Source organism: Blautia sp. Sow4_E7 (assembly GCF_052116245.1).
Taxonomy (GTDB): domain Bacteria; phylum Bacillota; class Clostridia; order Lachnospirales; family Lachnospiraceae; genus Blautia_A.
The window spans coordinates 1-49,685 of sequence record NZ_JBQKLL010000025.1 but is presented as its reverse complement, the minus strand read 5'-3'; the positions used below and the strand labels follow the sequence as shown (position 1 = coordinate 49,685).

Here is a 49,685-nt window from a genome sequence, read left to right as displayed (position 1 = left end):
ATTTTATACCCTTTTTGGAAACTGATTGAGCGATGTTTAGGCTACATGGGTCAATTTTCGGATTCATGGTACAGTTATCAGTTTAGATACTGTTCCGTGAATAATTCAGGTAACATTATAGCGAAATGCAAAAAATTTGTAAACCGAATCTATTAGAATTGACAAAATTTCCTGTAGAAATTATAATTAAGTGTATATTTTTTTGAGGATAGAAGACCCTGTCTGATTGAAAAAGGGGCAGTCGTTTTTTTTAGAAGCAAGAGAGTGGAAGGAGTGCAGCTTGTGGTAAGGATTTTTAAGACGATAGAGGGCGCGATCCATGAGATCCAGGAGCCACAGGAGGATTGCTGGATCGCTATGACCAATCCCACTGCAACCGAGATCTTCGAAATGTCCGAAAGGTTCGGAATCGAGGTAGATGATCTTCGGGCTCCTCTGGATGAGGAAGAACGTTCCCGTATTGAGGTGGAAGATAATTACACGCTGATCCTTGTGGATGTTCCTATGATCGAGGAGCGCAATGATAAGGACTGGTACGGTACCATTCCTCTTGGCATTATTGTTACCAAGAAGATGATCTTTACGGTATGTCTGGAGGATACGCAGGTGCTTACCCGTTTTATGGAGGGTAGAGTTCGTAATTTCTTTACTTACATGAAGACCAGATTTATCCTTCAGATCCTTTACCGGAATGCGACCATGTATCTGCATTATCTGCGTATTATTGATAAGAAGAGTGAGCAGGTGGAGGAGAAGCTTCACATGTCCACCCGTAACCAGGAACTGATGGAGCTTTTGGAACTGGAGAAATCCCTGGTTTATTTTACCACATCCCTTCGGTCAAACGAGGTGGTGCTGGAGAAGCTTCTGAAGGTGGAGAGCATTAAACAGTATCCGGAGGACACCGATCTTCTGGAAGATGTTATCATAGAGAATAAACAGGCGATTGAGATGGCAAATATATACAGCGGTATCTTAAGCAGCATGATGGGTACTTTTGCCTCGGTTATTTCCAATAATCTGAACGTGGTCATGAAGGTTTTGTCCGTTATCACCATTGTAATGAGTATTCCGACCATCGTGTTCAGTGCCTATGGAATGAACCTGAATCCTGCAGGAATGCCGTACTCTGCTGATAAATGGGGATTCTTAGTGGTAATTCTGCTGTCTGTACTGGTGAGCATTATAGCGGCAGTGATTCTGTCCAAGAAGAAATTTTTCTGAGTAGGAGGACTACATGAAATTTATTGATAAGCTGGAACGAAAATTTGGAAGATTTGGTATTCCCAATCTCACAGTCTATATTATTGTATGCTATGTGATAGGTTATGCGTTGATGATCGTGAATCCAAGCATGCTGAACTGGCTCAGTCTGGAACCTGCGTATATCCTGCGCGGTCAGGTCTGGAGACTTGTGACATGGGTGTTGTATCCGCCGAGCACATCTGGCGTACTGTGGTTTGCAATTGCAGTGTTGTTCTTTTATTATCCAATTGGAACTTCCCTGGAGAGAACGATCGGAACCTTTAAATATACACTGTACATTCTTTCCGGAGTGGTATTTACGATTTTAGGTGCATTTATCCTGTATTTCCTTCTTGGAGGAAATGTTCTGGTAGGAAGTGTATTTTCTACCTATTATATCAGTTTGTCAACTTTCCTTGCATATGCAATGTGTTATCCGGATATGCAGGTTCTGCTCATGTTCATCATTCCGGTGAAGATGAAGTGGATGGCAATTTTCTACGTGGTGATCGTTGTATATGAAATGATCCAGTATGTTATGGCAGGTGTATGGTATCTGGTGATCCCGATTGTGGCTTCACTGTTGAATTTCATTATTTTTTACTTTGGAACAAAGGATTTCAGCCGGTATAACCCGAAGGAAGTCCACCGAAGAAATGAATTCCGCAGAGCCATGGAGCCCCAGGGACGTATGAAATCAGGCAGCGGTGCTGTGACCAAGCATAAATGTGCGATTTGCGGACGTACCGAGCTTGATGATCCCAATCTGGAGTTTCGTTTCTGTTCCAGATGTAATGGAAATTACGAGTATTGCCAGGACCATCTTTTCACACATACACATGTGAAATAACTTTTAACCAATAAAACAGAGGGATAGACTGCTTATGAAGAGAACAAAAATTATCTGTACTCTGGGACCGGCCTCCAGTAAGAAAAGTGTTTTAAGATCTATGATGCGTGCCGGAATGGATATTGCCCGTTTTAATTTTTCCCACGGTTCTCACGAAGAGCACAGGGGAAGAGTGGATCTGATCAATAATCTCAGGGAAGAACTGAATCTTCCGGTTGCCATGCTTCTTGATACCAAGGGACCGGAAATCCGTACCAAGCTTTTAAAGGATCATAAGAAGGTTACACTGGAAGCTGGCAGTGAGTTTACACTTACCACTGGTGATATAGAAGGTGATGAGACCAGAGTGGCCATCACCTATGAGAATCTTTACAAAGATGTAAAAAAAGGCGGCAAAATCCTGATCGACGACGGCTTGATCGAGCTTGAGATTGAGAACATCAAGAATGGAGATATTGTCTGTCGTGTCTTAAACGGCGGCGAGCTTGGAGAGCGCAAAGGAATCAATGTTCCTTATGTGAAGGTGAAGCTTCCGGGAATCACTGAGCAGGACAAGGATGATATCCTGTTTGGAATCACACAGGAATTTGACTATATTGCAGCTTCTTTTGTCCGGGATGCAAAGGCGATCAAAGAAATCCGCCAGCTTCTGGATGAAAACGGCGGTCAGGACATTGGCATTATCGCCAAGATTGAGAATGCAGAGGGTGTTGAGAATATTGACGAGATCATCAAGGCTGCAGATGGCATTATGGTGGCCAGAGGTGACCTTGGTGTAGAGATTCCTCCAAGCGAGGTTCCTTATATCCAGAAGATGATCATCCGCAAGTGCAATGAGAACTATGTTCCGGTTATCACGGCTACCCAGATGCTGGATTCCATGATCCGCAATCCACGTCCTACAAGAGCAGAGGTGGCAGACGTTGCCAATGCGATTTACGACGGTACAGATGCCATCATGCTTTCCGGTGAGACAGCAGCTGGTAAATATCCGTTGGAAGCCCTGAAGATGATGGTGGAGATCGCAGAGACTACAGAGCCGCATCTGAATTATGAGGATTACACCCATAACCGTAACATGTGCGGTGAGAGCAAGGTATCCAGTGCTGTAGGGCTGGCAGCTGTACAGACAGCAAGAGATCTGAAGGTGAAGGCCATTGTGACGCCTACCTTTGGAGGAAGAACAGCCAGACTGATCTCAAATTTCCGCCCGGAGGTTCCTATTTATGCAGTTACCCCAAATGATACCATCCTGCACAGACTGCAGCTTGTATGGGGTGTTACGCCGTTGAAGGGATACGAGAAGGATTCCACAGAGCATATTATTTCCCAGGCCATGAGCGTTGTCCGCAGAAAGCGACTGGCGAAGAAAGGGGATCTGATCGTATTTACGGTTGGGGATCCGGCTACCAATATGACCCGGGAAGGTGCGGTAACCAATATGCTGCATGTGATTGAAGCCAAATAAAACTGTCGTCGCGCTTGGCGCTTTTTAAGCATACGTTGGCGCCGACAACAGAAAAGTTACTTTTTTATCGCAGCGTGCGCTGCATTATACAAACGAGGAGAAACTATTATGAAAAAGACACCTTTTGTAACACTGGAGAAGGTACAGGAGATTGCCCAGAAATATCCTACCCCATTTCATCTCTATGATGAGAAGGGAATCCGTGAGAATGCACAGGCTTTGAAGGAAGCTTTTGCATGGAACAAAGGATTTAAAGAGTTTTTCGCAGTAAAGGCAACCCCGAACCCGTTCCTGATCAAGATCCTGCAGGAGTATGGCTGCGGATGTGACTGTTCTTCTATGACAGAGCTGATGCTTTCCAAGGCAATTGGCTGCAAGAAGGGAGACATTATGTTTTCCTCCAATGACACTCCGGATAAAGAGTTTAAATATGCAGATGAGATCGGCGGAATTATCAATCTTGACGATATTACCCATATTGAGAGCGTAGAGAAAGCCGTTGGAAAGATTCCGGAGACCATCAGCTGCCGTTACAATCCAGGTGGAGTGTTCAAGATCAGCAACGATATTATGGATAACCCTGGAGATGCCAAATACGGTATGACTACAGAGCAGATTTTTGACGCATTCCGTATTCTGAAGAGCAAAGGTGCTAAGGAATTTGGTATTCATGCATTTCTTGCCAGCAATACCGTGACCAACGATTACTATCCGATGCTTGCAAAGGTTATGTTTGAACTTGCTGTGAAGCTTCAGAAGGAGACTGGCGCCCATATTAAATTTATCAATCTTTCCGGTGGTATTGGTATTCCTTATCGTCCGGAGCAGACTCCAAACGATATTCGTGCTATTGGAGAAGGTGTGCGCAAGGTATATGAAGAGGTTCTGGTTCCGGAGGGAATGGGAGATGTGGCTATTTATACCGAGCTTGGCCGTTTCATGATGGGTCCGTATGGATGTCTGGTAACAAAAGCGATCCATGAGAAGCACACTCACAAAGAGTATATCGGTGTGGATTCCTGTGCAGTAAACCTTATGCGTCCGGCTATGTACGGTGCTTACCATCATATTACCGTTCTTGGAAAAGAGGACCAGCCTTGTGATCATCTGTATGATATTACAGGATCTCTTTGCGAGAACAATGATAAATTTGCAATCGATCGTTATCTTCCGAAGATTGACATGGGAGATTACCTGGTGATCCATGATGCCGGTGCACACGGATTTTCCATGGGATACAATTACAATGGCAAACTGAAATCCGCGGAGATCCTTCTTCACGAAGATGGAACCTTCGACATGATCCGCCGCGCCGAGACACCAAGAGATTACTTTGCAACCTTTGACTGCTTCCCGATCTTTGAGAAGCTGCTGGAGGATGAAGGCCAGGCGTAAAAGGAAAATAAAATAATGGATACAAAGAAGGAAGTACTGGCAAAAACCAATACTTCCTTTTATTTTTAATTTAATTCGGCTGATATATCTGAAAAATCAATATATAAATCTTCGTATATATTTACTTTAATAATAGAATCAAAAGTATAAGGAATACTTAAGCGTTCGCCTTCAAAGTAGTTTACGAAAATACTCTTTTTCATAGGATCTACAATCCAGTATTCACGAACTCCATACTTTTGATAATAATACAATTTTTTTACGTAATCGTCCGAAGCATTTCCCGGGGAAACGATTTCGATAATAAAATCGGGAGCACCATTACAACGCTTGCCATCCAGCTTGTCGAGATCACAGATGATCATAATGTCAGGTTGAACTATCAGTAATGGATTATCAGCCAGTTTGACATCAAATGGTGCTGTAAATATTTTGCAGGTGCCTTTTTTTCTTTTGATATAGGAGTTTATGATTCCTGATAATTCCAAAGATATTGTCTGGTGGGCTTGAGATGGACTTGACATATAAAAAATTTGTCCTTCAAAAACTTCTGCACGTATATCTGATGGTAAATTTTCATAGTCATCAAGTGTAATGTATTGTGGCTGAAGGTTTACTGCTGGCATGCTTAGACTCCTTTCGTAATTTATTGTAAACAAGTTTTTATGTAGCAGATGATTCTAATAAAAAAATCGTAAGAAAAAATCTTACGATTATTATACTACAATAAAATTTATATGAAAACTAAAATATAGAATCCAAGAATGCCGGCAGTGGGACTTGAACCCACACGTAGTTGCCTACAACAGATTTTGAGTCTGCCTCGTCTGCCATTCCGACATGCCGGCGGTTGAACAATTGATATAATAGCACATTATAAAAATAAAGTAAAGATGAAATTATGAAAAGTTTATAAATTTTCGGGGCAGAATATTGATATTCATACACGGAAATGCTAAAGTATTTAACAGTTTACAGAAAATGGAGGAAATGCCAATGAATATTGACCATAAAAAACCAGAGAACCGGCCATTGTATATTTTTGTACTGGTAGCTGTCTTGGTAATCCTTTTCCTGAACATATTTGCCATTCCTGCTATGCAGGAGCATTCTGTGGAGAAGACGGACTACAGCACATTTCTCAGCAATGTGGAGCGGGGAAACGTGTCCAAAGCAGAGGTACAGGATGATTACATCTATTACGTAGTGAGAAAGAACGGCGAGGACGTGGTATGCAAGACAGTACGCATGGATGATCCGGATCTGGTAAACCGTTTATATGAGGCCGGAACAAGTATGGAGGCAGTGGAACCTCAGAAGCAGTCCATTTTTCTCAGTCTGGTGATCGGATATGTGATCCCGATCATCATCTTTATTTTCCTTGGAAGATGGCTGAGCAAGAAAATGATGAGTTCCATGGGTGGCGGCCCTGGCGGAGCAATGTCCTTTGGAAAAAGCAATGCCAAGGTGTATGTAAAGTCTTCTACCGGAATCAAGTTTACAGATGTAGCAGGTGAAGATGAGGCGAAGGAGCTTCTTACAGAGATTGTAGATTATCTCCACAATCCACAGAAGTATACAGAAATCGGAGCTTCCATGCCGAAAGGCGCCCTCCTTGTAGGCCCTCCGGGTACCGGTAAGACGCTTCTTGCCAAGGCGGTTGCCGGAGAAGCGGAAGTACCATTTTTCTCTATTTCCGGTTCTGAATTCGTGGAAATGTTTGTAGGTATGGGTGCTGCCAAGGTACGTGACCTGTTTAAGCAGGCCAATGAGAAAGCACCATGTATCGTATTTATCGATGAGATCGATACTATTGGTAAGAAGCGTGACAGCGGAAGCTTTACAGGCGGAAATGATGAGCGTGAGCAGACACTGAACCAGCTGCTTACCGAGATGGATGGATTTGACGGGTCTAAGGGAGTTGTGATCCTGGCCGCTACCAACCGCCCGGATTCCCTTGATCCGGCGCTTCTTCGTCCAGGCCGTTTCGACAGACGGATTCCAGTAGAGCTTCCGGACCTGAAAGGCCGTGAAGAAATCCTGAAAGTCCATGCCAAGAAGATCAAGATTGCAGACAGTGTCCGTTTTGATGACATTGCCAAGGCAGCTGCCGGAGCTTCCGGTGCAGAGCTTGCAAACATTGTTAATGAGGCGGCTCTTCGTGCAGTCCGTGATGGCAGAAAGTTTGCAACCCAGGCAGATTTTGAGGAAAGTATCGAAGTGGTTATTGCCGGTTATCAGAAGAAGAACCGGGTGCTTTCCAATAAGGAGAAACTGATCGTATCCTATCATGAAGTGGGACATGCACTTGTGGCAGCAAAGCAGACAGATTCTGCGCCGGTACACAAGATCACGATTATCCCTCGTACATCTGGAGCCCTCGGCTATACCATGCAGGTGGACGAACAGGAACATTACCTGATGTCCAAAGAAGAACTGGAGAATAAGATCGCCACCTTCACAGGCGGACGTGCCGCAGAGGAGCTTATTTTCCACAGCATTACAACTGGAGCGTCCAACGATATCGAGCAGGCTACCAAGATTGCCAGAGGCATGATCTCACGCTATGGTATGAGTGACGAGTTCGATATGGTTGCCATGGAGAGCATGAGCAACCAGTATCTGGGAGGCGATTCCAGCCTTAGCTGTTCTTTTGAGACACAGACCCTTCTGGACAAGAAAGTGGTAGAGCTTGTCCGCAGACAGCATGAAAAAGCATACAAGATCCTGGAGGAAAACATCGACAAACTCCACGAGCTTGCAAAATACCTGTATGAACATGAGACTATTACAGGCGAGGAATTTATGAAGATCCTGAATGATCCGCCAAAAGTACTTACAGGTGCAGAAGAATAAAAAACAGGTAACCGTTTAGTACCTTTACAGTTGCGAAAACAGATAAAATGAGAGACAGCAGAAGATACCTTGTTTGGTTCAGTGAACAGGAACATGGGGATCTTCGGCTGTCTCTTGTGTTTTTGCGGGGATTCGGATATAATAGGTCATATGGGCTGTGAAAGAGAGGTGTGTTTCCATGAATTGTCAGACAGCAGAGAGTATGGTAACCAGATATATTGAGCATGATCTGTCAGTAGATGAGCTGGAAGAGTTTTTGGATCATGTGGAGAATTGTCCTTCCTGTTATGATGAACTGGAAACGTATTTTATTGTGCATGCCGCTATGCAGCAGCTGGATGAAGAGAGCAGGAACGCAACGTTTGACCTCCGGGAACTTCTGGAGGAAGATATCCGCAAGTCCAAGCATCATATACTGAGAGAAAAATTTCGCCGGGCAATAAGCGGAGTGGGTTTTTGTGCCCTGATCGCCGGGCTGGGCGGATTTTTGATCTATATTATTATGCAGGTATTGTAGAAAAAATTACAATCGCAGCAGTTATTTTTAGAAGATTATACGCAGCAAAATATATAATTGGTGATACAGAACAGCTGCCATACAGGAGGCTTTTATGTGTGAAAAAATTTTATTGATAGATGGTCACAGCATTTTAAACAGGGCATTTTATGGCCTTCCGGATCTGACGAATTCAGAAGGTGTGCATACAGGCGCCGTTTACGGCTTTTTAAATATCCTGTTTAAAGTGCTGGGAGAGGAAAATCCAGAATATCTGGCGGTGGCTTTTGACAGAAGTGAGCCAACCTTCCGCCATGAGAAATACCCGGAATACAAAGGCACACGGAAGCCTATGCCGGAGGAATTGAAAGAGCAGATTCCAATTTTGAGGGAAATACTTGAAAAAATGGGGATCGCCATGGTTTCTCTTGCCGGATTCGAGGCAGACGATATTCTTGGTACCCTGGCAAGAAAAGGTGAGGAAAAAGACCTGGATGTAGTTATTCTTTCCGGCGACCGGGATCTTTTACAGCTTGCCACTAAGAAAACTATGATCCGTCTTCCAAAGACTGCAAAAGGGCAGACTGTAATCGAAGACTATAAGGAAGACCAGGTGCAGGAACGCTATCAGGTTACTCCTGCCCAGATTATAGAACTAAAGGCTCTTATGGGCGATTCTGCCGATAATATTCCAGGAATTCCAGGCATAGGGGAGAAGACTGCCACCAGGCTGATCGTGGAATATGGCTCCATAGAAAACGCTTTTTCCCATGCTGAGGAAATTCCCCAGAAGCGTGCCAGAGAATCTCTAAAGGAAAATTACCAGCTTGCCAAACTGAGTAAAGAACTTGCCGCCATTGATACAAGCAGTCCGGTGGAGTTCGCCCAGGACAATTTCCGGTTAGGGGATATTTATACCAAGGAAGCCTATGAGCTTTGCAGAAAGCTGGAGTTCAAGAATTTCCTGCTGAAATTTGATCCTGCAGAAGTGAATGAAAATACCATGGAGCAGGACTTTTTCACCTGCAATGACCTGGAAGGCTGTGAAGCGCTTTTTGAAAAAGCAGGACAGGCAGAATCTGTGGGAATGGCGCTTCTCTGGGATAAAGAAGGCGTTTATGGAGCTGGTCTTGCATTAGAAGAAGATGAAATATATTACATTCCGGTGGAGGGAATGATGACAGCAGCCTATTTAAGTGATAAGATCGGGCAGCTTGGAGAGAAGACCACAGTTTGTTCCATGGATGTAAAGACTATGCTGAAACGTGCTGATCTGAGACCAGAGGCAAAGGTGTTTGACTGTGGCATTGCTGCCTACCTTCTGAATCCGTTAAAAAGCACCTACACCTACGAAGAACTTGCGAAGGATTATCTGGACGGAAAACTCCTTCCAGGAAGAGAAGAGCTTCTGGGAAAAATATCCCTGAAAAAAGCCTGGGAGGAAGATATGCCGGAGCTTTCATATCTGGCATGCTATATGGCTTATACTTCCTTTGCCGCCAGAAAGCCGCTGGAAGAGAAGCTTCAGGAAACAGGCATGTGGAAGGTCTATACGGAGATAGAACTTCCTCTTGTATTTACCTTGGACTCCATGGAAAAATGGGGAATCGAAGTAAAAGGAGAAGAACTGAAAAATTATGGCGACAAGCTGACTGTCCGCATTCAGGAACTGGAAAAGCTGATCTGGCAGCAGGCAGGGGAAGAATTTAATATCAATTCCCCTAAGCAGCTAGGCGTGATCCTTTTTGAAAAAATGGCAATTCCAGGCGGAAAAAAGACGAAGACCGGTTACTCAACATCCGCTGATATCCTGGAGAAACTGGCACCGGAGAATCCAATCGTAAATGATATTCTGGAATACCGTCAGCTCACCAAGTTGAAATCCACTTATGCAGATGGACTTGGTGCTGTGATCGAGAAGGATGGAAGGATCCATTCCACCTTTAACCAGACCATTACAGCCACCGGCAGGATCAGCAGCACAGAGCCTAACCTTCAGAACATTCCGGTCCGTATGGAGCTTGGAAGACTGATCCGCAAGGTGTTTGTGCCGGAAGCTGGATTTGTATTTCTGGATGCAGATTATTCCCAGATCGAGCTGCGTGTTCTGGCGCATATGTCCGGGGATGAGAAGCTGATCGAGGCTTACCGGGAGGCAGAAGACATTCACAGGCTGACAGCGTCCCAGGTTTTCCATATTCCACTTGAAGAAGTCACCCCTCTGCAAAGACGAAATGCAAAGGCTGTAAACTTTGGAATTGTGTACGGAATCAGCTCTTTTGGTCTCAGCCAGGACCTTAGCATTACCAGGAAAGAAGCTGCAGCTTATATCCAGAAATATTTTGAGACCTACCCAAGTATCAAGGGCTTCCTGGATGGGCTTGTGGAGCAGGGAAAAGAAAAAGGCTATGTTTCCACAATGTTCGGTAGAAGAAGACCAGTTCCAGAACTGAAATCCAGCAATTTTATGCAGAGATCTTTTGGCGAGCGAGTGGCTATGAATTCTCCAATCCAGGGAACTGCCGCAGATATTATCAAAATTGCCATGAACCGTGTATACAAGCGCCTTTTGGATGAGAATCTGAGATCCAGACTGGTGCTTCAGGTGCATGATGAGCTGCTGATCGAGACCTGGAAAGACGAAATCCCACAGGTTTCCAAAATCCTGGAAGAGGAAATGAAGGGCGCAGCGAAGCTGGCAGTAGAACTGGAAGTGGATATGCACCAGGGAAGCAACTGGTACGAGGCAAAGTAAAATCAGAAGAATGCCAAAAATATTTTGTATTTCGAGATCTGCAACTGGAAATACAGAGATAATAAGGAATGAAACAAATGAAGACAATCGGGATCACAGGTGGAGTAGGCGCCGGGAAAAGTACGGTGCTTGCTTACCTGGAAGAAAAATACAATGCTTTTGTCATACAGGCAGATGAAGTGGGGCATATTGTAATGGAACCGGGGCAGGAGTGCTACCAGCCCGTTATCGACCTGTTTGGAAAAGAAGTGATAAAAAATGATAAAACTATTGACCGGAAGAGGGTTTCCGATGTAGTATTTGGACAACCGGATTTTTTGAACCGTTTAAACGGGATCATTCATCCGGCCGTGAAACGATATATTTTAAAAAGCCTGGAGGAACAGAAAAGAAAAGGGAGAAAGCTGTGCATTGTGGAGGCTGCCCTTTTCCTGGAAGAACATTACCAGGATTTTTGCGATGAAGTATGGTATATTTACACAGATGAGGAAATTCGTATTCAGCGCCTGATGGAGAGCAGAGGATATACAAGGGAGAAGTCTCTTGGAATCATTGGAAATCAGGCCAGCGAAGCATATTTCCGTGCCCACACAGATTACGTGATAGAAAATAACGGCGATCTGGAAAAAACGTGGAAGCAGATTGATGAAGGAGTAAGAAGAAATGAGACTTTGTAGCATTGCCAGTGGAAGCAGCGGAAACTGTATTTACGTAGGATCAGAAGAGACACATGTTCTGGTGGATACAGGGATCAGCGGCAAAAGGATCGAGCAGGGACTGAACCAGCTGGAGCTTACTGGCAGGGACATTGACGCCATTCTGGTTACTCACGAGCATTCTGACCATATCAGCGGGCTTGGGGTGATGGCACGAAGATACCATATTCCGGTTTATACCACAGGTGGAACCGCAGATGCCATCAGCAGAATGAAAAATATGCAGAATCTTCCGGAGGATACCTTCCATGAGATCGTGGAAGACCAGGTTTTTCATATCAAGGATCTGACCATACATCCTTTTTCCATTCCTCACGATGCAGCACAGCCGGTTGGTTACCGTGTGGAGTGTGAGGACAAGGCAGTGGGGATTGCCACAGACCTTGGAAAATATAACGATTACATAGTAGATAATCTACAAAATCTGGATGCCCTTTTGCTGGAGGCCAACCATGATATCCGTATGCTTCAGGTGGGAAGCTATCCCTATTATCTGAAGCAGCGTATCTTAGGAGACCGGGGACATCTTTCCAATGAAAACGCGGGAAGACTGCTTTGCAGGCTTTTGCATGACGATATGAAGGCGATCTTCCTTGGACATTTAAGCAAAGAAAATAACTACGAGGCTCTTGCCTATGAGACTGTGTGCTCAGAGGTAACCCTTGGAGATAATCCATATAAATCAAAAGATTTTCAGATACAGGTTGCGAAACGGGACAGTATTTCAGACGTGGTTGTGCTGTAGCAGCATGTCACGGCGATAAAAGTGAAAGCCAGGTTTTTGGCGGATGTTCCGTTTTTATATACAGATTATGGGAAGTGTGACAATGTAACAAACATTTTCCGTGAGACAGTCAAATATGGGCGTGAGACCCAAACACAGGAGGAGTATCATGAAAAAAACAATCATCACAGTAGTAGGAAACGACACCGTTGGTATTATCGCAAAGGTATGTACCTATCTTGCAGAGAACCAGGTAAATATTCTGGACATCTCCCAGACGATTGTACAGGGATATTTTAACATGATGATGGTGGCAGACACCAGTGCTTCAGACAAGGAAATTGCAACTCTTTCCAAGGAACTGGCTGCTCTCGGGGATGAGATCGGCGTCGTGATCCATTGCCAGCATGAGGATATTTTTAACGTAATGCATCGTATTTAAGAGGAAAGTCTGGTCTGTCAGCCGCGAAGGTGTGGACCCCTTGGACATTGGATTTTCAGTTTTATAAACTTATCTGGAGAAAGGAACACGAACGCTATGATTAATATGTTTGAGGTAAACGAGACCAATAAAATGATCGAGCAGGAGAACCTGGATGTGCGTACCATCACTCTTGGAATCAGCCTGCTTGACTGCATTGACAGTGATCTCGATAAAGTAAACGAGAAAATTTATAACAAAATTACCACATATGCCAAGGATCTGGTGGAAACCGGGGAGAAAATTTCTGCCCAGTATGGAATTCCCATTGTAAATAAACGTATTTCCGTAACTCCGATTGGTCTTATTGGCGGAGCAGCCTGCAAAACCACAGAAGACTTTGTAACCATCGCCAAGACTCTTGACAGAGCTGCCAAGAAGGTGGGAGTAAACTTTATCGGCGGATATACCGCTCTTGTAAGCAAAGGAATGACACCTGCGGAAGAGCTTCTGATCCGTTCCATTCCACAGGCGCTTGCCAGCACAGAGCGTGTGTGCAGCTCTGTAAACGTAGGTTCCACAAAGACCGGAATCAATATGGATGCGGTGAAGCTTATGGGCGAGATCGTTCTGGAAACAGCACAGGCTACCAGAGATCAGGATTCTCTTGGCTGCGCCAAGCTGGTAGTATTTTGCAATGCACCAGATGACAACCCGTTCATGGCAGGCGCTTTCCATGGCGTAACAGAGGCGGATGCCATTATCAATGTTGGTGTCAGCGGACCTGGCGTTGTAAAAACAGCTCTTGAGAAGGTAAGAGGACAGGACTTTGAAACTCTCTGTGAAATGATCAAGCGTACTGCATTTAAAGTAACCCGTGTGGGCCAGCTGGTTGCCAGAGAAGCGTCTAAGATGCTTGGGGTTCCATTTGGTATTGTAGATCTTTCCCTTGCACCTACACCTGCGATTGGTGACAGTGTGGCAGAAATCCTGGAAGAGATCGGCCTTGAGAGAGCCGGTGCGCCTGGAACTACAGCAGCCCTTGCCCTGTTAAATGACCAGGTAAAAAAAGGCGGTGTAATGGCATCCACAGCAGTAGGTGGATTAAGCGGCGCATTTATCCCGGTCAGTGAGGACCAGGGAATGATCGATGCGGTAACTGCAGGTGCGCTTACCATTGAGAAACTGGAAGCTATGACCTGTGTATGCTCTGTAGGACTTGATATGATCGCAGTACCTGGAGATACCAAGGCTTCCACCATTTCCGGAATCATTGCAGATGAAGCAGCAATCGGAATGGTAAACCAGAAGACCACTGCAGTCCGCCTGATCCCGGTTATTGGAAAAGGTGTGGGAGAGACTGTTGAATTCGGCGGTCTCCTTGGCTATGCACCGATCATGCCAGTGAATAATTTCTCCTGCGAAGCATTTGTGGCAAGAGGCGGAAGAATCCCGGCACCGATCCATAGCTTTAAAAACTAAGCTTGCGAAGCAAGCGCTACTTCTTGTGTTTGTCACAAGAAGGTTCCTCTATATTTAAATTTGTACTTGACATTCTTACATCACTGTGCTAAAGTATAAACCAGTTAAACCGATGAGAAAGAGTAGTAAATCAGATGCAACATTGAGTCATTATGAATGGACTGAGTAATGGCTTACCAGAGAGCGGAGGATGGTGTGATCTTCGTATGAAGCGGCTGATGGAATGGACTTTCGAGGGCGGCCCGAAATTATGATTTGAGAGAGTAGGCGCCGACGGGAACCGAACCCGTTACCAATCAGGAGTGTATGTTTGTACATGAGAAAGTGGACGATTTGTCAATTTGAGTGGCACCGCGATAATAAGATTTTATTACCGTCTCAAAGAACAACAAGGAATGTTGTTTTTTTGAAGACGGTTTTTTAATACCCTGGAAAGCCCACAGCGGTTGCTGATGGACACGGGAGACAGATACCACTCATTCTTTCTCGCAGACAAGATGCGGAGGATCGGCTCAGTTATCTTCCAGCCAATTTTAAGAGAGAGAGGAAAAACACTATGAAAAAAAGAATGATCGCAATCGCAGCAGCAACAATGGCAACTATGATGATGGCAACACCTGTTCTTGCAGAGGACTATAAGATCGGTATCTGCAACTACGTGGATGACGCTTCCCTGAACCAGATCGTAGACAATCTGGAAAGCCGCCTGAAAGAAATCGGCGATGAGAAGGGTGTAAACTTTGAAATTTCTTATGACAACTGTAATGCAGATGCCAATGTTATGGAGCAGATCATCTCTGACTTCCAGGCAGACGGCGTAGACCTTATGGTTGGCGTTGCTACACCGGTAGCTATGCGTATGCAGGCAAGCACAGAAGGAACAGACACACCGGTTGTATTCTCCGCAGTGTCAGATCCAGTTGGTGCAGGTCTTGTAGAGTCCATGGATGCACCTGGCGCAAATCTTACCGGAACAAGCGATTATCTGGATACCGCTTCCATTATGAAACTGATCGAAGCTGTAAACCCGGATACCAAGAAGATCGGACTTTTATATGATATCGGACAGGATTCCTCCACAGCAGCCATTGAAGCAGCAAAAGCTTACATGGATGAGAATGGAATCGAATATGTTGAGCGTACCGGAACCACCACAGATGAGGTTCAGCTTGCAGCAGACGCACTTGTTGCAGATGGTGTAGATGCAGTATTTACCCCAACAGACAACACCATTATGACAGCAGAGCTTTCCATCTATGAGAAATTCATTGATGCAGGAATCCCACACTACACAGGAGCTGATTCCTTCGCATTAAACGGAGCATTTGCAGGATACGGTGTTGACTATGCAAACCTTGGCGCCAAAACAGCAGACATGGTAGCAGACATTCTTTTAAACGGTGCTGATCCGGCAACCACTCCTGTAGAGACCTTTGACAACGGTACTGCAACTGTAAATACAGAAACCTGCGAAGGCCTTGGCCTTGATTTTGAAACTGTCAAAGCAGCTATGGAGCCTCTTTGCACACAGGTAAATGAGATCGTGACAGCAGAGAGCTTTGACGAACTGGAAGCAAATTAATGATTAACCGGAGGAAATGATCGTGACACTGGCTACTGCACTCTCCTTAGGAGAAACTGCCCTGAAACTTGGACTGATCTGTTCACTGACTGTCCTTGCATTGTTTTTAAGTTATTCTATGCTGAATGTCTGCGACCTTTCTACAGACGGCTGCTTTACTTTAGGCGCCGCTGTAGGAGCTGCCGTGGCAGTCAGCGGACATCCTTTTTTATCTATCTTGGCAGCAATGCTCGCTGGAATCTGTTCCGGCTTTGTAACCGGATTTTTGCAGACGAAAATGGGCGTAGACAGCCTGCTTGCCGGAATTATTGTGAATACAGGCTTGTATTCCATTAACATCGCTGTGATGGGAGGCTCTTCCCTGATCAACATGAACCGTACAGATACGGTATTTTCCATGATGAAGGATGCCCTGGCAGATACCCCTCTTAAGGGAAGATCAGACATTCTTGTTGCACTGATCGCAGTAGTAGCAGTGGTTGCCTTTCTGGTAGTATTTTTGAAAACAAGACTTGGTCTTGCAATCCGGGCGACAGGAAATAATGCGGATATGGTGAAGTCATCCTCCATCAATCCGGTATTTACAACGATTATCGGACTTTGCATTGCAAACTCTTTTACCGCATTGTCCGGATGTCTTCTTTCCCAGTCCCAGAAATCAGTGGATATCAATATCGGTCAGGGAATGGTTACCATTGCCCTTGCATCTCTGCTGATCGGTGGAACCATCCTGGGAAAAGGCGGAATCTTTGTGAGAGCTGTGGGAATGGTACTTGGTTCCTTTATTTTCCGACTGGTCTATACAGTGGCACTGAGATTTAACATGCCAGCTTTCATGCTGAAGCTGGTATCCTCCGTGATTGTCATTCTGGCAATCTCCGGTCCGTATCTGAAGCGTCAGTGGCCGCAGCTGAAACGAAGAATGACACACCAGAAGGGAGGAATCTGATCCATGTTAAAGCTTTCACATATTTCCAAAACCTTTAACCCGGGAACGGTAAATGAAAAAGTTGCGATCAGGGATTTGTCCCTTCATCTTGAAAAAGGTGATTTCGCAACCATCATCGGTTCCAATGGAGCTGGAAAATCCACTATGTTTAATGCCATTTGTGGGGATTTTCTTACAGATTCCGGATCCATTGTTCTGGACGGGGAGGACATTACATTTATGCCCCAGCATGCCAGAGCGAAAAATATTGGCCGATTGTATCAGGATCCTATGAGAGGAACGGCACCTGGAATGACCATCCTGGAAAATCTTGCTCTTGCAGCTGGTAAGGGCGGCTGGCTTTCCCGTATTTCCAAAAGTGACAAACAGCGCTTCCGTGAGCAGCTGGCTCTTCTGGATATTGGACTGGAAGACCGCATGAACCATCCGGTGGGACTTCTCTCCGGTGGTCAGAGACAGGCGCTTACCCTTTTGATGGCGACCATGAATCCGCCGAAACTCCTCCTTCTGGATGAGCACACCGCAGCTCTTGACCCAGGAACAGCCGAGAAGGTGCTGAACCTGACAAAGAGAATTGTGGAAGAACATCACCTAACCTGTCTGATGATCACTCACAATATGCAGTCTGCGCTGGAGCTTGGAAACCGTATTCTGATGATGGATTCCGGTGACATTGTTCTGGATATTAAGGAAGAAGAGAAGAAGGGACTTACTGTGGAAGGCCTGCTTGATAAGTTTAAAGTTGGAGCAGGAAAGAAACTGGATAATGACCGTATTCTTCTTTCTAATGAAAAATAAAAATGGAGCCCTGGCTATGACGAGAACTGTGATAGCCGGGGCTTTTTACTTACGCGGGCAACGGGCCAAAGTCCGTGCTTGCACGAGACCTTGGCAACTGCCACGTTTGACTTGGAAGAGGATCAGCTGCCTGAAAAATATTAAAAACAAGGCGCTGCCTAAATACTTATTATAGAATAACGATCTGCTGTCTGTATTCATGCGTATAAACAGCAGTATTTTTTTGCGCCAGAATACTTTCGTAAAGATTGGATGCGAGGGTTGTTTCGTTTAACAACTCCATAGCCTGAGGCACATTTTCGAGTGTTTTAGGGGCATCCGGCAATTTGGTAAGCAGAGGAATACGGCCACGCTTTTTTATTTCCCCCAGAAGTGCAGAACTGTCTTTTCGAAATCCCAGAACCCGGGCATAAGGAATCTGTGCCGGCACATTCTGAATATGAAGAAGCATGTGAAGCAGTGCCCTCTGGATCCTGGTACGTGTGATCTCCTTGGTTTTCAGAAGGTCAGCAAACTGGGAAAAGGTCTGGTACTGATCCCGGCAGGCGAGGATCCTTCTTGCAAGAGAATGAGAAAGATCCAGGTAAGTGCACAGGCTTTCCTCGGTTTCCAAAAGAAGACAGTAGCGGTAAAGAACGTCCAGATCATTTTCCAGGAGAAAACGGTTTTCGGAAACCTCCTGTAAAAACAAATTTCGGCTGGATTTTGGTAAAAAGTTTTCTGTCAGATCCGTAAGGAGGGCGTCCCCCTGCGCCGATGCCCCGTGAAAATCTGATGAAGTAAGGTGCATGCTGTCGGTAAGGGCTGATGAGCAATTGTCTGCATGCTTTATGCCTGAAATGGCATTTCGAATCGCGGAAGCAGAGGGAAATTTGTTCTCGGATAAAGTATTTTCGTGATAATCATCTCCCTCGCGTTTTATGGCGACTGGTGAAATGGAACTGCTTTCCCGCAAAATAGCCTTGCAATATTCGATCCCAAGAATGTTATTAGGGGAAGAAAGTATCTGCTGGTATTTTTCAGATTCGGGCAGAACAGCAGCAAGAGCCAGGCTTCTGGCTTTGGGAAAGGTCATCCCCTCTTTCAGATTCTGGCGAAGGGCAGTCTGAAATTCTTCTGGTTCTTCCACCAGGATTTTTGCCAGCTCCATAAGGATATCCGTATTGCCGCATTCGCTTCCAAAACAAAGCAGATCGGTAACCCCAAGTCCGTTTAGAAGCTGCACGCCTCCTCTGGCAAAAAGCTCTGCGCTGGCAGTGGAAATAGAAACTGGCAGCTCCAGAACCAGGTCTGCTCCGCTTCGAAGAGCCATTTCAGCGCGTACATATTTGGAAAAAAGAGCAGGGGTTCCCCTTTGGACGAAATCGCCGCTCATGGCAATGACCACATAGTCTGCCCCAAGTTTTTCCCTTACATAGTTTATCTGATATTCATGCCCTGTGTGGAATGGATTGTATTCTGCAATAATTCCGGCTGTTTTCATAAAATTGCACCTCAAAAAATACGTTGTTCTGCCATATTCTAACATTGAAAAGCTTGAAATACAAGGCGGGGTGGCGTATAATGAGGATAAGTTACTGAACGGGAAAGGGATATTTATGCCAGTTCCCAGAGGATTACTGTAACAAATGAAAGGAGCCATTTAATCATGGGATTTATTGATGTAATCAAAGAAAGAGCAAAATCCAGCATTAAGACAATCGTACTGCCAGAGACAGAGGACATGAGAACTCTTGAAGCAGCAGACAAAATTTTAAAAGAGGGAATTGCTAAGCTTGTACTTGTTGGTAATGAGGAAGCAGTTAAGAAGAGCGCAGCTGAAGGCGGCTTCGACATTTCCGGTGCACAGATCGTAGATCCTGCAACATCTGAGAAGACTCAGGGATATATTGACAAATTAGTAGAGTTAAGACAGAAAAAAGGCATGACACCAGAGCAGGCTAAGGAGATCCTTCTGAACCAGTATCTGTATTATGGTGTTATGATGGTTAAGATGGGCGATGCAGACGGCATGGTTTCCGGAGCTTGCCACTCTACAGCTGATACCTTAAGACCATGCCTTCAGATTCTGAAGACAAAACCAGGTACCAAGCTTGTTTCCGCATTCTTCCTGATCATCGTTCCGGATTGCGAGTACGGCGCTAACGGTGCATTCGTATTCGGTGATTCCGGTCTGAACCAGAACCCGAATCCAGAAGAACTTGCAGCAATCGCAGCTTCTTCTGCTGAGTCCTTCAAGCTTCTTGTACAGGAAGAGCCTGTAGTAGCTATGCTTTCACATTCTACTAAGGGAAGTGCGAAACATGCAGATGTTGATAAAGTTGTTGAGGCTACCAAGATCGCGAAAGAGCAGAATCCAGACCTTGCACTTGACGGAGAGTTCCAGCTTGATGCAGCTATCGTTCCAAGCGTAGGTGCTTCCAAAGCTCCAGGAAGCCCGGTTGCAGGTAAGGCTAACGTCCTGATCTTCCCAGACCTTGATGCAGGAAACATCGGATACAAACTGGCTCAGCGTCTTGCAAAAGCAGAAGCTTACGGACCTATCACCCAGGGTATCGCAAAACCTGTAAACGACCTGTCCCGTGGATGCTCCGCTGACGATATCGTTGGTGTTGTAGCAATCACATCTGTACAGTGCCAGGCTCAGGACTAATTTGGAATTAGTCTGAAAAGGGCTGAATCGTATTGTGATTGAGGGCACATGCCCTTGAAGAGATACCAGAGGAATAAAATATCTGGTGTCAGGTAATACATAATCATGTAAACAGGAGAGTAAAAAAATGAATGTATTGGTAATTAACTGCGGTAGTTCTTCTTTAAAATACCAGCTGATCGATTCCGACACAGAAGCAGTTCTTGCAAAAGGACTTTGCGAGAGAATCGGAATTGACGGAAGACTGGTATACCAGAAAGCCGGAAACGACAAAGAGATCACAGAGGCTTCCATGCCGACTCATAAAGAAGCCATCCAGATGGTTCTGGAAGCTCTTACAAATGAGAAAACAGGCGCGATCAAGAGCCTTGCAGAGGTTAATGCAATTGGTCACCGTATCGTACACGGCGGCGAGAAATTTGCTTCTTCCGCTATCATCACAGATGAGATGATCAAAGCAGTAGAAGAGTGCAACGATCTTGCACCGCTTCACAACCCGGCAAACCTGATCGGTATCCGCGTATGCTCCGAGCTTATGCCAAACGTACCTCAGGTAGGTGTATTCGATACCGCATTCCATCAGACAATGCCTGCAAAAGCATATTTGTACGGACTTCCGATCGAGTACTACAAGAACTACAAAGTAAGAAGATACGGCTTCCACGGAACCTCCCACAGCTTCGTATCCAAACGTGCTGTTGAGTTCCTTGGCCTTGACAAAGATAAATCCAAGGTTATCGTTTGCCACCTTGGAAACGGTTCTTCCATCAGTGCTGTACAGAATGGCAAATGCGTAGATACTACAATGGGTCTTACTCCTCTTGAAGGTGTTGTAATGGGTACACGTTCCGGAAGCATTGATCCGGCTATCGTTGAGTACATTGCAAAGAAAGAGAACCTGGATCTTGCAGGTGTTATGAACGTTCTGAATAAGAAATCCGGTCTTCAGGGTATGTCTGGTGTTTCCAGCGATATGCGTGACCTTAGAGCAGCAGCTGCTGAGGGCAACGAGGATGCTAAGAACGCAATCGAAGTTCTCTGCTATGGCATTGCGAAATATGTAGGCGGATATGTAGCAGCTATGAACGGTGTTGATGCGATCGTATTTACTGCTGGTATCGGTGAGAACGTTGGCATGATCCGTGAGAAAGTTTGCTCTTACCTTGGATTCCTTGGTGTTACAATCGACGCTAAGGCTAACGAGGCTATGGGCGAGGAAGTTGTTATTTCCGGTGCTGACTCCAAGGTAAAAGTTGCAGTTATCCCGACCAACGAGGAGCTTGCAATCTGCCGTGATACTGTAGCACTTGTAAAATAATTACAAGGTAATACAGCATTCCTTTATAAAAAGTACTGATCCTGCCAGAGCGTATGCTTCTCTGGCAGGATTTTATATGCAGCAGGGAATTTCCCTGGAAGCTCCTGCTGCATGTAAGTAACAGGAAATTAATTTGGTATTTCCCCTGAAATTTCGTTAGCTTTTGTAATTTTTTTGAAAATTTATTGTATATAAGGGAAAATTCAAGTTGACAAATAATGACAGGGTATGTATAATTGATTAAGTGTGAATAGGGAGACGATTATGCAGATACATTTATTAGACATTTCATCCAGCGAAGGGAAGAGCCAGCACTACAGTGTTGCTTTTGAGATGGATACCATCACCTTCCAGCAGGGAACCTTTCCAGTACTGGATAAGGAGCCTGTAGAGCTTACCATTACGAATACCGGAGACAGAGTTCTGGAACTTGAAGGAAGCGGTCTTGTGACTGTTGGAATTCCATGTGACAGATGTCTGGAAGAGGTTAAGACCAGGATTCCTTTTGAATTTAAGAGGAAGCTTGATATGAAGCTTACAGATGAAGAGCGTGTGAATGATCTGGATGAGAGTAGCTATCTCACCGGCTATGACCTGGATGTGGACCGTTTGGTCTATCTTGAGGTACTGATGAGCTGGCCTTTGAAAGTCTTATGTAAAGAAGACTGCAAAGGGATTTGCAGCAGATGCGGGAAGAACCTGAATGATGGTCCCTGCGGATGTGCCGAGGAGCCTAAGGATCCCCGTATGGCAGCTATCAGTGATATATTCAGTAAATTTAAGGAGGTGTAACCGAAATGTCCATCTGCCCAAAGAATAAATCTTCCAAAGCAAGACGCGATAAGAGAAGAGCAAACTGGAAAATGAGCGCTCCGAACCTTGTAAAATGCAGCAAATGCGGCGCACTTATGATGCCACACAGAGTTTGCAAGGCTTGCGGAAGCTATAACAAAAAAGAGATCGTTAAAGTTGAAGACTAATAACGAACCTTTAAAGAACATCTGAGATGATTGGGTGTTCTTTTTTTATTGTTTTTTCTACATATTTCATATATAATATTTACAGAAAAACGCACAAATCTGAATTCTATTTTATGAATAAAATGGAGAGATGCGGCGTGCTGAAAAATATAGTATTTGGAGGAACCACAATGTCTGAATTAAGTGATAAGATCAGATCAGAATTTAAAAAAGCAGATGATGAGCGGGATGCTCTTTTGAATACCCCGGAGGACATCGACCGCTGGGATAACATTGTATATGGACACGATGACAGAGAGATGCAGAAGCTGGATGTGTACAGACCGAAGCAGGCACAGGGAGAGGATCTTCCGGTGATCATCAGTGTTCACGGCGGTGCCTGGATGTACGGAGATAAGGAGAGATACCAGTATTACTGTATGAGTCTTGCCCAGCGTGGATTTGCTGTTGTGAACTTTACCTACCGCCTTGCACCGGAGTACAAATTCCCGGCACAGCTGGAGGACCTGAATCTTGTCTGCAAGTGGGTGATGAAGCGTGCAGGAAGATTCCACTTTGATACAGAGCGTATTTTTGCAGTGGGAGATTCTGCAGGAGCCCATCTTCTGGGACTTTATGCAGGAATCTGCACCAACCCTGCATCTGCATCCAAATATGATTTTGCGGTACCGGAGGGATTTGCCCTCACTGCAATTGCATTGAACTGCGGCGTATACAGAGTTCCGAGGGAAGAACCGGAGAATATGACCATGCAGATCATGAAAGAGCTTCTTCCAGAGGGCGGTACGGAGGAAGAACTGGAGAAGATCGACGTGTTAAATGGCATTACAGATGTGTATCCCCCTGTATTTTGCATGACTTCTGTAGCGGACTTCCAGAAAACACAGGCACCTGCCCTTGTTCAGAAGCTGATGGAGAATAATGTGCCGTTTGTATATCGCGTGTTTGGAGATAAAGTAAATAAACTTGGACATGTGTTCCACTGCGATATTAAGACTATTGACGCGGCTCAGTGCAATGATGCAGAATGCGATTTCTTCCGGGAATTTTGTTTCTGATCGGATATGATATATGGTTGTTGCTGTGAACGGAGTGAACAGTAACACCGTTTTTCACAGAAACCTGCGGTTCGCCACAGGTTTCTTGTTTTATATGGTAAAATTCGATATGCTTAAAACAGGAGAGAATAGATGAAGAAAAAAAGGATTTACTGGCTGGCCGTAATTGTATGCTGCCTTTTCCTGTGGGGCGGGGCTGGAGGAAGGACAGTGCTGGCGGCTGATCATGTGATAACAGATTTTTCCAGAATCTTTTACATACCTGCAGGTGCCGTTTTAAAAGACGGGGATATGCAGGGACTTCGGGAAATTTACGATGATATGGGCTGCATGGCTTACACAGAAGAGGGAGAAGAACTTTATCTGAATGTAATCTGGGACTATTCTGCAATTGATATACGAACTGCAGGTGCCTATGAACTGAAAGGTACGGTACAGCTTCCGGAAGGCTATGTGAGCAAGGCTAAATTACCTGTGTGGACGGCAGAAATCTCAGTACAGAATCCGGGACAGCCAGAGATCCAGGTCTATTCCAGAATGATTTCTGCAGGTATTTACTATTTTCCCTGGATTGCAGACCAGGATCCGGATACCATGACCATCTGGATGCGAAAAGAAGGGGAAGACTGGGTAAATGTAAGTGAGGAAGGGTATGGATTCTGCGATACCGACGGAATGTATCTTTCCTGCCAGAGTATGCTGCCTGGAAATGTGTATACACTGACGGTGACTTATGAGAGAGGAAAAACCCGAAATCTTACTTACCGATATGGGTCAGATGGAGCGCTGGATGTGATCAGTTATCAGCCTGGTACCCTTGGCGATACGCTTAAGAAGGACAGGACCATCCGTTCTATTGAGAGTATAAATGAAAAAGGCCTGCAGCGCTGTATGGTTTATGCAGTGCGGGTAGGGCAAAGTCTGGCAGAGGTAAGAGCAGATCTGGAAGAAACATTTCATATTCTGGGAAGCACCTGTGAGGAATATGAGGATACCGCAGCCCATCCGTCTGTAATGATGCCCTCAGTGTGGGATTTTGACCAGGTAAATACGGCGGTTCCAGGCGTTTACAAGGTGACTGGGACGTTTACTGCTCCCCAGGGATATGAGGCAGATTCCGGGCTTTTAGTGCCGGAGGCGGTGGCTTATGTCACGGTACAAAGAACAGATCAGCCAGAGGTACAGACCTGTTGTATGACAGGTGTGGATACCTTGTACTTTCCAATGGTGCTGGATGCTTTTTTGGACAGCCAGATAAGTGGATTCCAGGTATATTTAAAGAATGCAGGAACCGAAAAAAGAGTAGAAACCGGGAATTTTTATTTTACCAGAAAAGGCCTGTATCTGAAGCGGGGCGGTCTGAAGCAGAACCAGGAATATGGCATTTACGTTCTTTATCCAGGTGGAAGCACAGGCGTGTATACCTTTCAATATGATGAAGACCTGATCACCAATGAACACTGGTATGAGAGAAACTATGCAGACCGGGATGGAAAGGATTTCCCAGATATAGACAATGGTCCGGAGAAAGTGACAGATACGTCTACGATCATGGTAGGAAACCGTCTTTTGGATCTTATACGTATGGGAGAGAAGCAGATCCCTTTTGAAAAAGACGGCGTTCTCATCGAGGTTCCCACAGAGACGGTAAAGGACTGGGAGATTGAAGACCAGGATCAGATCCAGGTGGATATCTCCAGGGAAGGGAATGGAATATCCGTTAAAATTTCTAAAAATGGGAATGAAATTACAGAGATTCCAGGAGCTGTTTTAAAAGTTCCATATACTTCTGAAGATGGGGAACCTACGCTTACAGATGAGGATGGAAATACTTATACTGGTACTGTGGAGGAAACCCAGAAGGTGGCTGTGATCCCTATTGACAAGCCGGGAGAATACACAGTGGAAGAGACACCAGAGGAGGAAGTCTCAGAGGAAGCAGATACAGAGACAGCGGATATCTCCCAGGATGCGGAAGAATTCCATTCGTCTGGTGAAATTCCAACAGAAGCCCAGGAAGAAAGAAAAGAGAAAGATTTGTCAGCACAGCATAAAAAAACGGCTTCTATTGTTGGAAGTATTGTAATTTTGTTAATATTGTTATGGCGTTTGCAAATGGGAAAAGGAAGGAAACTCCGAAAGGGGGGACGGGGTGAAAGAGAACAGGACAAATAAGAAAAGCAGAAAAATGCTGTGGGGGACGGTGCTTATAACCATGGTCCTGTCCTTTATGTTTTTTTATGTATTGTATTGTTCAAACAACAAATATATGACAAGAGAAGAAAAGGCAATACATGGACTTCTCTATGCAGATGGCTCCTATGAAAATCTCCCTGTATATTATCTGTCGAGAGAGTGGGAATACTATCCGGATGTGCTGCTTACACCCAGGGATGATCTGTCAGATTACTATTCCCGTTATATCTCCATAGGAGAATACGGCGGAATGGAGCTTGGAGACCGGGATGGCGATCCATATGGGAGCGGTACCTACCGCCTGCGCATCATGATTCCGTCGGAAGAACATACCTATGGATTATATCTGCCGGAAATATTTTCTGCATATAATCTGTATGTAGATGGAGTTCTGATCGAACAGGTGGGAAATCCGGATCCAGATCATTATGTAGAGCGCATTCAGCATAGAATGTTTACTTTTAAAGCCCATACTTCTGTGGAAATTATGATCGCAGTGACCGATAAGGATTCTGCATCCCCGGGAATCCAGTATGTCCCGGCCTTTGGAAATCCGTTGAAGGTAAATACCATAAGAGGAATCCCGGTATTTATCAATTCTTCTGTATTTACATTAGTGGTTCTGGTTTTGCTGTTTTCCATCTGGGCTTTTTTCAGGACCAGGAGCAGGGCAAATGCGCTGTTTGCGGGAGTGTGTCTTTGTGTGCTGGGATATACCTGTTATCCGCTTTTGTACACTTATGCAGCGCTTCGGGTGCAGCCGTGGTTTTCTCTTGAGATGCTGTTTTATTATCTTGCTTTTCCAGCTATGCTGCTTTTGGAATATGAGATCACGGAACGAAAATATAAATGGATCGGCTGGGTGGTTGTACTTACTGCAGTGCTGGGAGTGGGCGCCACTGTTGCAGGAATTTTTGCAGGAGGAAGTAAGACAGCAGTTCTTTCTTACGGCATTTCCTGGGGAACAGAAGGGTTAAAATGGTTTACTGTGGTCTGTCTGATGATTGCCGCTTTTTTTTATACAGAGGGAGAAGGAAAAATTTCTCTTCTTGCAGGAACTGTGATCTATGCGGTCTCTCTGGCTGCAGACAGAATCTGGCCATTGTATGATCCTATTATCGGGGGATGGTTCCCAGAGTGGGGCGGGACGATCCTGACAGGGATTTTTGGGATGCTTCTTTGGAAAGAATTGACAGAGGGCTACCGCATGCGCCTGATTTACGAAGAGCAATCCAGGCAGATGGAGCTTCGCCTGATGATGCAAAAAGAGCATTATGAGAAGCTGACAGGGGCACTGGAGGAAGCAAGCCGTACCAGGCATGACCTGCGCCAGTATATTCGTACCGCTTCCATGCTGCTGGAACAGGAGCACTATGAAGAACTGAAAGAGTATTTCCACCGGTTTGCCAGGGAAAGCAGTGAAAAAATGCAGACGCCAGTCTGTTACAGCAAGAACATGTCTGTAGATGCAATTCTCCATTATTATGCGGCGCAGCTGGAGCAGCTGGGAGTGGAATTCCGGCATTCTGTGGAGATACCGGCCCAGATGAAAATTACGGATCTGGATATCTGCAGGATTTTTGGCAATCTTCTGGAAAATGCAGTTCGTGCCGTGGAAAATGAGCAGGATTCGGAAGAGGCTTATGTAAATTGCGTGTGTAAAGTGAGAATGGGAAAATTGCTGATCAATATTGAAAACACCTACCACGGGGAATTGAGAAGAAATGGAGAGGTGCTGTATTCCACAAGGCATAGTGGACGTGGAATTGGAACAGCCTCTGTAAGCAAAACAGCGGAAAAATATGGGGGATATGCAGATTTTGCAGCAGAAGATGGAATGTTTCGGGCAAATGTGTTTATCCCGCTTGGAAATCTGGAAGGAAAAAAGTCTGCATGAATGAACGTGCAGACTTTTTAAAATTATGAAAAAAGATAGTTCAGATATTCCTTCTTTATGGCGTTGGCACCCCGCTTGCGGATCTGGACGATTTCCTGATTGTCCAGGAGAAAGCCTTCTTCCAGAGCTTTATGAATGCGGTCCATATTTACCAGACAGCCCCGGTAGCAGGAGAGAAAGCATGGCAGATCCTGGATCAGCTCTTCAAATTTCTGGAAGGTCAGGTAGGTGCGAAGCACACCGGCATCGGTGTGGAGCTGGACTGCATTGTGGAAGGTGTCTGCATATAAAATTGTTTTTACAGGTACCCGTACGAGAGTCCGGTCACAGATCACTTCAATGTATCGTGCATCCTGAGCACTTTTGATTTGGATGGAATCCAGCACTTTTGCCAGCTTCACCGGATCCAACGGTTTCAGAAGATAATAGGTAGCCTGGACGTCGTAGCTGGCGACTGCGAAAGCGTCACTGCTGGTGACAAAAATTAGGGCACAGGAATCCCCCTTCTGACGAAGGTTTAGTGCCACATTCATGCCGTTGCCCTGTTCCATGTAGATATCAAGAAAGACCAGATCATATTTGTCAGGGGTGTAATCCTCCCAAAAGGCGGCAGGAGAGGAAAAGGTGTGCAGCTGAACCGTAAGCTGACGCCTGGCGTAATAATCGCTGACAGTTGCTGCGAGTGTATCAAGATCCTGCTTTACATCGTCAATCATTGCAATATTCAATCGATAAATCCTCCGTAAGAAGTAAATTCAAAATATTATTGTAAATCATAAATTCAAAATATCACCGAAAGTGTCATTTCATCCCATGTGTATTGTTTTTTGAAAATGAATCGGATATAGTAATCTTAAGGTGATGAGCAGCTTGAAAGTAATACTTTTTCGGTATACTTTCTAAGACCTCTCTATAATATCACAAAATACGACAAAAGTGAGGTAGAAAAATGAAAAATTGGAAAAAAGTTATGGCTATGTTATGTACCGCAGCAATGGTTACCGGATTCTCCGCTCCTGTATGGGCTGAAGCAGATGCAGCAGAGGATACTGAGGCAGCAGCAGATGATATCACAGAGCTGACAATGGATATGCTTGACGAAGCTGCATACGAAGGAACATGGTTATCTTTCGAGCAAGGGTTTGACCTCTATGTACCAAGTAACTGGAACGTTCTGGAGATTTCTGATGATGACGCAGCTGATGGACTTATGTTCCAGGCTCAGGATCCAGATTCTGAAGAGGGCGTAAACATGGTAGTGACCGCTACAGATGTTGGAACAGAGTATGATCTGTATTCCATGGCTGATGAGCTTGCTACAGAGTATGAGGATGTTGAGAAAGTTTGCATCAACGGACTCTATGGTGTTACCTTTGAAACCGAAACTACATACGGACTGGCTTTCCTTGAGGATGCTGAGGGCGTTATGTACAACGTTCAGATCGGACCGAAATCTGATGATGTTCAGCCGACCGCTGAGACACTTTTCATCTCTCTGATCAAGACTGAAGACAATACAGCTAATACAGGCGACGAAGCAGCTGACGCAGCAGAAGCAGATGCAGCAGAATAAGAATCTGTAGACTGAAATAAGAAAATAGAACAGGAGTTATACCGCATATCTGTCTATAGAGCAGAAAAGCGGTATAGCTCCTGCTTTTTGTTGCATATTTTTGAAAAATTCCCGGTTCCTCTTTCGTCATTGAAAAGAAAACCGGGAATTTGCTGTTTTTAAATTAGTTTTTCAAAGATTTTTTTAATTTGGCATTCCATTTCTGCACGATCAATGGATTCATTTTCACCTTCTTACGGTCGTAAGTGATCAGTCCGTTGGTTTCTTCCTCGATATCTGAGAGCTGGGTGTAAATGGCAGCGGAATATCCTTTTTTTACAGAAGGGACGATGGTGCTTTCCATAAGTCTGGAAAAGCCGTCTGTGAGAGCCTCGCTGGTGGTGAATTTCTTATATCCGTACACATTTTTGCAGGCGCTGTGTTCTGGCAGGCGAAGAGAATAGCCGCCAAATTCGGAAAGAGCAAGCACACGGTCTGATTTGGGAACCGGAAGTCCAAGGAAATAGTAGTGAAGACTGTTGATATCTCCACATCCCTGGTCGAACCATCCGCTGGCAGAATCCACAAGACGGGAAGAATCCAGCCGGTGGATAAAATCTGTCACCTTTTTCGTGGAAAACTGTCCCCATCCTTCATTAAATGGAACCCATGTCACAATGGAAGGATGGTTGTACAGAGCCTTTATCATGTCCCGGATATCATCTATATATTCCTGGCGTCCATTCTCATCTGTGCGGGAAAGAAGGCGGGCGTGGATATCTTTTACCGGAATGCGCATCCAGTTGAAAAGAGTGGCAAGATAAGTGACAAACCAGTGATGGTAATCGGAACCTCCGTTTGGCATGTCCTGCCATACCAGCATCCCCATGCGATCGCAGTGGAAATACCAGCGGTCTGCCTCGATTTTGCCATGCTTGCGGAGCATGTTAAAGCCAAGCTCCTTCATAGCACGAATGTCGTAGATCAGGGCTTCGTCAGAAGGTGCGGTGTAAAGTCCGTCGGGCCAGTATCCCTGATCCAGAACGCCGCTCTGGAAGTAAGGCTGGTTATTCAGGAAAAAGCGTGGATAACCGTCGTCTGCCATCTGCACATCGCACTTACGCAGGGCAAAATAGCCAAGAATCCGGTCACTGCCAAATTCCAGGGAATAGGGATAAAGCCAGGGCTCTTTGGGATTCCAGGCTTTTTGTTCTTCCTCTGGAATGGAGAGGACAGCTTCTTTTCCTGGCTTTATGACGGCTGTGAGAATCTCGCCCGCACACAGTTCCTCCTTTAATCCATCTGCGTCAAGGAGAACTGGTGGGTAAACCTTGCAGATGATAGAAGCTGGATCTTCCGGGTTCGTGTGATCTGAAAACGTAGAAGGAGGGGGCGTTTGCGTGCCCTGGGCAGCTGCATCTGAAATATGCCTGGAGACTGTACGGACTCTCATTCGAACCAGTCCTTCGTCAAAATCCGGTGTGGTGCGCACGTCTCTTATGTAATCATTTGGAACAATTTCCATCCACACCGTCTGCCAGATCCCGCTCTGGGCAGTATAGAACATGCCGCCTCTTTTTAGCTGCTGTTTGCCTCTGGCGTGGTAGGAGGTATCGCTGAAATCGTGGACGCTGATCAAAATAGAGATGGTGAGATCTTCCGCGATAAAATCCGTAATATCTGTGTGAAAGGGAAGGTAACCACCCTTATGGTAAGCTGCAAATTTCCCATTAATGTACACGCTGCAGATCTGATCCACAGCTCCGAAATGGAGAAGAAGCCGCTCCTTTCTCCTGTCCAGGCAGTTTTCTGGGAGCTGGATGATGTGGGAATACCATAAGGTCTCATCAGGAAGAAGCTGTCGGTTCACCTGGGAAAGAGGCGCTTCTGGGGAAAAAGGCACCAGGATCTGGCCGTCAAATGGGAAGTTTTCATTTTCGTAAAATTGCCATGGCAGAATACGGCTGTCTGTGATCAGATAATCCCACATTCCGTTCAGATTGATCCAATGTCTTCGTACCATGCCTGGTCTTGGATATTCTTTTAAGGTCTGTCCCTGGGCAGCCGCCCCGGTCCAGATGGTTTCCAGATTTTTCAAATATAGATCCTCCTTAAATGGTAAAGTTTATTTACGAAAAGTATGAAAAAATAATTATCATGATATCTTTTATTATACACGAAATACCGTACTTTGCAATTGAAATTGCCAGGAGAAGGTTCAAAAGTTGTAATTGAAAAAGCAGGCGGGTTATGTTACGATAGAAGATACTGATGGAGGGGAAAAAATGAATCAAACACAAAACAAAAACCTGCTGACAGAAGGTTCCATCTGGAAAAAGCTGATGGGCTTTGCATTTCCACTTTTTCTGGGAAATCTGTTTCAGCAGCTGTACAATACGGCAGATTCCCTGATCGTGGGAAACTTTCTGGGAAGTGATTCGCTGGCTGCAGTAAGCTCATCTGGCAGCCTTACTTTTTTGCTGGTAGGATTTTTCCAGGGCCTGGCAATGGGAGCAGGCGTTATCATTGCCAGGTATTTTGGGGCAAGACAGAAGAAGGAGCTTCACAGAGCCATTCATACTACCGTTGCATTTGGTATCTTATGCGGTATTCTTCTTACAATTGGCGGTGTTGTGCTGGCACCGAAGATCCTGATTCTGATGAAGACACCGGCGGATATTCTGCCGAAATCTACTTTATATTTCCAGGTGTATGCTATGGGATCCCTGGGACTGGTTCTTTATAACAATTTCGTAGGTATCATGCAGGCGGTGGGAGACAGCCGTCATCCCTTGTATTATCTGATCTTTTCATCTTTATTGAACGTTACCCTGGACATGGTATTTGTAGGCGGAGTTGGAATGGGCGTGGAGGGCGCAGCTTTTGCAACGATTATTTCCCAGTTTGTAAGTGCTTTTTTGTGTCTTTATCGTCTGATGAAAAAGAGCCCGGAGGAATATACCGTTTCCCTGAAAGAAATCTGTCTGGATCCTTATATGCTGAAGCAGATCGTATCCAACGGTCTTCCGGCCGGCGTGCAGAATTCTGTGATCGCCATTGCAAATGTGGTGGTACAGTCCAATATCAACAGCTTCGGCAAGCTGGCAGTGGCTGGCTGCGGAGCCTATTCCAAGGTGGAAGGGTTTGGATTTTTGCCGATTACCTGTTTTTCTATGGGACTGACCACATTTATCAGCCAGAATCTTGGGGCGAAGAAGTATGACAGGGCGAAAAAAGGTGCACGTATTGGCATTTTGTGCAGTATTTCCATGGCAGAGGTGGTGGGGATCATTGTGTATTTTGCAAGCCCGGTGCTGATCGCAGCTTTTAACAGCGATCCGGAAGTGGTTGCCTATGGAGTGAAGCAGGCCCATGTGATCACCTTGTTTTACTTTCTGCTTGCGTTTTCCCACTGTATTGCAGGGCTTATGCGAGGCGCGGGGAAAGCTACTGTGCCGATGTTCGTTATGCTGGGCTGCTGGTGCCTGATCCGTGTGACCTATATTACCATTGCTGTGAGACTGCGTCCGGTGATCCAGACTGTATTCTGGGCGTATCCGCTGACCTGGTCTTTAAGCTCCATCCTGTTTTTGATCTTCTATCTGAAATCAGACTGGATCCACGGCTTTGAGAAGAAAAGGAAATAAAAAGGAGTTAACATTTTTATGAATGTGCTGAATATCGAACATGTAAGCAAGATTTTTGGAGATAAAAAGATTTTTGATGATATTTCTTATGGAATCCATGATGGGGACAAGATTGGAATCATCGGAATCAACGGGACTGGTAAAAGTACTCTTTTGAAGATCATTGCAGGGGAAGAAGAGACGGACGAGGGACAGGTGATCTCCCAGAATGGACTGCGGATCACCTATCTGCCCCAGATGCCGGATTTTCCAAAGGGAGCCATTGTGCAGGATTATGTAGCCGATGGGAAGTGGCAGAAGGACTGGAGCACTGAGAGTGAGGCCCGGAATATTTTAAACAAACTGGGGATCACCGAGCATGATGTGCCGGTAGAACAGCTTTCCGGCGGACAGAAGAAACGTGTGGCTCTGGCCCGTACTCTGGTGAATCCTTCAGATGTGCTGATCCTGGACGAGCCAACCAACCATCTGGACAATGAGATGGTGACCTGGCTGGAGGACTATCTGAACCGGTTTAAGGGCGTTGTGATCATGGTTACCCATGACCGTTACTTCCTGGATAAGGTTACCAATAAGATCCTGGAGATCAGTCACGGAAAGCTATATTCCTATGATGCCAACTATTCCGGCTTTCTGGAATTGAAGGCGCAAAGAGAAGAGATGGAGCTGGCTTCCGAGAGAAAGAGACAGAGTATTCTCCGCATGGAACTGGAGTGGGCAAAGCGTGGCTGCCGCGCCAGAAGCACCAAGCAGCGCGCCCGTCTGGAACGCCTGGAGGCCTTAAAAAGCGGCAAAGCACCTACTCAGGACCTGGATGTGCAGATGGATTCCGTGGAGACCAGAATGGGAAAGAAAACTGTGGAGCTTCACCATATCTCCAAAAAGTATGGGGATAAGGTGATCCTGGATGATTTCGATTATATTGTGCTGCGAAATCAGCGGCTTGGGATCATCGGACCCAATGGCTGTGGAAAGTCCACTTTGATCCGTATTATTGACGGGATGGTAGAGCCGGATTCTGGCACTGTGGAGATTGGAGAGACCATCAAGATCGGCTATTTTGCCCAGGAAGTGCCGGATATGGATGGAAATCAGAGGGTGATCGACTACATCCGTGATGTGGCAGAGTTTATTCCTACCCGTGATGGCAGGATCAGTGCTTCCATGATGCTGGAACGTTTCCTTTTTGACTCTGCTATGCAGTACACACCGGTTGCCAAGCTTTCCGGTGGGGAGAAGAGACGTCTGTATCTTTTGAAGGTGCTGATGGAAGCTCCCAATGTGCTTCTTCTGGATGAGCCAAGCAATGATCTGGATATCCCCACTTTGACTATTCTGGAGGATTATCTTTCTACTTTTTCCGGAATCGTGATCACAGTGTCTCATGACCGTTATTTTCTGGATGATGTGGTTGACCGTATTTTTGCTTTCGAGGGAGATGGAAAGCTGACCCAGTATGAGGGCGGTTATACAGACTATGCAGAGGCGCGGGCACGAAACTATGGTGCCGGAAGTGGTGCGTCTGGCGGTGCTGGCCTGGTGAATAAGACGGCTTCTGGAAGTGCGATTGGAGAAGATGAGCCGAAGAAAGCTACCAAAAAGGACTGGAAGCAGGGGCAGAAGTCCGAGAAGCTGAAATTTTCTTATAAAGAAGAGCGGGAATATGCCACTATTGATGAGGATATCGCGAAATTGGAAGAGAAGATTGCCAGGCTGGAAAATGATATGATGGCAAATGCAACCAATTCGGTGAAGCTTCGTGAGATCATGGCAGATAAAGAGGCAGCAGAACAGCAGCTGGAAGAGAAAATGGACCGTTGGGTATATTTAAATGATCTGGCGGAGAAGATCGAGGCACAGAAGAATAATGGATAAAGATGGCAGGACATTGCCGGTTTCGAAAACGCATAAGGAAAAAGAAGCGGGAAATTCCCGAAATGAGAGCAATGAAGTGTTTCGACGGATTCCGAAAATTGACAGGATCATGGGAATGGAACCTGCAAAAGAGCTGGCCGGGCAATATGGATACACGGCTGTGCGGGACGCTGCCAGGGAGGCTGAGGAGCAGCTGAGGGCTGATCTGCTGCAGGTGGTTCTGGCTAATGGAAATGCAGTCGCAGAACAGAAACCGGTTAGCTGGAAGGAAGAACAACGGATAAGGCTGTGTGATATAAGCGTTGCAAAAAAGATGGGTTCGAAAGATTATGAAGCGTATATTTTGCAGGAGATGAGACAGCTTCTTTCCTGTGGAAGCCGGAAGAGAATGCAGCGGGTGATCAATGCTACCGGCGTGATCCTCCACACCAATCTTGGAAGAGCACCGCTGGGAGAGCGCCTGGTGTCAGAACTAGTGCCTTTGATGACTGGATATACCAATCTGGAAATAGATCTGGAAGATGGGAAAAGAGGCAGCAGGTATGACCATTTTGCAAGTAATCTGTGCAGGCTGACGGGAGCAGAGGCTGCTATTGCGGTGAACAATAATGCGGCAGCGGTACTGGTTATGCTGACAGCGCTGGCTTCTGGAGGGGAAACCATTGTTTCCAGAGGGGAGCTTGTGGAGATCGGGGGTAAGTTCCGGATTCCGGATGTGTGCAGCCAGAGCGGAACCACACTTGTAGAGGTGGGAACCACCAACCGGACCTATCTTCAGGATTACGAAAATGCTGTGACTGAGAATACCGCAGCCTTTCTGAAGGTGCACACCAGCAATTACCAGATTACCGGGTTTACCCACGAACCGGAGCTGGCCGAACTTGCAAATATGGCTCATAGCCGCGAAATTCCCTTTCTGGTGGACTTTGGAAGCGGCAGCCTTGTGGATATGGCATCCTATGGAATCCAGCCGGAAAAAACGGTACAGGAGCTTTTGAAGAAGGGGGCAGATATTGTTTCTTTCAGCGGAGATAAGCTGCTGGGCGGCCCCCAGGCGGGAATCCTGGTGGGACGTAAGGATCTGATCGAGAAGATTTCGAAGCATCCTCTTATGCGGGCGCTGCGGATCGATAAATTTACAGCTGCGGCACTGGATAAGACGGTGGGTATTTACCTGGATGACAGGAAGCTGGAAGAAGAGCTTCCTGTTTACGAAATGATGGGACGGAGCATTGAGGAACTAAAAGCCAATGCAGGGTGCCTTATGGACGAATTGCTTGGAAAAACGGAATTTGAATATAGGATCCTTTTTCCCGAAAATGAGTACAAAATGCCACCGCCGCAGAATCCCATCGGGGGAGGAACCACGCCGGGAAAAACACTGCCGGGTGTAGCTCTGGCCATAAGAAGCAAGGCGGGGAATGACTGCTCAGCACAGGAGGTCAGTGCGCGCTTGAGAGGATTGGAAGTTCCGGTGATCGGTCATATTGTGGATGACTGGGTTTATCTGGAAATGCGGACGATCCAGCCTGGTGAGATTGAAATATTGAGAAAAGAATTAAAAGAGATATAAAATGAAACTCCCTTATTACGCCCCGGTTTGCAAAAGGTAAAGATGCAAAACGAAACGTAATAAGGGAGTTTTGTAATTACCAGATTATTTACCCATATGCCAGGCCAGTCTTACACTTGCAGAGTGGATCTGTCCGGTAAGCCAGTCGCAGTCATTGGTGATCCAGTCCATAATGCCAAGCTGGCGGGTTTCCCAGGCAACGGTAGCTTCGTGAGCCTCCGGTGTTTCCTCTGTCTCCATAGTAGTGTCAATCTCATTATAGCCGAAAATATATCCGCCTGCGCTCCAGATGCTGAAGTTGCTGTCCGGGCCTGGATCGATCTTGTCGCCTCTTGCAGCAACCAGTCCGTCGTGTCTTGCCTTGTATTCTTCCTCACAGCCTGGTTTCAGCTTCGTCATAAACATTCTGTGGCGGATCAGTTCCTTGTTTTCGCGGACAATTCCGAAATTGTGATACATCAGGCGCATGTTTTCGCCAGGAGTGGAAATCCAGGTAAAGGTGTCATCAATCCTGGAAGTGAGCGCCTGGATCTTAGCCTTTTTCTCTTCCGAAAATTCGTTGTTTTCGTCTGTTTCGTAGTATCCGAAAATCAGGGATTCGCAGTTCCAGATGCTGAAATTATGTACCTTCTCCTGATCCAGAAAAGCGGTAAGCTCCGGCCAGATTTCCCCTAATTTCTGGCGGTATTCATTCTTTTTCCCTTCTTTGATCTCCATAGCAAAACTGTGTCTTTCCATAAGAAAATTCCTCCGTTTTATAAAAATAATATTGTATATGCCCTGGTAATCCTTAGAAAATTCCATTGGCAAATATAAAACTAAGATGTTTGCTGCGGTTGATATTCTGCAGGTCATGCCGCTGCAAACAGCCATTATCTAGAAAAGAATAGGTTACTGTTCACTCCGTGACCAGTAACCGCTTCGCGATGCACAGAAATCATGCATTCGCATGATTTCGCGCCGCAATTCTCGGGTTTTCTGTGAACTACGTTCACAAAAAACACCTCGCGGAACATTACCAGTGAACAGTAACAAGAATAGCACAATTTTTCATAGAAATCCACCCTTATATTGACATCTGGCACGTACTTATATACAATAAGAGAACTGGCCTTTGGGCTTAATTACAGAAGAGAGGGGATTATTTTTGGAAAAAGAAGTAAAAGTTCAGGAAAATAAAATGGGCGTTATGCCAGTGGCGAAGCTTCTGCTTACCATGTCTGTGCCCATGATGATTTCCATGCTTGTCCAGGCACTTTATAATATTGTGGACAGTATGTTCGTGGCAAAATTAAGTGAGAGCGCACTTACCGCGGTTTCCCTTGCCTTTCCGGTGCAGAACCTGATGATCGCAGTGGGAACGGGTACCGGAGTTGGTATCAATGCGCTGGTATCCCGCGCCCTTGGGGAAAAGAAGAACGAGTACGCCAACAGCGCGGCAAACAATGGTATTTATCTTGCCATTTTCAGTTTTATCGGATTCGCTATCGTGTGCGGACTGTTTGCACCGGCGTTTTTCAGTGTGCAGACTTCTGATCCGCAGATTCTGGAATATGGTGTGGATTATGTGAGAGTGATCGGGATTATGTCTTTCGGACTGTTTATCCAGCTGGTAAGTGAGAAGCTGCTGCAGTCTACAGGAAAGACGGTTTATTCCATGCTGACACAGCTTTTAGGCGCGATCATCAATATCATTCTGGATCCGATCATGATTTTCGGATTATTCGGATTCCCGAGAATGGAGGTAACAGGTGCAGCTCTTGCAACGGTAACCGGACAGATCATTGCAGCGATCATTGGTGTGGTCATTAACATTAAGCTGAATAAAGAATTGCATATTTCTCTTACGAAATACAAGCTTTCCGGACCGGTGATCCGCGGCATTTACAGCGTAGGCTTCCCGTCCATTATCATGGCTTCCGTAGGTTCTGTTATGACCTTTGGAATGAATAAGATCCTCATGGGATTTACTTCCACAGCCACTGCAGTATTTGGCGTATACTTCAAGCTTCAGAGCTTTATCTTTATGCCGGTGTTTGGACTGAACAACGGAATGGTTCCCATTGTTGCTTACAATTATGGTGCCCGAAAACCAGAGCGTATTACGAAAGCCATTAAGCTCAGCATTATTTATGGTGTATGTATTATGCTGGCCGGTTTCGCGGTGTTCCAGCATTTCCCGGAAAGTCTTCTTGGAATCTTCAGTGCCGCTGATGACATGCTGGCAATCGGCATCCCAGCCCTCCGGACCATCAGCCTCAGCTTCCTGATCGCAGGATTTTCCGTGGTAGCGTCATCCGTATTCCAGGCATTGGGACACGGCTTTTTAAGCCTTGTAGTGTCGGTCCTTCGTCAGCTGGTAGTGCTGCTTCCAGCCGCATTTATTCTGTCAAAAGTTGGCGGCCTTGGTGCCTGCTGGTGGGCGTTCCCGATCGCAGAAGTATTCTCTGGCGTAATCTGTTTCGTGTTCATCCGCTACGCATACAAGAAAGAGATTCACCCGCTTTACGAAAAGTAGAATAATAGAAAAATGAAAGCCTCTGGGACTTCGGTTTCGGAGGCTTTTGTTATACAGCAAAACAGGGAATCCATAATTAGGATTCCCTGCTAAAAACGGTAATATTAAGTTTTATGCCATATGTACGGTCACATGATACTCGGTTTTTCCATCCTCTACTGGAACTACATTTCCATCCACATGTTTGCCATCTACTTCCAGATAAGCAACTCCCTTTTCCACATTGCTCGGGTTCTTAACGTCGAAGTAGTAGGTAGCACCGCGGAAGCGGCGGGTAAGAGTAAAGTCACCGAAGCCTTCCGGAATACACGGATCAATAGAAAGTCCGTCGTAGGATGGCTGTACACCCAGGATCGCCTGGGAAAGATTTACGAAAGTCCATGCAGCAGTTCCGGTCAGCCAGCTGTTCTTCGCTTCGCCATGGCGGGCTGCATCACGTCCTGCGATCATCTGAGAGTAAACATAAGGCTCTGTACGATGGATCTCACTGATGTTCTCAATATAAGACGGGCAGGTCTTTTTATAAATTTCAAAAGCGCGGTTTCCACGTCCGATCACTGTTTCTGCAATGGAAATCCATGGATTATTATGGCAGAAGATTCCAGCATTTTCCTTGTATCCCGGTGGGTAGGAAGAAATTTCACCAAGATTCAGGTAATATCTGGTGTAAGCCGGCTGGTGAAGCATAATGCCGTACTTGGTATCCAGACGCTCCTTAACAGAATCCAGAGCCTTCTTAGCCAGACCTTCCTTTACACCGATTCCGGCGATAATACAGAAGCCCTGCGACTCAATAAAGATCTGTCCCTCTTCACACTCATGGGAACCAACCTTCTGGGAAGCGGCATCGTAAGCACGAAGGAACCATTCTCCATCCCAGCCGGCATCAAGAACTGCCTGATACATTTCATCAACAGCCTTCTGCGCGATCGCTGCGTCTTCCTCTTTACCAACACGTCTGCAGATCTCTGCAAACTCATTGCCATATTTTACATACATACCTGCAATAAATACAGATTCTGCAACCGGTCCCTCAGATGGTCCAGTGGTCTGGAAGGACTCACCTGGTTCATTGGAGAAGCAGTTCAGGTTCAGGCAGTCATTCCAGTCAGCACGTCCGATCAGTGGAAGTTTGTGCGGTCCAAGATGGGTGCGGCTGTATTCGAAGGAACGGCGAAGGTGCTCAAACAGCGGAGCCGCTTTTTCCATATGGCAGTCAAAAGCAACCATCTCGTCCAGAATGGAATAATCTCCAGTTTCTTTTAAATAAGCTGCCACAGCTGCAATCAGCCACAGCGGGTCATCATTAAATCCGCTTCCGATATCCAGGTTGCCCTGCTTGGTAAGAGGCTGGTACTGATGGTAAGCACTTCCGTCTTCAAACTGGGTAGCGGCAATGTCCAGGATTCTCTCTCTTGCACGCTCCGGGATCAGATGTACGAATCCAAGAAGATCCTGGCAGGAATCACGGAAGCCCATTCCGCGGCCTGTTCCAGATTCATAGTAAGAAGCAGAACGGGACATATTAAAGGTTACCATACACTGGTACTGGTTCCAGATATTTGCCATACGGTTTACATGTGGATCCTGGCTCTCTACATGATAGCGGGAGAGAAGATCATCCCAGTAAGCGTTCAGAGTAGCGAAAGCTGCATTTACCTGTTCGGAAGTAGCGAATTTCTCCATGATCTTCTTAGCCGGATCTTTCTTGATCACGTTTAAAGCTTCCCATTTGTTGTCTTTCGGGTTTTCGCAATAGCCAAGAAGGAAAACAAATTCTTTCTCTTCGCCAGGTGCCAGGGAAACGTTGATCTGCTGGCTGGCGATCGGATACCATCCGCTGGCAACAGAATTGTGGCTCTTGCCTTCCTCTACGACAATAGGAGCATTGTTGCCTCTGCCAAGACCTAAGAACTCATCACGGCTGGTATCGAAACCGTCTACAGGGGCATTTACGGTAAAGAAGCTATAGTGATTACGGCGCTCACGGTATTCGGTCTTATGGTAAATAGTGCTGCCAATGATCTCAACTTCGCCGGTACTTAAGTTTCGCTGGTAGTTGGTCATATCATCCACTGCATTCCAGAGACAGAACTCTACATAAGAGAATAACGAAACCTTTTTCGCTTTATCAGAATTATTCTTAAGTGTCAGCTTGTTGATCTCGCAGGCGGTATCAACTGGGACGAAAGCCAGAAGATCAGCGGCCAGGCCATTTTTCTCACCGTGGAAACGGCTGTAGCCAAGTCCGTGGCGGCACTCATAAACATCAAGAGGGGTGCGGGTTGGCATTGCACCTGGATTCCATACCGTATCGCCATCTTTGATATAGTAGTATTTTCCGTTGGAATCTACCGGAATGTTATTGTAGCGGTAACGGGTGATGCGGAGCAGCTTCGCATCTTTATAGAAGCTGTATCCGCCGCAGGTATTGGAGATCAGTGTAAAGAAATCCTGGGAGCCAAGGTAGTTGATCCAGGGTAATGGAGTATCTGGTGTAGTAATGACATATTCTTTATTGACGTCATCGAAATGTCCGAAATTCATAGTGAACCTCCTTAAATTTTAGTGAAGTTATTCTTTGTTATTAGCCTAGTTACATAGCTGATTCGTTTTAACAGTTGTTTCTAAATGAGTAAATGCACTAGTTGAAATTGTGAGATAATTAACATACGAAAACGAATAAGTAAAGGCAATAAGAAATAATAGTAAAGAATAATGGTATATATTTGCCCTTAGTATAATAGAAAGACTGATTAAAAGCAACATAAAAATTACAGTAATAATTAAATCTATTATATATTACAAATCAGAGATTTACAGCACGAAAGTTTTCGCGAAAAGTTTTCGAAAAGCATTTGTGTTCTCTGCCAAACTGTTAAAAACACACATATCCAAATTGTGCAATAGGTAGAATGACGTGAAAACGCACAAAAAATGGCAAAAACCACTTGATTTTTTGTGCACTAGGGGATATTATAAGCTCACGAAAACGATTTAGAGATGACAGGAAAGAAAAACAGGAAAGAGTGAGGCAAGCATATGGTTTCCATGAAAGAAATCGCAAAAAAATGTAATGTCTCAGTCGCCACTGTCAGTAAAGCATTAAATGGTTACTCCGACATCGGAGAGGAAACAAAAAACTACATATTAAGAACGGCTTCAGAGATGGGATATCTTCCCAACTCATCGGCAAGAGCTTTGAAGACGAAGCGAACCTTTAACCTGGGAGTCTTATTTGTGGACGAGGCCCGAAGCGGTCTTACACATGATTACTTCAACAGAGTATTGGAAAGCTTCAAAAGCACCGCAGAAGCGAAAGGCTATGACATCACTTTTACAAGCGGAAATGTTTCCGGTAAGAGGATGACCTACCTGGAGCACTGCAGATACCGGGGCGTAGATGGAGTGGTAATGGCCTGTGTGGATTTTACCGCAGAAGAGGTTCAGGAGCTTCTCCTATCAGACATTCCGGTGGTGACCATCGATCATATCTGTGATGGAAGGATATCGGTAGTATCCAACAACATCCAGGGAATGGAAGAACTTGTTACCTATATATATAAGAAGGGACACCGCAAGATCGCTTACATTCACGGAGATGACACATCGGTTACCAAGAACCGTCTTGGAAGTTTTTACCGGACCCTGCAAAGGCTGGGAATTGAAGAACCGGATGAATATGTAAAGCCATCTTTTTACAGAGATGCTGATCTGGCAGGTGAGAGAACCGGCGAACTCCTGGATTTAAAGGATCCGCCAACCTGTATTCTCTATCCTGACGATTATGCAGCGATGGGAGGGATAAACGAGATACGGGAAAGAGGACTTCGGATACCAGAAGATGTTTCAGTAGTTGGCTACGATGGAATCAACATCGCCCAGGTTCTTGAACCCAAGCTTACAACCCTTTGCCAGGATACAGCGGCAATCGGAAGGATAGCAGCAGAAAGGCTGATTGAGCTGATTGAGCACCCGAAGACAACAGTCATTGAGAAATACACAGTTGATGGAACTCTTTTTAAAGGAGCTTCCGTGAAAACTTTGTATCCTCAGAAAAATTTCAAGTAGTTATTAAAAAAATTAAAAAGATATAATTTTAAAGGAGGAAGTAACATGAAGAAAAAAATGGTGAGCGTATTATTAACAGCTTCTATGCTGGCAGGAATGACAATGTGTGCAGTTCCGGTTATGGCAGAAGGAGATACCCCGGAGAATGAAGTTACCGGTGACGCTTCCGCAGATGATTCCTTTGTAGTATGGGGATGGAACGACGATATCAAGAAAATTCTTGATGGACCATTCAAAGAGGCTTATCCAGATGATTACGAAAGAATCGTATTCGTAAACACAGGCGGATCTGACTACTATCAGAGCAAACTGGATCCTGTACTTGATGATCCTTCAAATGAATTATATCCGGATATGATGGGTCTGGAAGTTGACTACGTTCAGAAATATGTAAACAGTGACTGGGTACAGAACGTAGCAGATCTTGGAATTACAGCTGATGATTATGCAAACAGCTATCAGTACAACCTGGATCTTGGATCCGATGTAGATGGAAACGTAAGAGCACTGTTCTGGCAGGCAACTCCTGGATGCTACGCAGTTCGTGCAGATCTGGCTGAGAAATATCTTGGAACAACAGATCCGGCAGCTTTAGCTGAGAAATTCAAAGATCTGGATACCATCGTTGCTACAGCTAAAGAAGTTAACGATGCTTCCGGCGGAAAATGCAAACTGTTCTCCGGCTATGATGAGATCAAACGTAGCCTGACCGGTTCCAGAACCCAGGGCTTCTATGATGAGAACGATAAGATCACAATCGATGACAACATCAAGACATACATGGAAACAGCTAAGACTCTTTATGACGAAGACCTTACCTTCAACACAGATCAGTGGAGCGCTGACTGGAGTGCAAACATGAGCGGTGACGGAGAAGAGTCCAATGCAGCACTTGCATATATGGGATGCCCATGGTTCGTATACTGGTGCTTAACAGATGAGTGGAAAGACAACACAATCCTTGTTCCTACCCAGACAAAATGCTATTGGGGTGGCACAGGACTTGCAGCTACAACAGATTGCGCAGATACCGAGCTTGCAGCTAAGATCATGAAATTCTTCACATGTGACGAAGATGGAATGGTTGCAATCAACGCTCTGAACTCTGACTATGTAAACAACACAGCAGCTGTCAGCAAGATCATCGACGCTGGAACATCAGCAGATGGCAACGGATATCTGTATCCAGACGCTGGACAGAACTTCATGGAGTTCTTCCTTCCATTAGCAGACGGACTTGATGCTTCTATGGTAACAGCAGAAGATCAGCAGATCCTTTCCCTTATGGATACTCAGACCAAGGCTTATGCTACAGGCGAAAAAGATCTTGATACTGCAATCGCAGATCTGACCGCATCTATCCATGATACATTCTCTTACCTGAGCGCAGAATAATCTGGCTTAAGAGTTTGTGAGGTCAATGATTCATAAGTAAGTAGTGAGTGTGCTGCTTCTTCCCAAAAGAAGGAGCAGCACATTCTTATATATGACATGCGAGCAGCTGCTTTTGCTATGAGAAGCAGAATGACTGCCAGTGGCAGAGGAGGATGGCGCAGAAGTCCCAAGTGGCAGGCACTCCCGCCAGTGTCAGGCATTCTGCCTGGGAAAAGCAGGCAACTTCAGACAGGAGGCTGTTATGAATAAGAAAAAGAAAAAAATGATCGATTATGGAAGGTACGGCTACTTCTTTATTGCACCGTTTTTTATCACTTATCTGGTGTTCCAGTTATGGCCGCTGATCAATACCTTCTATTATAGTACCTTATCCTATTACAAACGTAATGGACGTGAATTTATGGAGTTTGCAGGATTTCAGAATTTTGCAAACATTTTGGGAATGACTGCAGGCGAGAGAGGATATGTACTCAGCTATCTGAAAAATACTCTGGTAATGTGGGGCTGTAACTTTGTTCCGCAGATTCTGGTTTCCCTTCTTCTGGCAGTCTGGCTGACAGATGAGAAGGTTAAGGTAAAAGGAACCGGCGCTATGAAGGTTATCGTTTATCTGCCAAGTGTTATTACCGCAGCTTCTGTTTCCGTACTGTTTAAATCCTTATTTTCCCAGTATGGACCGATTACTCAGACTTTAAAAGACTGGGGAATTTTAAGCAAGAACTTTGACTTTATGTCCAGCGTAGCAGGAAGCCGTGGATTGATCTCCACAATCCTGTGGTGGATGTGGTTTGGTAATACGACCCTGCTTCTGATCTCCGGTGTTCTAGGTATTGACCCAGGACTTTTCGAGGCAGCTGATATTGATGGTGCAACAGGCTGGAAGAAATTCCGCTACATCACCTTACCGCTTTTGAAACCAATTATGCTGTACACACTGGTTACCTCCGCAATCGGTGGTCTTCAGATGTACGATATCCCGGCACTGTTCAACGTTCCGGAGACTGGACTTGTTGGTCTGCCAGATGACAAGACTACTACAATGGCAATGTACATTATGCGTCTGTACAACAGCGATGTTGGAAAGGCAGCAGCCGTTTCCGTAGTACTGTTTATTATTACTTTGGTTGTCAGTCTGATCCTGTTTGCCACTATGAGCGACAGTGAAGACAGACGTATGAAAAAAGAGCAGAAACAGCGTAGAAAGGCAGGTGGAAGATAATGAGTAAAGCCGCAACAGTAGACAGCTACAGCAAAAATATGCTGCATCAGAAAGTCTTCCGTACCATTATTTGTATTTTATTCTGTATTATTGCACTTTTGCCATTTGTTCTTCTGGTTATGAACGCAACAAGAGATTCCGAGTCCATTAAGGCTGGTGTTTCCCTGATTCCGTCCACACACCTGATCGAGAACTGGAAAAACCTGATGATCAAGCAGAATGGTATGCAGATCACTTTGCAGAAAGCGATCATCAACTCTGCAACCATTACCATTCCTGGAACCTTCCTGTCAGTTTATTTCTCATCTCTGACAGCTTATGGTATCCATGTATATGATTTCAAATTTAAGAAATTTGCATGGGCATTTATTATGGCAGTTATGATGGTACCAAGCCAGATTTCCATTATCGGTTTCTACCGTTTCATGCTGGATCTGAAGCTGATCGATACATATGTTCCGCTGATCATTCCTACCATTGCAGCTCCGACCGTTGTTTTCTTTATGAAACAGTACATGGAGAGCACCCTTTCCCTGGAAATGATCGAGGCAGCCAGAATCGACGGTTCCAGAGAGTGGAATACTTTCAACAAAATTATTCTGCCGATCATGAAACCGGCAGTTGCCACACAGGCGATCTTCCAGTTTATTGCACAGTGGAACAACCTGTTTACACCTACCATTTTGCTAACAACAGACTCCAAGAAAACCCTTCCTATGTTCGTACAGCTGCTGAGCTCCAACCAGTTCCGTACTGACTATGGTGTAGTTTACGTAGGACTGTTTGTTACCATTATCCCGCTGGTTGTTGTATACCTGGTACTTTCCAAGTATATCGTTGCTGGTGTTGCACTTGGCGGTGTGAAGGGCTGATGGGCGTGTATGGAATTATTTGACTAAGAAAAATATTATAAAAAATGAGAGTATGGCCGGGGGAAAAATCTTCCGGTCATATTTTTAGCTCTTTTTCGAAAAATAATTTAGTGGTGCTGAAATTTGTTGAGATTTTTGGTATTTTCAGGTGGCAAACTAAGAATTATATGTTATACTGATTTGGTGTCATTTGCCACGCAAAAAGGTAAATCTTTCTGTGACAAGGGTAAGAAGCAGCGTTTGCTGCGCAAACTTTGTATTGGAAATGGCATAGGATAAATTGGACGAGGTTATTATTTTATGGGTTATCAGGAAACAATCACATTTATTCTGGAAATGATCGGAACCATTGCGTTTGCGGCGTCAGGTGCTTTGGTGGGATCGGAGCAGAAGATGGATATTTTCGGAATTTCGGTACTGGGTGTGATCACGGCTGTTGGCGGTGGGATGATCCGTGATGTGACGCTTGGAATCATTCCCCCAGGCGTTTTTCAGAACCCGGTGTATGCGGCTGTAGCAGTGCTCACTTCCGTGCTTGTATTTTTCCTTCTTTATTTTAAAAGAGAATTGTTGGAAGGAAATGTTACTTATGATAAGGTGATGCTGGTGATGGACTCTGTGGGACTTGGGATTTTTACGGTAGTTGGGGTGAACACAGGAATCCGCCAGGGCTTTGCAGACAATACCTTCCTGCTGGTATTTGTGGGAACCATCACTGGAGTTGGCGGAGGATTGCTCCGTGATATGATGGCAGAGGTACCTCCCTATATTTTCGTAAAGCATATTTATGCATGTGCTTCCATTGTGGGAGCGATTGTGTGCGTGTATACGTACCGCTGGTTTGGGGTGGTGGCATCCCTGATCTTCGGATCTGCGGCGGTGATCCTGATGAGATATCTGGCAGCACACTACAGGTGGAATCTGCCGAAATTGAAGTAAGGAATTAGAAGGGGATATTGGAATAGCTTCCGGATAGAAACGGAGGCTATTTTGAGTTTTTTCGGGAGAAAAATCTTGTAAATTATTTACAGGAATGTTACCATTTTAAAGATAGCGAAATATAGAGAAAAGGAGTACTTATGATTAAAGCAGAGAATTTATCCTACTCTTTTCCACATAAAGAGTTATATAATAAAATTTCATTTACCCTGGAAGATGATGTGCATTGTGCTTTCATTGGCACAAATGGAACCGGTAAGAGCACACTTGTGAACATGATCCTTCAGCCGGATGATTATTTATACGATGGAAAGCTGATCATCGATGTGCCTGGAAGAATCGGGTATGTCAGTCAGTTTTACACCATTGATGAGGAAAAAGAAGTTACTGTATTTGACTATATCAGTGAAGAATTTGTGAGATTGCAGAATAAGATCAACCAGATTTGTGAAGATATGGCCACTACGGATCATCTGGAAGAGCTGATGGAGGAATATCAGCAGACTTTGGATGAGTTTAATGCCATTGATGGTGATTTTTATGAAAGTAATATCCGCAAACAGCTGAAGCTGGCGGGGCTGGCAGGGTATGAAGACCAGCTTCTTACCAATTTAAGCGGCGGAGAGTTCAAGCTGGTGCAGGCAATCCGGGAGATGATGATCAGTCCGAAATTTATTATTATGGATGAGCCGGATGTGTTCCTGGATTTTCAGCATTTAAATGCACTTCGGAATCTGATCAATTCCCATAAGGGAACCTTGCTTGTGATCACCCACAACCGTTATCTTCTGAATCATTGCTTCAACAAGATCCTTCATTTGGAAAATACAGAGATGCAGGAGTTTGACGGCAATTATGTGGACTACAATTTTGCCCTTTTGCAGATGAAGATTGAGCAGCAGGAGCTGGCTGCGGCAGATATGGAGGAGATCGAGCGCAACCGGAAGATTGTGGAGCGCTTACGGAACAGTGCGACAGCCATTGACAGTGCCACAAGGGGAAGAAGCCTTCATGCAAGGGTTTCCCTGTTGGAGCGGCTGGAAGCCAGAAAAACAAAGTCTCCGTTTGTAGATATTAAACAGCCGGAGATTGTGCTGCATGCAGATGAGGATTTGACAGGAAATGCTTTGGAAAAATCAGCCGGTGAATTTCAGGAAACAGAAGGAAAAGCGGTTCAGGAAAATTTAGGTGTTGAAAAAAAGGTTCAAGACACTGTACTTACAGTAGAAGACTATAATGTAACTTTTGACCGTGAGATCATGGAACATGTCTCCTTCTCTCTCCAGGCAGGTGAGAAGGCTGCAATTGTGGGACCAAACGGTACAGGTAAGACAACTCTTCTCAGAGACATTATCAAGGGCGAAAATCCGGCCATCCACCTGGGAGAAAATGTAAAAATGGCGTATCTTTCCCAGATGCATGGGGAGGTATTTGATGAGAAAGCTACCGTCCTTAAGAATTTCGCAGATGCAGGCTTTGACACAGATGCCCAGGTGATCGCTTATCTGAAAACTTATGGCTTTGAGGAAGAGCTGATCTACAGTCCGGTGGGAGAGTTGTCTGGTGGAGAAAAGAACCTTCTCCAGCTGGCGAAGATTTCCAGAACTGGTGCCAACCTGCTGCTTCTGGACGAGCCTACCAGCCATCTGGATACCTATTCCCAGCTGGCCTTAGAGCAGGCCATAGAGAAATATAATGGAACAGTGCTCATGGTTTCCCATGATTTCTACACCGTTGCCAATTGTATGGATTACGTGCTTCTTACAGAAGATAAAGGTCTTCGCAAGGTGAGCATGCGAAAATTCCGAAAAATGATCTACGCCGATCATTTCGATAAAGATTATCTGGAATATGAGCAGAAGAAAAAAGAACTGGAGAACCGGATCGCTTTCGCTCTTCAGGCTGGTAAGTATGAGGATGCGAAAAAGATTTCGGAGGAACTGGAGAAACTTTTGCAAAAATATAACGGATAGGGAATCTGATAGAATATATTTTGGGGCTGGGAATATTTAATGCGATATTGCTAAAATATAAGTCAGGCAAAGAAAATGTATTGTGGATAATTGTAGTATTATTGTTACTGACGACCGGTTTTGTCCAAAACCATCCGGTATTTTTTGCCCGGAATCAGACGGAATTTCTGTCCGCCAGAGACTTTTATTTAAATTTCTGGCGGACATTTTTC

At 45.2% G+C, this 49,685-nt stretch carries 38 protein-coding genes and 1 tRNA gene; 32 read left to right on the top strand and 7 right to left on the bottom strand.

The window, feature by feature from the left end:
• Positions 1 to 282: 282 nt before the first annotated feature.
• From ACTQ50_RS13420 to ACTQ50_RS13405, 4 genes are all read left to right on the top strand, one after another.
• Positions 283 to 1,224 carry a magnesium transporter CorA family protein gene (locus tag ACTQ50_RS13420; RefSeq protein WP_441484615.1) on the top strand — a complete coding sequence of 314 codons (942 nt, stop codon included), beginning with the start codon at positions 283 to 285 and terminating at the stop codon, positions 1,222 to 1,224.
• 13 nt (positions 1,225 to 1,237) lie between these two features.
• Positions 1,238 to 2,095 carry a hypothetical protein gene (locus ACTQ50_RS13415; protein WP_441484614.1) on the top strand — a complete coding sequence of 286 codons (858 nt, stop codon included), beginning with the start codon at positions 1,238 to 1,240 and terminating at the stop codon, positions 2,093 to 2,095.
• A 34-nt stretch (positions 2,096 to 2,129) separates the two neighbouring features.
• Positions 2,130 to 3,563: a pyruvate kinase gene (gene pyk / locus ACTQ50_RS13410; RefSeq protein WP_441484613.1), complete on the top strand. Its 1,434-nt coding sequence runs from the start codon at positions 2,130 to 2,132 to the stop codon at positions 3,561 to 3,563.
• A 108-nt stretch (positions 3,564 to 3,671) separates the two neighbouring features.
• Positions 3,672 to 4,958 carry a diaminopimelate decarboxylase gene (locus ACTQ50_RS13405; RefSeq protein WP_441484612.1) on the top strand — a complete coding sequence of 429 codons (1,287 nt, stop codon included), beginning with the start codon at positions 3,672 to 3,674 and terminating at the stop codon, positions 4,956 to 4,958.
• Between the two features lie 65 nt (positions 4,959 to 5,023).
• On the opposite strand, the gene ACTQ50_RS13400 is transcribed toward ACTQ50_RS13405, so the two are convergent.
• Positions 5,024 to 5,584, bottom strand: coding sequence for a Uma2 family endonuclease (locus tag ACTQ50_RS13400; protein ID WP_441484611.1), 561 nt, complete (start codon positions 5,582 to 5,584; stop codon positions 5,024 to 5,026).
• A 139-nt stretch (positions 5,585 to 5,723) separates the two neighbouring features.
• Positions 5,724 to 5,806: transfer RNA gene (locus tag ACTQ50_RS13395), tRNA-Leu, on the bottom strand.
• 148 nt (positions 5,807 to 5,954) lie between these two features.
• On the opposite strand from ACTQ50_RS13395, the gene ftsH reads away from it, so the two are divergent.
• From ftsH to ACTQ50_RS13345, 10 genes are all read left to right on the top strand, one after another.
• The gene (gene ftsH / locus ACTQ50_RS13390) at positions 5,955 to 7,814 is read left to right on the top strand and encodes an ATP-dependent zinc metalloprotease FtsH (RefSeq protein WP_441484610.1); all 1,860 of its coding nucleotides are present in this window, start codon (positions 5,955 to 5,957) and stop codon (positions 7,812 to 7,814) included.
• Positions 7,815 to 7,992: 178 nt separating this feature from the next.
• On the top strand, positions 7,993 to 8,331 hold the full coding sequence (locus tag ACTQ50_RS13385; RefSeq protein WP_441484609.1) for an anti-sigma factor family protein: 339 nt from the start codon (positions 7,993 to 7,995) through the stop codon (positions 8,329 to 8,331).
• A 94-nt stretch (positions 8,332 to 8,425) separates the two neighbouring features.
• On the top strand, positions 8,426 to 11,065 hold the full coding sequence (gene polA / locus ACTQ50_RS13380) for a DNA polymerase I (RefSeq protein ID WP_441484608.1): 2,640 nt from the start codon (positions 8,426 to 8,428) through the stop codon (positions 11,063 to 11,065).
• 77 nt (positions 11,066 to 11,142) lie between these two features.
• On the top strand, positions 11,143 to 11,742 hold the full coding sequence (gene coaE, locus ACTQ50_RS13375; protein WP_441484607.1) for a dephospho-CoA kinase: 600 nt from the start codon (positions 11,143 to 11,145) through the stop codon (positions 11,740 to 11,742).
• Positions 11,729 to 12,526: an MBL fold metallo-hydrolase gene (locus ACTQ50_RS13370; RefSeq protein WP_441484606.1), complete on the top strand. Its 798-nt coding sequence runs from the start codon at positions 11,729 to 11,731 to the stop codon at positions 12,524 to 12,526. Before coaE ends, ACTQ50_RS13370 begins: the two co-directional genes overlap by 14 nt.
• 148 nt (positions 12,527 to 12,674) lie before the next feature.
• Complete coding sequence (locus ACTQ50_RS13365; protein ID WP_226819966.1) at positions 12,675 to 12,947, top strand: ACT domain-containing protein; 273 nt, start codon at positions 12,675 to 12,677, stop codon at positions 12,945 to 12,947.
• 96 nt (positions 12,948 to 13,043) lie between these two features.
• Complete coding sequence (locus tag ACTQ50_RS13360; protein WP_441484605.1) at positions 13,044 to 14,408, top strand: PFL family protein; 1,365 nt, start codon at positions 13,044 to 13,046, stop codon at positions 14,406 to 14,408.
• Positions 14,409 to 14,964: 556 nt separating this feature from the next.
• Positions 14,965 to 15,990, top strand: a complete 1,026-nt coding sequence (locus tag ACTQ50_RS13355; protein ID WP_226819962.1) for an ABC transporter substrate-binding protein — start codon at positions 14,965 to 14,967, stop codon at positions 15,988 to 15,990.
• A gap of 22 nt (positions 15,991 to 16,012) precedes the next feature.
• Complete coding sequence (locus tag ACTQ50_RS13350) at positions 16,013 to 16,939, top strand: ABC transporter permease (protein WP_226819960.1); 927 nt, start codon at positions 16,013 to 16,015, stop codon at positions 16,937 to 16,939.
• Between the two features lie 3 nt (positions 16,940 to 16,942).
• Positions 16,943 to 17,737 (top strand): ABC transporter ATP-binding protein, encoded by a 795-nt coding sequence (locus ACTQ50_RS13345; RefSeq protein ID WP_226819958.1) that lies wholly within the window; start codon positions 16,943 to 16,945, stop codon positions 17,735 to 17,737.
• 169 nt (positions 17,738 to 17,906) lie between these two features.
• On the opposite strand, the gene ACTQ50_RS13340 is transcribed toward ACTQ50_RS13345, so the two are convergent.
• On the bottom strand, positions 17,907 to 19,220 hold the full coding sequence (locus ACTQ50_RS13340; RefSeq protein ID WP_441484604.1) for a tRNA(Met) cytidine acetate ligase: 1,314 nt from the start codon (positions 19,218 to 19,220) through the stop codon (positions 17,907 to 17,909).
• Between the two features lie 165 nt (positions 19,221 to 19,385).
• On the opposite strand from ACTQ50_RS13340, the gene pta reads away from it, so the two are divergent.
• The 7 genes from pta to ACTQ50_RS13305 all read left to right on the top strand — a co-directional run bounded on the left by pta (position 19,386) and on the right by ACTQ50_RS13305 (position 27,839).
• Positions 19,386 to 20,390 (top strand): phosphate acetyltransferase, encoded by a 1,005-nt coding sequence (gene pta / locus ACTQ50_RS13335; RefSeq protein WP_117853900.1) that lies wholly within the window; start codon positions 19,386 to 19,388, stop codon positions 20,388 to 20,390.
• 127 nt (positions 20,391 to 20,517) lie between these two features.
• Complete coding sequence (locus tag ACTQ50_RS13330) at positions 20,518 to 21,708, top strand: acetate/propionate family kinase (RefSeq protein ID WP_441484603.1); 1,191 nt, start codon at positions 20,518 to 20,520, stop codon at positions 21,706 to 21,708.
• Positions 21,709 to 21,972: 264 nt separating this feature from the next.
• On the top strand, positions 21,973 to 22,500 hold the full coding sequence (locus ACTQ50_RS13325) for a YceD family protein (protein WP_441484602.1): 528 nt from the start codon (positions 21,973 to 21,975) through the stop codon (positions 22,498 to 22,500).
• 5 nt (positions 22,501 to 22,505) lie between these two features.
• Entirely contained in the window at positions 22,506 to 22,688 is a 183-nt protein-coding gene (gene rpmF / locus ACTQ50_RS13320; RefSeq protein WP_077610953.1) for a 50S ribosomal protein L32, read from the top strand.
• A gap of 170 nt (positions 22,689 to 22,858) precedes the next feature.
• Positions 22,859 to 23,746, top strand: coding sequence for an alpha/beta hydrolase (locus ACTQ50_RS13315; protein WP_441484601.1), 888 nt, complete (start codon positions 22,859 to 22,861; stop codon positions 23,744 to 23,746).
• Between the two features lie 132 nt (positions 23,747 to 23,878).
• Positions 23,879 to 25,921 (top strand): hypothetical protein, encoded by a 2,043-nt coding sequence (locus ACTQ50_RS13310; protein ID WP_441484600.1) that lies wholly within the window; start codon positions 23,879 to 23,881, stop codon positions 25,919 to 25,921.
• Positions 25,899 to 27,839, top strand: coding sequence for a GHKL domain-containing protein (locus ACTQ50_RS13305; RefSeq protein ID WP_441484599.1), 1,941 nt, complete (start codon positions 25,899 to 25,901; stop codon positions 27,837 to 27,839). Before ACTQ50_RS13310 ends, ACTQ50_RS13305 begins: the two co-directional genes overlap by 23 nt.
• Before the next feature lie 23 nt (positions 27,840 to 27,862).
• Here the strand turns inward: ACTQ50_RS13305 and ACTQ50_RS13300 are convergent, their stop codons facing one another.
• On the bottom strand, positions 27,863 to 28,567 hold the full coding sequence (locus ACTQ50_RS13300; RefSeq protein ID WP_441484598.1) for a LytR/AlgR family response regulator transcription factor: 705 nt from the start codon (positions 28,565 to 28,567) through the stop codon (positions 27,863 to 27,865).
• A 221-nt stretch (positions 28,568 to 28,788) separates the two neighbouring features.
• On the opposite strand from ACTQ50_RS13300, the gene ACTQ50_RS13295 reads away from it, so the two are divergent.
• Complete coding sequence (locus tag ACTQ50_RS13295; RefSeq protein ID WP_441484597.1) at positions 28,789 to 29,412, top strand: hypothetical protein; 624 nt, start codon at positions 28,789 to 28,791, stop codon at positions 29,410 to 29,412.
• 163 nt (positions 29,413 to 29,575) lie between these two features.
• Here the strand turns inward: ACTQ50_RS13295 and ACTQ50_RS13290 are convergent, their stop codons facing one another.
• The gene (locus tag ACTQ50_RS13290; RefSeq protein WP_441484596.1) at positions 29,576 to 31,489 is read right to left on the bottom strand and encodes a glycoside hydrolase family 2 protein; all 1,914 of its coding nucleotides are present in this window, start codon (positions 31,487 to 31,489) and stop codon (positions 29,576 to 29,578) included.
• Positions 31,490 to 31,676: 187 nt separating this feature from the next.
• Between ACTQ50_RS13290 and ACTQ50_RS13285 the strand changes: the two genes are divergently transcribed.
• Genes ACTQ50_RS13285 through selA form a run of 3 tightly spaced genes read left to right on the top strand, consistent with a single transcriptional unit; the run spans position 31,677 to position 36,486 of the window.
• Positions 31,677 to 33,038 carry an MATE family efflux transporter gene (locus ACTQ50_RS13285; RefSeq protein WP_441484595.1) on the top strand — a complete coding sequence of 454 codons (1,362 nt, stop codon included), beginning with the start codon at positions 31,677 to 31,679 and terminating at the stop codon, positions 33,036 to 33,038.
• 18 nt (positions 33,039 to 33,056) lie between these two features.
• Positions 33,057 to 34,913 (top strand): ABC-F family ATP-binding cassette domain-containing protein, encoded by a 1,857-nt coding sequence (locus tag ACTQ50_RS13280; protein ID WP_441484594.1) that lies wholly within the window; start codon positions 33,057 to 33,059, stop codon positions 34,911 to 34,913.
• A complete protein-coding gene (gene selA, locus ACTQ50_RS13275; RefSeq protein WP_441484593.1) occupies positions 34,906 to 36,486 on the top strand; it encodes an L-seryl-tRNA(Sec) selenium transferase in 1,581 nt (526 codons plus the stop codon). Before ACTQ50_RS13280 ends, selA begins: the two co-directional genes overlap by 8 nt.
• A gap of 84 nt (positions 36,487 to 36,570) precedes the next feature.
• Here selA and ACTQ50_RS13270 read toward each other — a convergent pair whose 3' ends face one another.
• Entirely contained in the window at positions 36,571 to 37,224 is a 654-nt protein-coding gene (locus tag ACTQ50_RS13270) for an L-rhamnose mutarotase (RefSeq protein WP_441484592.1), read from the bottom strand.
• Between the two features lie 442 nt (positions 37,225 to 37,666).
• On the opposite strand from ACTQ50_RS13270, the gene ACTQ50_RS13265 reads away from it, so the two are divergent.
• Positions 37,667 to 39,004, top strand: a complete 1,338-nt coding sequence (locus tag ACTQ50_RS13265) for an MATE family efflux transporter (protein ID WP_441484616.1) — start codon at positions 37,667 to 37,669, stop codon at positions 39,002 to 39,004.
• A gap of 111 nt (positions 39,005 to 39,115) precedes the next feature.
• Here the strand turns inward: ACTQ50_RS13265 and ACTQ50_RS13260 are convergent, their stop codons facing one another.
• Entirely contained in the window at positions 39,116 to 41,551 is a 2,436-nt protein-coding gene (locus ACTQ50_RS13260) for a GH36-type glycosyl hydrolase domain-containing protein (protein WP_441484591.1), read from the bottom strand.
• Positions 41,552 to 42,046: 495 nt separating this feature from the next.
• Here ACTQ50_RS13260 and ACTQ50_RS13255 point away from each other — a divergent pair, with 495 nt between their 5' ends.
• The 6 genes from ACTQ50_RS13255 (at position 42,047) to ACTQ50_RS13230 (ending at position 49,473) form a co-directional block, all read left to right on the top strand.
• Positions 42,047 to 43,075 (top strand): LacI family DNA-binding transcriptional regulator, encoded by a 1,029-nt coding sequence (locus tag ACTQ50_RS13255; protein WP_441484590.1) that lies wholly within the window; start codon positions 42,047 to 42,049, stop codon positions 43,073 to 43,075.
• A gap of 45 nt (positions 43,076 to 43,120) precedes the next feature.
• The gene (locus tag ACTQ50_RS13250; RefSeq protein ID WP_441484589.1) at positions 43,121 to 44,470 is read left to right on the top strand and encodes a hypothetical protein; all 1,350 of its coding nucleotides are present in this window, start codon (positions 43,121 to 43,123) and stop codon (positions 44,468 to 44,470) included.
• 241 nt (positions 44,471 to 44,711) lie between these two features.
• Entirely contained in the window at positions 44,712 to 45,689 is a 978-nt protein-coding gene (locus ACTQ50_RS13245) for a carbohydrate ABC transporter permease (RefSeq protein ID WP_441484588.1), read from the top strand.
• On the top strand, positions 45,689 to 46,561 hold the full coding sequence (locus ACTQ50_RS13240; protein WP_441484587.1) for a carbohydrate ABC transporter permease: 873 nt from the start codon (positions 45,689 to 45,691) through the stop codon (positions 46,559 to 46,561). Before ACTQ50_RS13245 ends, ACTQ50_RS13240 begins: the two co-directional genes overlap by 1 nt.
• A 300-nt stretch (positions 46,562 to 46,861) precedes the next feature.
• Positions 46,862 to 47,500, top strand: a complete 639-nt coding sequence (locus ACTQ50_RS13235) for a trimeric intracellular cation channel family protein (protein WP_441484586.1) — start codon at positions 46,862 to 46,864, stop codon at positions 47,498 to 47,500.
• Positions 47,501 to 47,640: 140 nt separating this feature from the next.
• Entirely contained in the window at positions 47,641 to 49,473 is a 1,833-nt protein-coding gene (locus tag ACTQ50_RS13230; RefSeq protein WP_441484585.1) for an ABC-F family ATP-binding cassette domain-containing protein, read from the top strand.
• Positions 49,474 to 49,685: the final 212 nt, after the last annotated feature.

Coding starts and splice junctions, on each gene's coding strand:
- ACTQ50_RS13315 (WP_441484601.1), top strand. CDS start 22,859: ATGTCTGAATTAAGTGATAAGATCAGATCAGAATTTAAAAAAGCAGAT.
- ftsH (WP_441484610.1), top strand. CDS start 5,955: ATGAATATTGACCATAAAAAACCAGAGAACCGGCCATTGTATATTTTT.
- ACTQ50_RS13340 (WP_441484604.1), bottom strand. CDS start 19,220: ATGAAAACAGCCGGAATTATTGCAGAATACAATCCATTCCACACAGGG.
- ACTQ50_RS13230 (WP_441484585.1), top strand. CDS start 47,641: ATGATTAAAGCAGAGAATTTATCCTACTCTTTTCCACATAAAGAGTTA.
- rpmF (WP_077610953.1), top strand. CDS start 22,506: ATGTCCATCTGCCCAAAGAATAAATCTTCCAAAGCAAGACGCGATAAG.
- selA (WP_441484593.1), top strand. CDS start 34,906: ATGGATAAAGATGGCAGGACATTGCCGGTTTCGAAAACGCATAAGGAA.
- ACTQ50_RS13280 (WP_441484594.1), top strand. CDS start 33,057: ATGAATGTGCTGAATATCGAACATGTAAGCAAGATTTTTGGAGATAAA.
- ACTQ50_RS13415 (WP_441484614.1), top strand. CDS start 1,238: ATGAAATTTATTGATAAGCTGGAACGAAAATTTGGAAGATTTGGTATT.
- ACTQ50_RS13295 (WP_441484597.1), top strand. CDS start 28,789: ATGAAAAATTGGAAAAAAGTTATGGCTATGTTATGTACCGCAGCAATG.
- ACTQ50_RS13400 (WP_441484611.1), bottom strand. CDS start 5,584: ATGCCAGCAGTAAACCTTCAGCCACAATACATTACACTTGATGACTAT.
- ACTQ50_RS13365 (WP_226819966.1), top strand. CDS start 12,675: ATGAAAAAAACAATCATCACAGTAGTAGGAAACGACACCGTTGGTATT.
- ACTQ50_RS13285 (WP_441484595.1), top strand. CDS start 31,677: ATGAATCAAACACAAAACAAAAACCTGCTGACAGAAGGTTCCATCTGG.
- ACTQ50_RS13270 (WP_441484592.1), bottom strand. CDS start 37,224: ATGGAAAGACACAGTTTTGCTATGGAGATCAAAGAAGGGAAAAAGAAT.
- ACTQ50_RS13325 (WP_441484602.1), top strand. CDS start 21,973: ATGCAGATACATTTATTAGACATTTCATCCAGCGAAGGGAAGAGCCAG.
- ACTQ50_RS13260 (WP_441484591.1), bottom strand. CDS start 41,551: ATGAATTTCGGACATTTCGATGACGTCAATAAAGAATATGTCATTACT.
- ACTQ50_RS13385 (WP_441484609.1), top strand. CDS start 7,993: ATGAATTGTCAGACAGCAGAGAGTATGGTAACCAGATATATTGAGCAT.
- ACTQ50_RS13310 (WP_441484600.1), top strand. CDS start 23,879: ATGAAGAAAAAAAGGATTTACTGGCTGGCCGTAATTGTATGCTGCCTT.
- ACTQ50_RS13265 (WP_441484616.1), top strand. CDS start 37,667: ATGGGCGTTATGCCAGTGGCGAAGCTTCTGCTTACCATGTCTGTGCCC.
- ACTQ50_RS13250 (WP_441484589.1), top strand. CDS start 43,121: ATGAAGAAAAAAATGGTGAGCGTATTATTAACAGCTTCTATGCTGGCA.
- ACTQ50_RS13330 (WP_441484603.1), top strand. CDS start 20,518: ATGAATGTATTGGTAATTAACTGCGGTAGTTCTTCTTTAAAATACCAG.
- ACTQ50_RS13235 (WP_441484586.1), top strand. CDS start 46,862: ATGGGTTATCAGGAAACAATCACATTTATTCTGGAAATGATCGGAACC.
- pyk (WP_441484613.1), top strand. CDS start 2,130: ATGAAGAGAACAAAAATTATCTGTACTCTGGGACCGGCCTCCAGTAAG.
- ACTQ50_RS13360 (WP_441484605.1), top strand. CDS start 13,044: ATGATTAATATGTTTGAGGTAAACGAGACCAATAAAATGATCGAGCAG.
- ACTQ50_RS13240 (WP_441484587.1), top strand. CDS start 45,689: ATGAGTAAAGCCGCAACAGTAGACAGCTACAGCAAAAATATGCTGCAT.
- ACTQ50_RS13405 (WP_441484612.1), top strand. CDS start 3,672: ATGAAAAAGACACCTTTTGTAACACTGGAGAAGGTACAGGAGATTGCC.
- ACTQ50_RS13255 (WP_441484590.1), top strand. CDS start 42,047: ATGGTTTCCATGAAAGAAATCGCAAAAAAATGTAATGTCTCAGTCGCC.
- ACTQ50_RS13245 (WP_441484588.1), top strand. CDS start 44,712: ATGAATAAGAAAAAGAAAAAAATGATCGATTATGGAAGGTACGGCTAC.
- coaE (WP_441484607.1), top strand. CDS start 11,143: ATGAAGACAATCGGGATCACAGGTGGAGTAGGCGCCGGGAAAAGTACG.
- polA (WP_441484608.1), top strand. CDS start 8,426: ATGTGTGAAAAAATTTTATTGATAGATGGTCACAGCATTTTAAACAGG.
- ACTQ50_RS13355 (WP_226819962.1), top strand. CDS start 14,965: ATGAAAAAAAGAATGATCGCAATCGCAGCAGCAACAATGGCAACTATG.
- pta (WP_117853900.1), top strand. CDS start 19,386: ATGGGATTTATTGATGTAATCAAAGAAAGAGCAAAATCCAGCATTAAG.
- ACTQ50_RS13345 (WP_226819958.1), top strand. CDS start 16,943: ATGTTAAAGCTTTCACATATTTCCAAAACCTTTAACCCGGGAACGGTA.
- ACTQ50_RS13370 (WP_441484606.1), top strand. CDS start 11,729: ATGAGACTTTGTAGCATTGCCAGTGGAAGCAGCGGAAACTGTATTTAC.